The 57,671-nt window shown below is 59.0% G+C and carries 60 protein-coding genes (2 of these 60 only partly in view); 26 read left to right on the top strand and 34 right to left on the bottom strand.

Going from position 1 to position 57,671, the window contains the following annotated elements:
• The 8 genes from tolA to aspS all read right to left on the bottom strand — a co-directional run.
• Positions 1-10: the 5' end (the start) of a cell envelope integrity protein TolA gene (tolA, locus tag MLC70_RS00575; protein WP_248181022.1), read on the bottom strand. It extends 1,016 nt beyond the left edge of the window; only the first 10 of its 1,026 coding nucleotides appear in the window; it begins with the start codon at positions 8-10; the stop codon falls past the left edge of the window.
• A 21-nt stretch (positions 11-31) separates the two neighbouring features.
• A complete protein-coding gene (tolR, locus tag MLC70_RS00570; RefSeq protein WP_248181021.1) occupies positions 32-478 on the bottom strand; it encodes a protein TolR in 447 nt (148 codons plus the stop codon).
• Between the two features lie 40 nt (positions 479-518).
• Positions 519-1,211, bottom strand: coding sequence for a protein TolQ (gene tolQ / locus MLC70_RS00565; protein ID WP_345799523.1), 693 nt, complete (start codon positions 1,209-1,211; stop codon positions 519-521).
• Between the two features lie 24 nt (positions 1,212-1,235).
• Positions 1,236-1,685 (bottom strand): YbgC/FadM family acyl-CoA thioesterase, encoded by a 450-nt coding sequence (locus MLC70_RS00560; RefSeq protein WP_248181020.1) that lies wholly within the window; start codon positions 1,683-1,685, stop codon positions 1,236-1,238.
• A complete protein-coding gene (ruvB, locus tag MLC70_RS00555; protein WP_248181019.1) occupies positions 1,678-2,706 on the bottom strand; it encodes a Holliday junction branch migration DNA helicase RuvB in 1,029 nt (342 codons plus the stop codon). The genes MLC70_RS00560 and ruvB overlap by 8 nt, the downstream gene beginning before the upstream one ends.
• A 157-nt stretch (positions 2,707-2,863) precedes the next feature.
• Positions 2,864-3,496: a Holliday junction branch migration protein RuvA gene (ruvA, locus tag MLC70_RS00550; RefSeq protein WP_248181018.1), complete on the bottom strand. Its 633-nt coding sequence runs from the start codon at positions 3,494-3,496 to the stop codon at positions 2,864-2,866.
• A 30-nt stretch (positions 3,497-3,526) separates the two neighbouring features.
• Positions 3,527-4,051 (bottom strand): crossover junction endodeoxyribonuclease RuvC, encoded by a 525-nt coding sequence (gene ruvC / locus MLC70_RS00545; RefSeq protein WP_248181017.1) that lies wholly within the window; start codon positions 4,049-4,051, stop codon positions 3,527-3,529.
• A 19-nt stretch (positions 4,052-4,070) separates the two neighbouring features.
• Positions 4,071-5,897 (bottom strand): aspartate--tRNA ligase, encoded by a 1,827-nt coding sequence (gene aspS, locus MLC70_RS00540; RefSeq protein WP_248181016.1) that lies wholly within the window; start codon positions 5,895-5,897, stop codon positions 4,071-4,073.
• 185 nt (positions 5,898-6,082) lie between these two features.
• Here aspS and fabR point away from each other — a divergent pair, with 185 nt between their 5' ends.
• Positions 6,083-6,712: an HTH-type transcriptional repressor FabR gene (gene fabR, locus MLC70_RS00535; RefSeq protein ID WP_248181015.1), complete on the top strand. Its 630-nt coding sequence runs from the start codon at positions 6,083-6,085 to the stop codon at positions 6,710-6,712.
• Between the two features lie 144 nt (positions 6,713-6,856).
• Here the strand turns inward: fabR and MLC70_RS00530 are convergent, their stop codons facing one another.
• From MLC70_RS00530 to guaB, 7 genes are all read right to left on the bottom strand, one after another.
• The gene (locus tag MLC70_RS00530) at positions 6,857-7,363 is read right to left on the bottom strand and encodes a hypothetical protein (RefSeq protein WP_248181014.1); all 507 of its coding nucleotides are present in this window, start codon (positions 7,361-7,363) and stop codon (positions 6,857-6,859) included.
• Between the two features lie 210 nt (positions 7,364-7,573).
• Positions 7,574-7,999, bottom strand: coding sequence for an HIT domain-containing protein (locus MLC70_RS00525; RefSeq protein WP_248181033.1), 426 nt, complete (start codon positions 7,997-7,999; stop codon positions 7,574-7,576).
• A gap of 1 nt (position 8,000) precedes the next feature.
• Entirely contained in the window at positions 8,001-9,344 is a 1,344-nt protein-coding gene (locus MLC70_RS00520) for a UDP-glucose dehydrogenase family protein (RefSeq protein ID WP_248181013.1), read from the bottom strand.
• Between the two features lie 41 nt (positions 9,345-9,385).
• A complete protein-coding gene (gene galE, locus MLC70_RS00515) occupies positions 9,386-10,381 on the bottom strand; it encodes a UDP-glucose 4-epimerase GalE (protein WP_248181012.1) in 996 nt (331 codons plus the stop codon).
• Positions 10,378-10,902, bottom strand: coding sequence for a tRNA adenosine(34) deaminase TadA (gene tadA / locus MLC70_RS00510; protein WP_248181011.1), 525 nt, complete (start codon positions 10,900-10,902; stop codon positions 10,378-10,380). Before tadA ends, galE begins: the two co-directional genes overlap by 4 nt.
• Positions 10,903-10,920: 18 nt before the next feature.
• Complete coding sequence (gene guaA, locus MLC70_RS00505; RefSeq protein ID WP_248181010.1) at positions 10,921-12,498, bottom strand: glutamine-hydrolyzing GMP synthase; 1,578 nt, start codon at positions 12,496-12,498, stop codon at positions 10,921-10,923.
• Between the two features lie 65 nt (positions 12,499-12,563).
• The gene (gene guaB / locus MLC70_RS00500) at positions 12,564-14,027 is read right to left on the bottom strand and encodes an IMP dehydrogenase (protein ID WP_248181009.1); all 1,464 of its coding nucleotides are present in this window, start codon (positions 14,025-14,027) and stop codon (positions 12,564-12,566) included.
• A 214-nt stretch (positions 14,028-14,241) separates the two neighbouring features.
• Here guaB and xseA point away from each other — a divergent pair, with 214 nt between their 5' ends.
• From xseA to MLC70_RS00485, 3 genes are all read left to right on the top strand, one after another.
• Complete coding sequence (gene xseA, locus MLC70_RS00495; protein ID WP_248181008.1) at positions 14,242-15,600, top strand: exodeoxyribonuclease VII large subunit; 1,359 nt, start codon at positions 14,242-14,244, stop codon at positions 15,598-15,600.
• Positions 15,601-15,664: 64 nt separating this feature from the next.
• Positions 15,665-17,584, top strand: coding sequence for an acetate--CoA ligase (locus MLC70_RS00490; RefSeq protein ID WP_282448201.1), 1,920 nt, complete (start codon positions 15,665-15,667; stop codon positions 17,582-17,584).
• 318 nt (positions 17,585-17,902) lie between these two features.
• On the top strand, positions 17,903-18,112 hold the full coding sequence (locus tag MLC70_RS00485) for a cold-shock protein (protein ID WP_248181007.1): 210 nt from the start codon (positions 17,903-17,905) through the stop codon (positions 18,110-18,112).
• 87 nt (positions 18,113-18,199) lie between these two features.
• Here the strand turns inward: MLC70_RS00485 and leuA are convergent, their stop codons facing one another.
• A complete protein-coding gene (gene leuA, locus MLC70_RS00480; protein ID WP_248181006.1) occupies positions 18,200-19,888 on the bottom strand; it encodes a 2-isopropylmalate synthase in 1,689 nt (562 codons plus the stop codon).
• Between the two features lie 147 nt (positions 19,889-20,035).
• On the opposite strand from leuA, the gene MLC70_RS00475 reads away from it, so the two are divergent.
• Complete coding sequence (locus tag MLC70_RS00475; RefSeq protein ID WP_248181005.1) at positions 20,036-20,533, top strand: Lrp/AsnC family transcriptional regulator; 498 nt, start codon at positions 20,036-20,038, stop codon at positions 20,531-20,533.
• A 13-nt stretch (positions 20,534-20,546) separates the two neighbouring features.
• Here the strand turns inward: MLC70_RS00475 and MLC70_RS00470 are convergent, their stop codons facing one another.
• The gene (locus MLC70_RS00470) at positions 20,547-21,173 is read right to left on the bottom strand and encodes a TetR/AcrR family transcriptional regulator (RefSeq protein ID WP_248181004.1); all 627 of its coding nucleotides are present in this window, start codon (positions 21,171-21,173) and stop codon (positions 20,547-20,549) included.
• A gap of 145 nt (positions 21,174-21,318) precedes the next feature.
• On the opposite strand from MLC70_RS00470, the gene MLC70_RS00465 reads away from it, so the two are divergent.
• Entirely contained in the window at positions 21,319-23,052 is a 1,734-nt protein-coding gene (locus MLC70_RS00465) for a proline--tRNA ligase (protein WP_248181003.1), read from the top strand.
• 22 nt (positions 23,053-23,074) lie between these two features.
• Here MLC70_RS00465 and murB read toward each other — a convergent pair whose 3' ends face one another.
• The 9 genes from murB to MLC70_RS00420 form a co-directional block, all read right to left on the bottom strand.
• On the bottom strand, positions 23,075-24,121 hold the full coding sequence (murB, locus tag MLC70_RS00460) for a UDP-N-acetylmuramate dehydrogenase (protein ID WP_248181002.1): 1,047 nt from the start codon (positions 24,119-24,121) through the stop codon (positions 23,075-23,077).
• On the bottom strand, positions 24,118-24,603 hold the full coding sequence (locus MLC70_RS00455; protein WP_248181001.1) for a low molecular weight protein-tyrosine-phosphatase: 486 nt from the start codon (positions 24,601-24,603) through the stop codon (positions 24,118-24,120). Before MLC70_RS00455 ends, murB begins: the two co-directional genes overlap by 4 nt.
• Entirely contained in the window at positions 24,600-25,382 is a 783-nt protein-coding gene (gene kdsB / locus MLC70_RS00450) for a 3-deoxy-manno-octulosonate cytidylyltransferase (RefSeq protein WP_248181000.1), read from the bottom strand. Before kdsB ends, MLC70_RS00455 begins: the two co-directional genes overlap by 4 nt.
• A gap of 12 nt (positions 25,383-25,394) precedes the next feature.
• A complete protein-coding gene (locus MLC70_RS00445) occupies positions 25,395-25,583 on the bottom strand; it encodes a Trm112 family protein (RefSeq protein WP_248180999.1) in 189 nt (62 codons plus the stop codon).
• 1 nt (position 25,584) lies between these two features.
• Positions 25,585-26,604, bottom strand: coding sequence for a tetraacyldisaccharide 4'-kinase (gene lpxK, locus MLC70_RS00440; protein WP_248180998.1), 1,020 nt, complete (start codon positions 26,602-26,604; stop codon positions 25,585-25,587).
• The gene (msbA, locus tag MLC70_RS00435; protein ID WP_248180997.1) at positions 26,601-28,376 is read right to left on the bottom strand and encodes a lipid A export permease/ATP-binding protein MsbA; all 1,776 of its coding nucleotides are present in this window, start codon (positions 28,374-28,376) and stop codon (positions 26,601-26,603) included. The genes lpxK and msbA overlap by 4 nt, the downstream gene beginning before the upstream one ends.
• A complete protein-coding gene (locus tag MLC70_RS00430) occupies positions 28,373-28,798 on the bottom strand; it encodes an ExbD/TolR family protein (RefSeq protein ID WP_248180996.1) in 426 nt (141 codons plus the stop codon). Before MLC70_RS00430 ends, msbA begins: the two co-directional genes overlap by 4 nt.
• A gap of 5 nt (positions 28,799-28,803) precedes the next feature.
• The gene (locus tag MLC70_RS00425) at positions 28,804-29,430 is read right to left on the bottom strand and encodes a MotA/TolQ/ExbB proton channel family protein (protein ID WP_248180995.1); all 627 of its coding nucleotides are present in this window, start codon (positions 29,428-29,430) and stop codon (positions 28,804-28,806) included.
• 91 nt (positions 29,431-29,521) lie between these two features.
• Complete coding sequence (locus tag MLC70_RS00420) at positions 29,522-31,906, bottom strand: DNA internalization-related competence protein ComEC/Rec2 (protein WP_248180994.1); 2,385 nt, start codon at positions 31,904-31,906, stop codon at positions 29,522-29,524.
• Positions 31,907-31,986: 80 nt separating this feature from the next.
• On the opposite strand from MLC70_RS00420, the gene MLC70_RS00415 reads away from it, so the two are divergent.
• The gene (locus MLC70_RS00415; protein ID WP_248180993.1) at positions 31,987-32,511 is read left to right on the top strand and encodes a DUF2062 domain-containing protein; all 525 of its coding nucleotides are present in this window, start codon (positions 31,987-31,989) and stop codon (positions 32,509-32,511) included.
• Here the strand turns inward: MLC70_RS00415 and MLC70_RS00410 are convergent.
• Together MLC70_RS00410 and MLC70_RS00405 are read right to left on the bottom strand one after the other, a co-directional pair.
• Positions 32,508-33,218 (bottom strand): ABC transporter ATP-binding protein, encoded by a 711-nt coding sequence (locus MLC70_RS00410; RefSeq protein ID WP_248180992.1) that lies wholly within the window; start codon positions 33,216-33,218, stop codon positions 32,508-32,510. The two genes, MLC70_RS00415 and MLC70_RS00410, sit on opposite strands and share 4 nt — an antisense overlap.
• Positions 33,211-34,452 carry a lipoprotein-releasing ABC transporter permease subunit gene (locus MLC70_RS00405; RefSeq protein ID WP_248180991.1) on the bottom strand — a complete coding sequence of 414 codons (1,242 nt, stop codon included), beginning with the start codon at positions 34,450-34,452 and terminating at the stop codon, positions 33,211-33,213. Before MLC70_RS00405 ends, MLC70_RS00410 begins: the two co-directional genes overlap by 8 nt.
• A 115-nt stretch (positions 34,453-34,567) precedes the next feature.
• Between MLC70_RS00405 and MLC70_RS00400 the strand changes: the two genes are divergently transcribed.
• The 9 genes from MLC70_RS00400 to infA all read left to right on the top strand — a co-directional run bounded on the left by MLC70_RS00400 (position 34,568) and on the right by infA (position 41,622).
• Entirely contained in the window at positions 34,568-35,161 is a 594-nt protein-coding gene (locus MLC70_RS00400) for a PilZ domain-containing protein (RefSeq protein WP_248180990.1), read from the top strand.
• 112 nt (positions 35,162-35,273) lie between these two features.
• Entirely contained in the window at positions 35,274-35,579 is a 306-nt protein-coding gene (locus tag MLC70_RS00395) for a hypothetical protein (RefSeq protein ID WP_248180989.1), read from the top strand.
• 122 nt (positions 35,580-35,701) lie between these two features.
• Entirely contained in the window at positions 35,702-36,754 is a 1,053-nt protein-coding gene (locus MLC70_RS00390; RefSeq protein WP_282448200.1) for an agmatine deiminase family protein, read from the top strand.
• Positions 36,751-37,680: a carbon-nitrogen hydrolase gene (locus MLC70_RS00385; protein WP_282448199.1), complete on the top strand. Its 930-nt coding sequence runs from the start codon at positions 36,751-36,753 to the stop codon at positions 37,678-37,680. The genes MLC70_RS00390 and MLC70_RS00385 overlap by 4 nt, the downstream gene beginning before the upstream one ends.
• A gap of 7 nt (positions 37,681-37,687) precedes the next feature.
• Complete coding sequence (locus tag MLC70_RS00380; RefSeq protein ID WP_248180988.1) at positions 37,688-38,599, top strand: AAA family ATPase; 912 nt, start codon at positions 37,688-37,690, stop codon at positions 38,597-38,599.
• A 153-nt stretch (positions 38,600-38,752) separates the two neighbouring features.
• On the top strand, positions 38,753-39,706 hold the full coding sequence (gene trxB / locus MLC70_RS00375) for a thioredoxin-disulfide reductase (RefSeq protein ID WP_248180987.1): 954 nt from the start codon (positions 38,753-38,755) through the stop codon (positions 39,704-39,706).
• Between the two features lie 187 nt (positions 39,707-39,893).
• On the top strand, positions 39,894-40,616 hold the full coding sequence (gene aat, locus MLC70_RS00370; protein ID WP_248180986.1) for a leucyl/phenylalanyl-tRNA--protein transferase: 723 nt from the start codon (positions 39,894-39,896) through the stop codon (positions 40,614-40,616).
• Positions 40,609-41,322, top strand: coding sequence for an arginyltransferase (locus tag MLC70_RS00365; RefSeq protein WP_248180985.1), 714 nt, complete (start codon positions 40,609-40,611; stop codon positions 41,320-41,322). The genes aat and MLC70_RS00365 overlap by 8 nt, the downstream gene beginning before the upstream one ends.
• Positions 41,323-41,403: 81 nt before the next feature.
• Positions 41,404-41,622, top strand: a complete 219-nt coding sequence (gene infA, locus MLC70_RS00360) for a translation initiation factor IF-1 (RefSeq protein WP_008938619.1) — start codon at positions 41,404-41,406, stop codon at positions 41,620-41,622.
• Between the two features lie 58 nt (positions 41,623-41,680).
• On the opposite strand, the gene MLC70_RS00355 is transcribed toward infA, so the two are convergent.
• From MLC70_RS00355 to clpS, 3 genes are all read right to left on the bottom strand, one after another.
• Positions 41,681-42,712 carry a putative solute-binding protein gene (locus MLC70_RS00355; protein ID WP_248180984.1) on the bottom strand — a complete coding sequence of 344 codons (1,032 nt, stop codon included), beginning with the start codon at positions 42,710-42,712 and terminating at the stop codon, positions 41,681-41,683.
• A gap of 217 nt (positions 42,713-42,929) precedes the next feature.
• Complete coding sequence (gene clpA, locus MLC70_RS00350) at positions 42,930-45,200, bottom strand: ATP-dependent Clp protease ATP-binding subunit ClpA (protein ID WP_248180983.1); 2,271 nt, start codon at positions 45,198-45,200, stop codon at positions 42,930-42,932.
• An 18-nt stretch (positions 45,201-45,218) separates the two neighbouring features.
• The gene (gene clpS / locus MLC70_RS00345; protein ID WP_248180982.1) at positions 45,219-45,590 is read right to left on the bottom strand and encodes an ATP-dependent Clp protease adapter ClpS; all 372 of its coding nucleotides are present in this window, start codon (positions 45,588-45,590) and stop codon (positions 45,219-45,221) included.
• A gap of 338 nt (positions 45,591-45,928) precedes the next feature.
• Here clpS and cspD point away from each other — a divergent pair, with 338 nt between their 5' ends.
• The 8 genes from cspD (at position 45,929) to MLC70_RS00305 (ending at position 52,956) form a co-directional block, all read left to right on the top strand.
• Positions 45,929-46,255 (top strand): cold shock domain-containing protein CspD, encoded by a 327-nt coding sequence (cspD, locus tag MLC70_RS18480; RefSeq protein WP_282448198.1) that lies wholly within the window; start codon positions 45,929-45,931, stop codon positions 46,253-46,255.
• 190 nt (positions 46,256-46,445) lie between these two features.
• Complete coding sequence (locus MLC70_RS00335; protein ID WP_248181029.1) at positions 46,446-47,084, top strand: pseudouridine synthase; 639 nt, start codon at positions 46,446-46,448, stop codon at positions 47,082-47,084.
• Positions 47,081-47,530 carry an NUDIX hydrolase gene (locus MLC70_RS00330; protein WP_248180981.1) on the top strand — a complete coding sequence of 150 codons (450 nt, stop codon included), beginning with the start codon at positions 47,081-47,083 and terminating at the stop codon, positions 47,528-47,530. The genes MLC70_RS00335 and MLC70_RS00330 overlap by 4 nt, the downstream gene beginning before the upstream one ends.
• Before the next feature lie 54 nt (positions 47,531-47,584).
• Positions 47,585-48,739, top strand: coding sequence for a tRNA 2-thiouridine(34) synthase MnmA (mnmA, locus tag MLC70_RS00325; protein ID WP_248180980.1), 1,155 nt, complete (start codon positions 47,585-47,587; stop codon positions 48,737-48,739).
• The gene (hflD, locus tag MLC70_RS00320; protein WP_248180979.1) at positions 48,736-49,380 is read left to right on the top strand and encodes a high frequency lysogenization protein HflD; all 645 of its coding nucleotides are present in this window, start codon (positions 48,736-48,738) and stop codon (positions 49,378-49,380) included. Before mnmA ends, hflD begins: the two co-directional genes overlap by 4 nt.
• A gap of 75 nt (positions 49,381-49,455) precedes the next feature.
• Complete coding sequence (gene purB, locus MLC70_RS00315; RefSeq protein WP_248180978.1) at positions 49,456-50,823, top strand: adenylosuccinate lyase; 1,368 nt, start codon at positions 49,456-49,458, stop codon at positions 50,821-50,823.
• A gap of 16 nt (positions 50,824-50,839) precedes the next feature.
• The gene (locus tag MLC70_RS00310; protein WP_248180977.1) at positions 50,840-51,991 is read left to right on the top strand and encodes a cupin domain-containing protein; all 1,152 of its coding nucleotides are present in this window, start codon (positions 50,840-50,842) and stop codon (positions 51,989-51,991) included.
• Entirely contained in the window at positions 51,988-52,956 is a 969-nt protein-coding gene (locus MLC70_RS00305; protein WP_248180976.1) for a GNAT family N-acetyltransferase, read from the top strand. The genes MLC70_RS00310 and MLC70_RS00305 overlap by 4 nt, the downstream gene beginning before the upstream one ends.
• On the opposite strand, the gene MLC70_RS00300 is transcribed toward MLC70_RS00305, so the two are convergent.
• Entirely contained in the window at positions 52,945-53,955 is a 1,011-nt protein-coding gene (locus MLC70_RS00300; protein WP_248180975.1) for a LysR family transcriptional regulator, read from the bottom strand. The genes MLC70_RS00305 and MLC70_RS00300 overlap by 12 nt on opposite strands.
• Before the next feature lie 230 nt (positions 53,956-54,185).
• On the opposite strand from MLC70_RS00300, the gene MLC70_RS00295 reads away from it, so the two are divergent.
• Complete coding sequence (locus MLC70_RS00295) at positions 54,186-54,962, top strand: hypothetical protein (protein ID WP_248180974.1); 777 nt, start codon at positions 54,186-54,188, stop codon at positions 54,960-54,962.
• A gap of 55 nt (positions 54,963-55,017) precedes the next feature.
• Entirely contained in the window at positions 55,018-57,018 is a 2,001-nt protein-coding gene (locus MLC70_RS00290; RefSeq protein ID WP_248180973.1) for an ATP-binding protein, read from the top strand.
• Here the strand turns inward: MLC70_RS00290 and MLC70_RS00285 are convergent.
• Both MLC70_RS00285 and MLC70_RS00280 read right to left on the bottom strand, forming a co-directional pair.
• A complete protein-coding gene (locus MLC70_RS00285) occupies positions 56,969-57,436 on the bottom strand; it encodes a MarR family winged helix-turn-helix transcriptional regulator (RefSeq protein ID WP_248180972.1) in 468 nt (155 codons plus the stop codon). The genes MLC70_RS00290 and MLC70_RS00285 overlap by 50 nt on opposite strands.
• A gap of 3 nt (positions 57,437-57,439) precedes the next feature.
• A protein-coding gene (locus tag MLC70_RS00280) for a glutathione peroxidase (RefSeq protein ID WP_317237497.1) crosses the window boundary here: on the bottom strand, positions 57,440-57,671 show its end. It continues 251 nt past the right edge of the window; 232 of the gene's 483 nt are visible here — the last part of the coding sequence; its start codon lies off the right edge, out of view — the gene reads right to left on this strand; its stop codon occupies positions 57,440-57,442.

Below are 57,671 nucleotides of genomic sequence, written 5' to 3'. Positions count from 1 at the left end.
GACCTGTCACAAAAACCTGCCCGCTTTATGCTCAGTTTTCGGTGGATGGTGCTTCGGTGATCAAGCCGATGCTGGTGGCGCCGGCACCCTGCAACTCAGCCATCAGCCGAACAACTGTGCCGTACTCGACGTGCTCGTCACCACGCACCAGCACTTCCCTGGCACTGCCGACGGACAAAATTTTCGCCACCTGTGTCCGAACCTCACCCAGAGACATGGGATCGCTGTCTTCGTCGCCCACTTCCAGAAAGTAGGCACCGTTAGAATCAACCGAGACAATGATCGACTCCACGTCCTTGTCGGACTGGATGGGATCCGAGGTGGTTTCCGGCAGATCGACTTTGACACCCTGCGTCAACATCGGCGCCGTCACCATAAAAATAATCAGCAGTACCAGCATCACGTCGATGTAGGGCACCACGTTGATTTCCGACATTGGCTTCCGGCGGTTCGCCGGCATCATTCCCATGCCTTTCATGCCTTGTCTCCCCTGGCCGCTCTACGCAGACTGCCCGCTGTCATGCGGCGGATGACTGCTCGCTGTTATGCACACGGCGATGCAGGATGCTTGAGAATTCGTCTGCGAAAGTTTCATAGTTCTTCAGAAACGCATCCGACATGGCAGAGAACCGGTTGTAGGCGATCACTGCTGGTATGGCCGCAAACAGGCCCATCGCGGTCGCGATCAGCGCCTCGGAGATCCCCGGTGCGACAGTAGCCAGAGTTGCCTGCTGCACCTGAGCCAGACCACGGAAGGAGTTCATGATGCCCCATACTGTACCGAACAGGCCGATGTATGGACTGGTGGAGCCCACCGTTGCCAGAAACGGCAGCGACGCTTCAAGGCGCTCCTGCTCTCGGGAGAACGCAACCCGCATGGCCCGCTGAGTGCCCTCCATAACCGCATCGGCATCTCGGCTCTGCTGGCGCAGGCGGGAGAATTCCTTGAAACCGGCACGGAACAGGGACTCCATGCCTGAAAAAGGCGTGGGGTCGCTGTTCACTTCCCGGTACAACTGCCCCAGATCCATGCCGGACCAGAACCGTTCCTCGAACGCGAGCTGTGCCTGACGGGCCTTACGGAAAACCTGAAAACGCTGAAAAATGAGCGCCCAGGACACCACGGAAGCCAGAACCAGTAACAGCATGACCAGCTGTACCAGCACCCCCGCGTTAGCGATGAGATACCAAACAGAAACTTCTGACTCCACCTTCTACTCCTGGCTTGTTCCGGTTTACAGTTGGTTGTCGTGAACCCGTTCCAGCAGTTCACGCATGTTGTCCGGCAGCCTCCTCGGCCGCCCACTATCCAACGCCACACAGGCTACCCGCACATCGGCGGACGCCAGCAACACAGCCTCGTCTGCCGATTGGACGTTCCTGAACACCCGCTGGCGAAAATCCATCCACACCCGCCCGAAACCCACCGGCTCAGCGGTGACCAGCAATTCATCATCTAGCTTCGCCGGCACGGCATAGTGAATCGTCAGGCGCTGGACCACATAACTGATGTTGTCGGCCAACCCGGCCCTCAGACCGATTCCACAGGCCCGCACCCATTCCGTTCGGGCGCGCTCCATGTAGTGTAGATACCTGGCATGAAATACGATGCCTCCGGCATCCGTGTCTTCGATGTACACCCTGACCGGCAGCTGGAACGGTTCGGCGAAGTCCTGCTCAGTCAAACAGATCCTCCTTTCCTGAGCGTGCCGGCACCGCGCCAAAATGCTCGTAGGCACTGGAGGTCACCATCCGCCCCCGCGGCGTCCGTACCATGAACCCCTGCTGAATAAGAAAGGGCTCCAGCACGTCTTCAATGGTGCCTCGCTCCTCGCTGATGGCCGCCGCCAGACTTTCCACGCCGACCGGACCACCATCAAATTTCTCGATCATTGCCAGCAGCAACCGGCGGTCCATGTGATCGAAGCCTTGGTCGTCCACCTTCAGCATGTTCAGTGCCCGATCCGCAATACTGTCACTGATGCGACCATCCGCTTTCACTTCGGCATAGTCACGCACCCGCCGGAGCAGGCGATTAGCAATTCGTGGCGTGCCCCGCGAGCGCCGGGCAATTTCATAGGCACCCCCCTCGTCGATGGCCACGGAGGAGAGCCGCGCAGACCGCAGAATAATATGGGTCAGGTCAGCCGTGTTGTAAAACTCCAGGCGCTGGACAATACCGAAGCGATCTCTCAACGGCGACGTCAGCAACCCCGCTCTCGTGGTCGCCCCCACCAGGGTGAAGGGCGGCAGGTCCAACTTGATAGAGCGGGCGGCGGGTCCCTCACCAATCATGATATCCAGCTGGTAATCTTCCATCGCCGGGTAGAGCACCTCCTCTACCGCCGCACTAAGGCGGTGAATCTCGTCGATGAAGAGCACATCGCCCTCCTCCAGATTCGTCAGCATGGCTGCCAGGTCGCCTGCCTTCTCCAGCACCGGGCCCGACGTTGTCTTGATCGCGACACCCATCTCGTTGGCGATGATGTTGGCCAACGTGGTTTTCCCCAAACCCGGCGGCCCGAAAATCAGTACGTGGTCCAGTGCCTCTTCCCGCCCCCTCGCGGCGGAGATGAAGATATCCATCTGCTCTCGCACCGCAGGCTGGCCGACGTACTCAGATAACAACGTTGGCCGGATGGCACGATCCTGCACCTCTTCGTATTGCCCACCCTGGGCTGAAATCAGTCGATCAGATTCAATCATCGCGTTACCCGGGCTCTCAACCCCACTAAAAACCCCAACTTCATGGCTGTACAGTGTTTTCGGGATCAAGGAACCCCAATTGTACAAACGCCTCTGTGGCTGTCACGTTACGCTCTATACAGATTCGGCGCCAGACAGGTCGTAAGTTACGTCAGATTCATCCGGCAGGAATCATATTGCGCAACGCAAGACGGATCAGGTTTTCCGATGACATACCCTCTTCCGCCACCTTGCCGATCGCCCTGGTGGCCTCCTGAGGCTTGTAACCGAGGGCAATCAGAGCAGCTTCGGCCTCATCCCGCGGGGCATGGCTTGAAGCCGGCACAACGGCTCCAACACCCTTGTCTCCTGTCGCTGCCGACGACAGGGGCACAAACTGCCCCTCAAGTTGCCCTATCCGATCTGTCATTTCAATAAGCAGGCGTTCCGCCGTTTTTTTACCCACACCAGGCAGTTTGACCAGCGAATTGGCGTCACGGGCTTCGACACAACGGATGAATTGATGGGCATCGAGCCCTGACAGGATCCCGACCGCCAGTTTTGGCCCAACGCCGTTAACGCGGATCAACAAGCGGAACAAATCGCGATCCAGCCGCGACGCGAACCCATACAGGCTCTGGGCATCTTCGCGGACCGCGAAGTGAGTGTGCAGGGTGATTTCCTCTCCCGGTTCCGGGAGGTGGAAAAAGGTGGTGAACGGAATATCCACTTCGTAACCCAGCCCGGCGCACTCAACCAGCGCCTGACCCGGTGACTTTTCCACAAGTGTGCCTCGAATTCGGCCTATCAACGGGTTACTCCTTTGGCGCGACAGCGCCGGTTATTGTTGTCGGACCCGACCGTTGCGAACTTTTCCGCCGGCGGAGAGCCGGGCCACGCTCTGGCTCATATGGGCATGACACAAGGCAATGGCGAGCGCGTCTGCGGCATCTGCCTGGGGTTTGCGGGAGAGAGAAAGAAGTGCCTGCACCATGTGCTGGACCTGAGACTTATCGGCGCCGCCCTTGCCTACCACGGCCTGCTTGACCTGGCGGGCAGAATACTCGTGCACCGGTAATCCGCTGTTGGCAGCGCTGACAATGGCAGCGCCCCTTGCTTGACCAAGCTTGAGTGCGGAGTCCGGATTGCGGGCCATGAAGACCTGCTCGATGGCAAATTCTTGCGGGCGGTATTCCCCGATCAATGTGGCAAGACCGTGAAAGATCGCTTGCAGGCGCTCCGCCATGGGCTTTTCACCCATGCGGATGCAACCGCTGTCGATGTACTCAATGTGGCGCCCTTCCGCCCGGATGATACCGTACCCGGTGATTCGGGACCCCGGATCTACGCCCAGAATGATCGCCACATCAGCTTCCTTGGTTGGACTAGCTTTCTGCCGGGTTGCTCCCGGCCTCGCTGGTGTCCGCCTTGTTACCTTCGATCACCTTGTTAACGGGCTTACGCAGACGGATGTGCAGCTCTCGCAGTTGCTTCTCGTCCACCTCACCAGGAGCCTGGGTCATCAGGCAAGTGGCACTCTGGGTTTTCGGGAAGGCAATTACGTCGCGGATGGACGTGGCGCCGGTCATCACCATCACCAGCCGATCCAGACCAAAGGCCAGACCACCGTGGGGTGGGCAACCAAACTTCAGGGCATCGAGCAGGAAACCAAACTTGGCGCGGGCTTCCTCCTCTCCAATACCGAGAATACGGAAAACCGCTTGCTGCATGTTCTCGTCGTGGATACGAATCGAACCACCGCCCAGTTCAGTGCCGTTAAGCACCATATCGTAGGCGCGGGACAACGCTGTAGCCGGGTTTTCACCCAACTCTTCCGCGGTGCAGGAAGGCGCAGTGAAGGGGTGGTGAATCGCGGTCAGGCCACCGTCAGAGGTTTCCTCGAACATTGGGAAATCCACTACCCACATCGGTGCCCACTCGGCGGTGAGCATGTTCAGATCGTGACCCACCTTGATCCGCAAGGCACCCAGGGCCTCGTTGACCACGCTGGTCTTGTCGGCACCAAAGAAGACAATGTCGCCGTCTTCCGCACCTACGCGCTCGATAATGGCCATGGCGACGTCGTCACCAAGGAACTTGATGATCGGTGACTGCAGGCCTTCGACGCCTTTGGCCACATCATTGACCTTGACATACGCCAGACCTTTGGCGCCATAGATGCCGACAAATTTGGTGTAGTCATCGATTTGCTTGCGGGACAGATCACCACCCTTGGGCACACGCAGGGCGGCCACACGGCCTTTAGGATCATTGGCCGGGCCGGCAAACACCTTGAAATCCACGCTTGCCACCAGATCGCCCACATCGAGCAGTTCCAGCGGAATCCGCAGGTCGGGCTTGTCACTTCCGTAGCGCTGCATGGCTTCGGCGTAAGGCATGCGGGGGAATTCCGGCAGGTCAACGTTCAGCACGTCCTTGAACAGAGAGCGAATCATACCCTCATTCAATGACATCAAAGATTCCTCATCAATGAACGACGCTTCGATATCTACCTGGGTAAACTCGGGCTGGCGGTCCGCACGCAGATCCTCATCCCGAAAACACTTGGCAATCTGATAGTAACGATCAACCCCGGACACCATCAGCAACTGCTTGAAAAGCTGAGGCGATTGCGGCAGCGCGAAAAACGAACCTTCATGGGTCCGGCTGGGCACCAGATAATCCCGTGCGCCCTCCGGCGTGGCCCGGGTCAGAATCGGGGTTTCCACATCCATAAAGCCATTGCAATCAAGGTAGTTACGGATATAGCTGGTGACACGAGAGCGGAATCGCAGGCGATTCAGCATTTCCGGACGACGCAGGTCTACGAAGCGGTACTTGAGGCGCACATCCTCACCCACATCGACGTGCTCATCCAGCGGGAACGGCGGAGTCGCGGCGGCATTAAGAATGCTCAGATCCTTGCCCAGCAACTCGACCTGGCCGGTGGGCATGTTGCTATTCTCAGTGCCGGCAGGCCGACGACGAACACGGCCAGTCACTTTCACAACGAACTCACTGCGAACCTTTTCCGCCAGGGCAAAGCTCTCAGGGGTGTCGGGGTCAACGACGACCTGGGACATACCATCCCGGTCCCGCAGGTCCAGAAAGATCACGCCACCGTGATCGCGACGACGATGGACCCAACCGCAAAGCGTTACTTCCTGATCAATGTGAGATTCGTTGATACCACCGCAATAATGACTGCGCATACCGGTTCCCGTTGTTTCAGATGTGTGCATAAATGTGTGCAAAATATGGATTTGGCGGACACTACTGGAAAAGCCGCCCATTATAAACACAATACGCGCGAAAATCAGGCTCCAATCACGGTGGGTGACGCCTTGAGGACGGACCGATAGAATGGTGCGTTATTACAGCAATCGGAGTCGTTGTTTTGTCGTCCCGTGCCGAGCAGAAACTGAAAACACGTCGCGCCCTCATGGACGCTGCCCTGGCCCAGCTCAGCGCTGACCGTGGGTTTGGCAGCCTGAGCCTGAGGGAAGTTGCGCGGGAGGCGGGCATCGCCCCGACTTCCTTTTACCGTCATTTCGCCGAGCTGGACGAGCTCGGACTGGCACTGGTGGACGAGGGGGGCGTCGCGCTACGTCAGTTAATGCGCCATGCCAGAAAGCGCATCGCAAGGGACGGCAGCGCAATCAGCACCTCCGTTGAAACCTTCATGGAGTACCTCGGCAATAATGCCAACCTCTTCCGCCTCATGTTGCGCGAGCGTACCGGGGTATCCAAGCCCTTCCGGACTGCCATCCGTGCTGAAATCGATCATTTCGTAACCGAGTTGGCAGACGATTTGCGTCGCTTCGCCGACGAGCAGAAACGACCACTGTCCGATGCCAGGGTGGTGGCAGAAGCCATGGTAACACTGGTTTTCAACCAGGGCGCCGAGGCGCTGGATGCCATTCCGAAAGAACGGGAAGAACTGAAAGTAAAAATCAAAACCGAATTGCGGATGATTCTGGTCGGCTCGCAAGCCCTCGCGGCTCATGGGAAAACACCAAAAATCTGAGCATGAGAGAAGGTTGCGAATTATTTGGAACCTTTGCGACTCAACAACCGTTTGATAGATGGGATAGAGACTATCCTATTGTTGAGTCATTGCCTCCAGACGGCAATTTACGCCCGCCATAAGGCGGGCTTTTTTGTGCGACAGTCAGATGGCAAATTTCGTTCTGCCGCCAAACTGGTAGTCCTTTGGCAACGACGCGGCCGTGGCGGCTGCGCGCTGCGCGTCAACCTGGTGTCGACGCAGATAGTTCTCGATCTTGATCACACGGGCGCGACAGGCCTCTTCGATGTCCGGGCAACCGGCGTATTCCAGCTTGACCCCTGCCCGCACACCGCTGTCCACTTCCTGCACATAGCGAATATTGCCCGGCACGAAGCTGATCGCGACGTCATCATTGAGGTCGCGGCCGTGGTGCTTGCGAGCCAGAGACACCCGAATGTTCTGCTCAGGCTCTAAGCAGTCTTCCGGAAGAATCAGCGCCACTCCGTCACGATCGAAGTCGAGCACCGCGCACTCGCTGATCAGCTCCGAGGTGGACTCCGAGTAAACCCTGGCCGAGAGCAAGCCAATGGCAAGGTGCCGGTAATTGATGATATCCGCCTCTTGTGGGGATTCCTGGGCAGGTGCGCTAACAAGGGAAAGATTCGCCATGGGTTCATTCTCTGTATTTATGTATTTTTTTGTGATCTGCGTCACAGTTTTTGTAAGTACACGAAGGTATACACCGCGGGTTCCGGAAAATACCTATATACAGAGTGCGAAGGGCGACTTTTGGCCCAAAGAGTCAGAATACCCATGCAGAACAGGCCACCAATACAAAAAACCTACGCTGCGTTCAAAGCGCGCGAGTGGCGTAACGGATCAGATAAGAGAGGAAATGACCGGATCGAGCTTCGAGCGCACCAATACCAGCTCCACGTCACTGTAGGGAACGGGCGCCTGCTTGCCCCACACCGGTGCTGGCCAGGCCGGATCACCGTCAAAGCGGACAGTATGGTGCAGGTGTAATTGCGGCACCATGTTGCCGAGCGCCGCCACATTGATCTTGTCACCGGAAAACAGTGCCATCATCTGGCGGCTCAGCGCCGAAGACTCCAGCAATAACCGTTGCTGCGCCTCGACATCGAGCTCATAGATTTCGCGGATCGCCGGTACCGCCGGCACCAGGATTACCCAGGGCCAGGTGCGATCGTTCATCAGCCGCACCTCGCACAGGCGGGTGTAACCAAGGCCGATGGTGTCCGCCGCAAGACGTGGGTGCAGCTGAAAGTCCCGGTGCTCGGTCATTTCAGTCAAACTGAAACTGGTTGCGGCCACGGCCGATGGCGTAGTAAATCAGGCCATGGCGTGCCAGCATGTCCGGCTCATACAGGTTGCGGCCGTCGAACACCACCGACTCCCGGAGTGCACTGGCAATCCCTCCGAAGTCCGGCGAGCGGAACTCTTTCCATTCGGTGCAGATGGCAAGCACGTCCGCCCCTTTCAGCGCCTGCTCTTTGGTCCCGCACAAACTGAGGCCGGACTGCTCAGCGTACAGTCGCTGGGTCTCTTCCATCGCTTCCGGATCAAACGCCTGAACCGATGCCCCGGCTTTCCAGAGATCCTCCATCAACGTGCGGGAAGACGCCTCACGCATGTCGTCGGTGTTGGGTTTGAAAGCAAGCCCCCACAGCGCCACCACCTTGCCCTGCAGATTTCCATTGAAATAGTGACTGATCTTGTCGTAGAGCACGTGCTTCTGGGCGTAGTTGACCGCCTCTACGGCATTCAACAGGCGCGCGTCGTAATCGCAGTCCCGTGCAGTGCGTGCCAGAGCCTGGACGTCTTTCGGGAAACAGGAGCCGCCGTAGCCACAGCCGGGGTAAATAAAATGATAGCCAATTCGCGGGTCTGACCCTATACCACGGCGCACCGCTTCGATGTCGGCTCCGAGGCGTTCAGCCAGATTGGCGATTTCATTCATGAAGCTGATCTTGGTAGCGAGCATGGAGTTGGCTGCGTACTTGGTCAGCTCCGCAGAACGGATATCCATGAAAATCATGCGGTCGTGGCTGCGATTGAAAGGATAATAGACCTCACGCAACATGTCCGCAGCCTTGTCGCTGTCGGTACCCACCACAATGCGGTCCGGCTTCATGAAGTCGTTAATCGCCGCCCCTTCCTTGAGAAATTCGGGGTTGGAAACCACGTCGAACTCCAACTCCAGGCCGCGACGGTCCAGCTCGGCACGCACGGCAGCCTTGACCTTGTCTCCGGTTCCCACGGGCACCGTGGACTTGTCCACCACCACCTTATAGCCGTCCATGTGCTCACCAATGGAGCGCGCAACGGCGGTAACGTATTGCAGATCTGCGGAGCCGTCCTCATCCGGCGGGGTGCCTACCGCGATGAACTGAAGTACACCATGTTGAACCGCTTGCGCGGTGTCAGTAGTGAATGAAAGCCGGCCGGCTTCCACCGTGTGCTTGACGATGCTGTCGAGTCCCGGCTCATAAATGGGTATGTGGCCGTTCTTCAGTTTGGCGATCTTGGCCTGGTCAACGTCCATGCATAATACGTCATGGCCCACATCCGCCAGGCAGGCGCCGGTGACCAGCCCAACGTATCCGGTACCAAAAATCGTAATCTTCATCCGTTCAATCCCGCGTGTGTAACGTTAAAAAATTAAAAGGGTCAGGCGTTGTCGCTGGCCCGACGGTGTTGCCAGAGTTTTTCCCAGGCGAGCGCAGTATCCACGATGGTGTCGAGATCATCGTAATCCGGTTGCCAGCCGAGCACCTCTTTGATACGCCCGTTGTCGGCCATCAGCGCCGCCGGATCCCCTGCCCGGCGCCCGACTTCCTCGACCGGGAAATCCACGCCGGAGAGGCGCTTGACCACGTCAATCACCTCGCGCACGGTAAACCCGCTGCCATAACCGCAATTGAGCACCTTCGATTCACCACCGCCGGCCATGTGATTCAGCGCCATCACATGTGCCTTGGCCAGATCCTCGACATGAATGTAGTCGCGGACACAGGTGCCATCACGGGTGTCGTAATCGGTTCCGAACACGCTCATACCGTCCCGTTGCCCGGTCGCGCATTCGCAAGCCACCTTGATCAGATGAGTGGCTTCCGGGGTCGCCTGGCCCAAGAGCCCATCCGGATTGGCCCCAGCCACATTAAAGTAACGCAAAATGACGTAATTCAGCGATGTGGCGGCCGCCAGATCCATGATCATGCGTTCGCTCATCATCTTCGAGGCGCCATAGGGGTTGATCGGCACCAATGGCATATCCTCGGTCAGCACGGTTTCATCCGGCATACCATAGACCGCAGCGGTCGACGAAAACACCATGTAAGGAACCTGGTGCTCCGCGATGGCCTTTAGCAAATTCAGGGTGTTACGAGTATTATTGCGATAGTACTTGAGCGGATTGGCCACCGACTCGGGAACTACAATGTTGGCGGCGAAGTGCAGAACCGCGTCGAAGCGGTAACGGGCGAACACGTCGGCTATGGCCGCCTCATCGGCCAGGTCGCCAACCACCAGCTCGCCGCAGGTCACGGCCCAGCGATAACCCGTCGACAGATTATCAAAAACCACAATGGAGTGCCCGGCAGCACCAAGCTGACGAACAACGTGACTGCCAATATAACCGGCGCCGCCGGTGACCAATACGTTCATGACTCGCTGCTACCCTTGACTGAATTTCGTTGCTGTAATTGCCTCTGGCGCCGGATTTCGGCACGCCGGCTGCTGAAAAATTCACTGAGGATGGCACTGCACCGTTGCTCAAGAACACCACCCTTACGCTCAACCTGCCAGTTAAAATGCGGCTCGTCCAGTGTTCGCCGGGCCGATTCCACGGCTCCGGCCTTGGGTTCCGCGGCACCGTAAACCAACCGGCTGATGCGGCTGTGCACAATCGCGCCAACACACATAGTGCAGGGCTCCAGAGTAACGTACAGGGTAGCGCCGGATAAGCGATAGTTCCCGACACGCCGGGCGGCATCCCGCAACGCACGGATTTCAGCATGAGCCGTTGGATCGCAGCCACTGATCGGAGCATTGAAGCCCGCCCCTGTTTCAACGCCATCCAGCACAACCACCGCACCGACCGGCACCTCGCCCCGAGCGGCCGCTTCAGCGGCGAGCGTCAGGGCGCGGGTCATCCAATGTTCGTCTTCATTGGAACGATCGGTCATGGGTGATTCAGCCGGCGCTTATTCCCACTCAATGGTGGCGGGAGGCTTGGAGGACACGTCGTAGGTAACCCGCGATACACCGGTAATTTCGTTGATGATCCGGTTTGAAACCGTTTCCAGCAGATCGTAAGGCAGGTGGGCCCAACGGGCGGTCATGAAATCGATGGTCTCAACCGCGCGCAATGCAATCACATACTCGTAACGGCGGGCATCCCCCACCACACCGACGGATTTGACCGGAAGAAACACGGCGAAGGCCTGACTGGTCTTGTGGTAGAAATCCGCACGGTGCAGCTCCTCGAGGAAGATGGCGTCGGCACTGCGGAGGATTTCCGCATACTCTTTCTTGACCTCACCGAGAATGCGCACACCCAGGCCCGGCCCCGGGAACGGATGGCGATACACCATATCGTAAGGCAGGCCCAGTTCGAGGCCGATACGGCGGACTTCATCCTTGAACAATTCCCGCAATGGCTCGACCAGCTTCATCTTCATGGTCTCAGGAAGACCACCCACGTTATGGTGAGACTTGATCACATGGGCCTTGCCGGTTTTGGAGGCCGCTGATTCAATCACGTCCGGGTAGATGGTGCCCTGCGCCAGCCAGTTGACGTCGCGGATACTGGCAGCCTCTTCATCGAACACGTCAATAAAGGTGTTGCCGATGATCTTGCGCTTCTTTTCCGGATCCGCCTCACCCTTCAGCTTGGACAGAAACAGATCTTCCGCGTCGACACGGATGACCTTTACGCCCATGTTGCTGGCGAACATGTCCATCACCTGATCACCCTCGTGCAGGCGCAGCAGGCCATTGTCCACGAACACACAGGTCAGCTGATCGCCAATCGCCTTGTGCAGCAATGCCGCGGTCACCGACGAGTCCACGCCGCCAGACAACCCCAGCAGAACCTTGTCGCTACCCACCTGCTCACGAATCTGCTGAACGGCATCATCCACGATCTTGGCTGGAGTCCACAGTGCCTCACAGCCACTGATGTCCAGCACGAAATGCTCCAGAATGCGCTTGCCCTGCAGGGTGTGGGTCACCTCCGGATGGAACTGGACCCCATACAGGTGCCGCTGACGATCCTGCATGGCAGCGATGGGCGCGCTCTCGGTGGACGCCAGGAGCTCGAACCCTTCGGGCAGCACCACAACCTTGTCGCCATGGCTCATCCACACATCGAGCAACGAATCGCCTGTTGCCGTCAGGTGGTCAGTGATGCCCTGCAGCAGAGGGCCGGCCGCGCGAATCTTGACCTGGGCATAGCCGAACTCCCGCTTCTCCGAGCTGGCAACCCGACCGCCAAGTTGCTCTGCCATGGTTTGCATGCCATAGCAGATGCCAAGCACCGGGATACCCCGATCAAACAGCCCCTCTGGCGCCCGGGGACCACCGAGCTGGGTTACGGATTCCGGACCGCCAGCAAGGATAATGCCTTTGGGATTGAACGCTTCGAGCTCTTCATCGGTGATGTCAAAGGCCCTGATCTCACAATAGACCCCGATTTCACGAACGCGGCGCGCGATCAACTGGGTGTACTGGGAGCCAAAATCGAGAATCAGAATGCGGTGGTCGTGAATGTTCTGGGCCATGGAGTCCTCGGATCAGAAATAATAAGCGCGGCTCAGACCCTGAGCCGCGCCCGGAACGGCAGTACTTAACCGATACGGTAGTTGGGTGCTTCCTTGGTGATGGTCACGTCGTGCACGTGACTCTCACGCATACCCGCGTTGGTAATGCGGGCAAATTGCGGTTTGGTGCGCATCTCTTCCATAGTGGCACTGCCGGTGTAGCCCATGGAGGCTCTCAGTCCACCCATCAGCTGATGCACGATATTGCGCATCGGGCCCTTGCAGGCGACACGGCCTTCGATACCTTCGGGAACCAACTTTTCAATGCCCTTACTGGCATCCTGGAAATAGCGGTCACTGGAGCCCTGCCCCATGGCACCAATAGACCCCATACCACGGTACGCCTTGTAACTGCGCCCCTGGAACAGCTCGACCTCACCCGGTGCCTCATCGGTACCCGCCAGCAGGCTGCCAATCATCACGCTGTGAGCGCCAGCGGCGATGGCTTTGGCAATGTCCCCGGAGAAACGCACACCGCCATCCGCAATCACCGGCACGCCACGATCTTTAAGGGCCGCCGCAACATTAGACACGGCGGAAATCTGTGGTACACCAATACCGGCCACGATACGGGTGGTGCAAATGGAGCCCGGACCAATACCCACTTTGACCGCATCAGCTCCGGCCTCGGCCAGCGCAATCGCCGCGTCGGCCGTGGCGATGTTACCACCGATCACCTGAACCTCCGGGAAGCTTTCCTTCACCCAGCGCACGCGATCAATAACACCTCTGGAGTGGCCATGGGCGGTGTCCACAACGATCACATCAACACCCGCTTCCGCCAGCGCCGCAATACGAGCTTCAGTATCGCCACCCGTGCTGACCGCTGCGCCGACGCGGAGGCGGCCCTGCTCATCCTTACAAGCCAGTGGGTAATCCTTGGCTTTCTGGATATCTTTAACGGTAATCAGCCCCTTTAGCTCGAACTCTTCATTCACCACCAGCACCTTCTCGATGCGGTGGCGATGCAGCAATTCTTTGACGTCATCCAGGCTAGCGCCTTCCCGAACCGTCACCAGCTTGTCCTTCGGGGTCATGATGTCAGAGACCGGCGTGTCCATGCGGCTCTCGAACCGAATGTCACGGCCGGTCACAATACCGACCAGATCGCGCCCGTCTACCACCGGCAGGCCGGAGATGTTGTTGGCCATGGTGATATCCACCAGCTCTCGCACCGTGGTGCCAGGGGTGACAGTGATGGGATCTTTCACCACACCACTCTCGAATTTCTTGACCTTGCGAACCGCCGCCGCCTGTTGCTCGACGCTCATGTTTTTATGCATGATTCCGATGCCGCCTTCCTGTGCCATGGCGATAGCCAGCTCCGCCTCTGTCACGGTGTCCATGGCTGATGAAAGCAGCGGAACGTTGAGGGTAATGCCCTTGGTCAGTTGGGTTTGCAGACTGACCTGGTGAGGAAGAACTTCCGAGTATCCTGGGATCAGCAGAACATCGTCGAATGTGAGGGCTTCTTCGGCAATTCGCAGCATTGGGATCCGCCTTTTGATCGTGCTAAGTTGGGAATTCACATGCCGTACCCGGCGTGGCCTGGCAGTGCGAGAACCTTAATCGATCTATTATAAATGGGCGTGGGTTTACAGTAAACCGCAGCGGTTTTAAGGTTCAATTGCATCTTTTTGAAATTCCGCTATTTTTGCTCTTCACTTTTCGGCTATTGCGTATGTTTAACCCGGGAGTCAGACGTTGAACACCCCTTTTCAGGATTCACGCCCACGGGCACTGAGCGTCAGTGAACTGAACCATCAGGCAAAACACCTGCTGGAAACCAGCTTTATGCAAGTGTGGGTCGAGGGGGAGATGTCCGGTTTTTCCCGCCCGTCATCCGGGCACTGGTATTTTTCCCTGAAGGACCGCAAGTGCCAGGTACGCTGCGCCATGTTCAAGGGGTTCAACCAACGCATCCGCGAAATCCCCAGGGACGGTGACCAGATTCGCATCCGTGGCAAGGTCACCCTGTACGAGAATCGCGGCGATTTCCAGATCATTGTCGAGCATCTCGAGCCGGCAGGCCTGGGCGCCCTGCAACAGGCTTTCGAGGAACTCAAACGCAAGCTTGCCGAGGAGGGCCTGTTTGAGGTTAGCCGCAAGAAACCGCTGCCAACCGCACCGCGGCACATTGGCGTAGTCACCTCCCCCACCGGGGCTGCCATTCACGATATTCTGACCGTACTGGCAAGACGATGCCCCGCCATACCGGTAACGCTCTACCCCACCGCCGTCCAGGGCAAGCCCGCCACGGCGGACATCGTTCGCGCCATTGAACAGGCCCAGGCTCACGGCGTCGCTGACGTGCTGATTATTGGTCGCGGAGGCGGATCGCTGGAGGACCTGTGGTGCTTCAACGAGGAGGCCGTTGCCCGCGCCATCGCCGATTGCCGCATCCCGACCGTCAGTGCCGTTGGTCACGAGGTGGATGTGACGATTGCGGATTTGGTTGCCGACCTGCGCGCACCCACGCCCTCGGCCGCTGCCGAGAAAGTGTCGCCGGACCAGCGGGAATGGGTCAGGCAGGTGGACGAAAAGTACAGCCGCCTCACCCATGGCGTCCGCCGGGCGCTGCAACGAATGCAAACCCAGACCGGCCATCTGGCGGCGCGGCTGCGTGATCCAAGACGACAACTGATGGACAGGGCCCAGCGCCTGGATGAGCTGGATGTCCGGCTTGGCCAGGCCCTCCAGCAGGCGCTGCAGCAACGCATGGTGCGTGCCGGACACCTGGTCCAACGCCTCCGCACCCAATCCCCGCGCCGCCAACTGGACCACCATCACGACTTGCTCGCCCGCTTGCAGGACAAACTACAGACCGGGATTCGTCGGCGCCTTGACCGGCACCATGACCGGCTCAGCCACACCGGCCAGACCCTGCAGTTGGTCAGCCCGCTGGCGACCCTGGGACGTGGATACGCCATAGCCCGCCGCCAAAGCGATGGCCTGATACTCCGTGATGCAGCCGACGTCAGCCCGGGAGACGCCATCAACACCCGTCTCGGCAGAGGTGTTATCACCGCCACCGTGATCTCGGTCAATTCAGCGGATGAATAATCCGCCTGCAGGCGTTGACTAAGCCTATGGTCTAGTAGTCCTTCCCCTCAAAGTGCCTACAGTTATGGGCAGCACTGGAAAACAACAACAGGAACACGAGGTGGATGGCATGGATTACAACTCCGAGTTCAGGCGATCGATCGACAGACCGGACGAGTTCTGGCGAGAGCAAGCTGCGAACATTGACTGGATCAAGTCACCGAAAACCATCTGGCAGGCCACAGATAATGGCCACGGTGTCTGGTTTCCGGACGGGGAACTCAACACCAGCGACGTCGCGCTGGATGCCAATATTCGTGCCGGCCGCGGCGATCAGGCGGCATTGATCTACGACTCACCGGTCACCAACACCACCCGCACCTACACCTACACCGAACTCACCCGGCAAGTCGCCCTTTTTGCCGGGGTCCTCAAGGGTCGCGGTATCTCAAAGGGCGACCGGGTGATCATCTACATGCCCATGGTGCCGGAAGCGGTGATCGCCATGCTGGGTTGCGCCCGAATAGGCGCTATTCACTCGGTAGTGTTCGGCGGATTTGCCGCCCACGAGCTGGCGGTGCGTATTGACGACGCGAAGCCCAAGGCAGTCATTACCGCCTCCTGCGGAATTGAAGTCGCCCGAGTTATCGAATACAAGCCGTTGGTCGACAAAGCCATCGAACAGGCCAGCCATAAACCCGAGTTCTGTATTCTCTACCAGCGCCCGCAAGTGAAAGCATCGATGCAGGACGGACGCGATTTCGACTGGCAGGATCTGATGGCCAGCGCCAGCCCCACCGACCCGGTGCCGGTCAGGTCTACCGATCCGCTGTACGTTCTGTATACGTCCGGCACCACCGGAAAACCCAAGGGTGTGGTGCGGGACAACGGCGGTCATGCCGTCGCGCTTCGCTACAGCATGCAACTGGTCTATGACGCCAAACCCGGCGATGTGTATTGGGCCGCCTCCGATGTCGGCTGGGTCGTCGGCCACAGCTACATTGTGTACGCGCCGCTGTTTGCCGGCTGCACCACCATTCTCTACGAGGGCAAGCCGGTCAAAACCCCGGATGCGGGCGCGTTCTGGCGGGTAGTTCAGGACCACGGGGTCAACATGCTGTTTACCGCACCGACAGCCTTCCGCGCCGTGCGCAAAGAAGATCCCGAGGCGGATCAGCTCACACGTTACGACATCAGCTCGCTGAAACGACTGTTCCTGGCCGGCGAACGGCTTGATCCGGCCACCTATGAGTGGCTCAAGGAGCAGACCGGCCTGCCCGTGCTCGACCACTGGTGGCAAACCGAGACCGGCTGGGCTATTTGCTGCAACCCGGTTGGCATCGAGATGATGGCCACCCGACCCGGCTCCGCCACAGTGCCCTCTCCCGGCTTCAACGTTCAGGTTGTGGACCTGGAGGGCAGCCAGGTACCGGCCGGGGAGCAGGGCCAGATTGCCGTCAAACTGCCCTTGCCACCCGGCTGCATGACAACCGTCTGGGGCGACGACGAGCGCTTCCGCAAAACCTACCTCGACCCGATCAAGGGGTTTTACACCTCCGGCGACGGCGGGTTCATTGACGACGATGGCTATGTGTTTGTTATGGGGCGCACTGACGACGTCATTAACGTCGCCGGACATCGCCTGTCTACCGGAGAGATGGAGGAAGTCGTGGCCTCTCACCCGGCAGTGGCAGAGTGCTGTGTGGTGGGTGCCCGGGATGAAATGAAAGGGCAGATTCCGGTCGGTCTGGTGCTGATCAAGGACAGCGCCACCATCGATCACGATGAGCTCGAGGAAGAGCTGGTCGAGATGGTGCGTGAAAAAATCGGCGCTATCGCGTGTTTCCGGCGTGCCATGGTGGTTGAGCGCTTGCCTAAAACACGCTCCGGCAAGATCCTGCGCCGCATCATCCGCCAGATTGCCGATGGCGAGGACTACAAGGTGCCCAGCACCATCGATGACCCGGCCATTCTGGAGGATATCAGCAAACAGTTCGGACGCTAACGGAGCCAACCACAAAACCGGTTAGCCTTGCGGTTAAAATGCCAGGCTACCCGGTGACATTTTTATGACAAGCCGTTGTTTTTGAAGCTTAAAAAACCAACAACAAAGTCATTAAAAAAGCGTTGACGCCCCCGAAACTCGGTCTATACTGAAATTGCTGTGAAAATACAGCGTTATTTGGTGAAAGTGCTCCAACGTCCTGCCGCAGTGCTCTTCGTTGCTCCTTCCTCAGTACGCTTGGATTTCTCAGCACCGGTTAATCCCAGGGAAAACCGAAGGTCCCGTGAGGGCAAAATCTCAGGAATACAGGAAAGATCAATGTCTGATACTAAAACCGGCTCCGTCAAGTGGTTCAACGAATCCAAAGGCTTTGGCTTCATCGCTCAGGATGGTGGCAGTGACGTATTCGTCCACTACAGTGCAATCAACTCCAGCGGTTTCCGTACACTGACCGAAGGTCAGCAGGTACAGTTTACCGTTACGCAGGGTCCGAAAGGTCCCCAGGCGGAAAACGTTACCCCGGTCTGAGGTAACGCTCCCGCTTTTGCCCCTCACGGGCAACAGCTCACAAAAAAGCCGGCTTGCGCCGGCTTTTTTGTGCCTGGCTGATCTGAATCAGGCTTCGCCGGCTTCCACCGCCGGCTGCGCAACCGGCGCTGTTGCGACCTGGGCAACCGCCGAGAAAAGCGCCTGCAAGGTTGCCGACGTGGTGTCCTCAGCCAGAGCAGCCGCGCTGCAATGGACTCCATCAACGGTCAGGCGGATACAGGCCAACGCATTGGCTTTAGTGCCCTCACCCAGGGCAAATTCATCGTAGGCCTCGACAGCAATCCGCACGCCACAGGAGGCCTCCAGCGCGGCCGATACCGCCTCAACCGCGCCAAGCCCCAGGCCTTCAAGGCGCACCGGATGCTCATCGCTACCCAGACTGACAGAGGCCTTCACGCCATTGTCGTCGCGATGCAAATCATAGGACTTCAGCGCCCAGGGGGCGTGCACCTTCAGATAGCGATCCTCGAACAGGCGGTGAATAGTCAGGGAGTCGATTTCCCCGCCGTTGATCTCGGCCTCACCCTGAACCACCTTGCTGAATTCGATCTGCAGCCAGCGCGGCAGGCTGATGTTGTAGTCGCGCTCCAGCACATAGGCGACACCGCCTTTCCCGGACTGGCTGTTGATACGCACCACTTCCTCATAACGGCGCCCCAGATCCCGCGGGTCAATCGGCAAATAGGCCACGTTCCACAGGTCACCGTCCTGGCGCCGGGCCAGACATTTACGGATGGCGTCCTGGTGACTGCCTGAAAAGGCCGTGAAGACCAGCTCACCGGCGTAGGGATGGCGGGGATGAGTCGAGATTTCGGTACAGGCTTCCACAACCTCGGTAACCTCCGCCATGCCGGAAAGGTCCAGAGTCGGATCGACACCCTGGGAATACAAGTTCATGGCCATGGTGACCAGGTCCATGTTTCCGGTGCGTTCGCCGTTACCCATCAGGGTGCCCTCCACCCGGTCGGCGCCCGCCATGACCGCAAGCTCGGCAGCGGCCACCGCGCACCCACGATCGTTATGGGTGTGCACACTGATACGGAAATGCTCGCGGTAGCGGACCCGATCACAAATCCATTCGATCTGATCGGCGAATACGTTCGGCGTCGCCATTTCCACCGTTGCCGGCAGGTTTATCACCACCGGCTGCCCCTGGTCCGGGCGCCAGACGTCATTGACCGCGTCAATCACTTCAGCGGCAAAATCCAGTTCCGTGCCGGTGAAGCTCTCCGGTGAATACTGAAACGTCCATCGGGTTTCCGGATGCCTGGCGGCAATATCACGCACCAGTTCAGCGCCTTTCACGGCAATGTCACGGATACCGGCGCGATCAAGCCCGAACACCTGCTCGCGCTGGACGGTGGACGTCGAGTTGTATACATGAACAATGGCTTGCCGCGCACCCTGCAACGCCTCGTAGGTGCGCTCGATGAGCTCCGCTCGCGCCTGGGTCAGCACCTGAATGGTGACGTCCTCGGGAATCCGGTTTTCCTCGATCAGCTTTCGACAGAAATCGAAATCCGGCTGGCTGGCAGCGGGAAATCCAATCTCGATTTCCTTGAAGCCGAGCTTCACCAGCAAATCGAACAGACGTTGCTTCTGGGCAACGGACATGGGTTTCACCAACGCCTGATTGCCATCCCTGAGGTCAACAGCGCACCAGTCGGGCGCTTTGTCGATGATCTGATCAGGCCAACGGCGATTCTTCTTGGCGACGGGTTTGAATGCAACGTATTTGCGGTGATCGAATGCCATGTCAGTCCGGTCCTTGCGAATTGCGGAAGTCTGTCAACGTATGAACCACAGGATAACGCTGACTCCGGGACAAATGATTGCTATTTTTCTGTTTTGCCCTACCATTTAGGCAGTTTTTACCCCATACAACAACGGTAAAGCAATTTTATGCCAAATAATAACGCAGCACTTGTGAGAATCGACAAAACCGATCGGAGAATCCTCGAGGAATTGCAGACCGACGGCGCCCTCACCAATCAGGAACTGGCAGACAAGGTCGGCCTGTCGCCCTCCCCCTGCCTGCGTCGGGTTCGCGCTCTGGAGGAGGCCGGCGTCATTATCCGCAAAGTCACCATCCTCGATCACAAGAAGCTGGGACTATCCCTGACCGCCATCATTCTGATCGGGATGGACCGGCACACACCCGAGCGATTTTCCGCGTTCGAGGAGCAGGTGGCGGAATACCCGGAGGTGCAGGAGTGCTATTTGATCACGGGGCAAGATGCAGACTACATGCTGAAGGTCGTGGTGCCGGATATGGACCACTACCATCACTTTCTGCTCAATCGCATCACCCGGATCCAGGGCGTGAGTGGTGTCCACTCCAGTTTTGTGCTGCGTCGAGTGATTGATAATACCGCGTTGCCGCTTGGGTACCTGTCATGACGCCTGTGGAGTTTCAGACCACCAGCGACTGCACATACGCTGTCATCATACTCTTGAGCTCACGGACCAGGTTCTTTGCCTGATCTTCCGGAAGGGTCACGGCCAGCCTCAGGATGCTGCCGGCGGTGCGGGGCAGCATCAGACTGGCCGTCCAGCGTTTATCCTTATCCAAGTGCGGAAACTCGACCGCCAGGCGGGCGTCCAGGTCCCGGGCGTGGCTGTACAGCTCTCTCAGATCCAGATGCCGCAGCTCGGGCATGGCTTCCACTCCGCTCCAGATCGCCGAGTAGGCCGGTTCCGTGCGATAGAATTCGTAGAACAGATCGATCAACACATCCACCGCATCGGCAAGACTGGTCTCACCGAGGCGGTCACGCAGGGCCGACTCCACTTTCTCGACGTGGCGCTCCGCTATCGCTTTTACAATCGCTGTCTTGTTCGGGAAGTAACGATAAAGGGAGGCCAACGACATATCAGACTGACGCGCGATGGCCGACATGCTGGTGGCATCGACTCCGACGTCGTGGAAAATAGCGGTGGCATGCTGGAGAATGGTTTCCACCCGCTCACGGCTGCGAGCCTGAACCGGCCTCCGTCGCGGCGTGACATTCAGCGCTGAATCTGTGTTCTCTGAGCTCATAAGCCAGCTACACCCACTCGATCTGTACCTTGTGTGACAGGCTCCGTACAATAACCACCAATGTACGATAAATAAAGGGCCGGGCGCGCCAATCGCAGCCTAGCCACTAGCCTAAGAACCTTGACAACCTCATACGGAAGACACAATGCGAGCAAGCCGTTTCCTGATTGCCACCCTGAAAGAAACACCCGCCGATGCGGAGGTCATCAGCCATCAGCTGATGCTTCGGTCAGGGATGATTCGCAAGCTTGCCTCAGGGCTCTATACCTGGCTGCCCATGGGGCTGCGAACCCTTCGCAAGGTTGAGCGGATCGTACGGCAGGAAATGGACAAGAGCGGTGCCCAGGAGCTGCTGATGCCAGCGGTCCAGCCCGCCGAACTGTGGCAGGAATCCGGGCGCTGGGAACAGTACGGTGGCGAACTGTTGCGAATGAACGACCGCCATGGTCGCGAATTCTGCTTCGGACCGACCCACGAGGAGGTGATCACCGATCTCATCCGCAATGAGCTGAAAAGCTACAAAGAGCTGCCAGCCAACTTTTACCAGATCCAGACCAAATTCCGCGACGAACGTCGTCCCCGCTTTGGCGTCATGCGCGCCCGTGAATTTCTGATGAAGGATGCCTACTCCTTCCACGTCAACGCGGAGTCGTTAAACGACACCTATCAAACCATGCATCAAACCTATTGCGCCATTTTCGATCGGGTCGGCCTTGATTACCGGCCGGTTCAGGCGGACTCCGGGGCGATTGGCGGCAACGCTTCCCACGAATTCCATGTACTGGCCTCGTCCGGCGAGGACGACATTGTGTTCAGCACCGATAGTGACTACGCCGCTAACATAGAAAAAGCGGAAGCGGTGGCTCCGGCGGGCGAGCGACCCAGACCCTCCGAGGAACTGAAGGAAATTGCCACACCGGATCAGCGCACCATTGATGCCATTGCGCAATTCCTCGACATCGATGCGGCACGCACCGTCAAAACCCTGCTGGTCAAGGGCGAGGCCGACGACGATGGCAAGGCGGGGCTGGTCGCCCTGATCCTGCGTGGCGATCACACCCTCAACGACATCAAGGCCGAAAAGCTGGCCGGCATCGCCGAGCCGCTGACCATGGCAAGCGATGACGAAATCGAACAGGCCATCGGCTGCAAGCCCGGCTCCATTGGTCCGGTCAAACTGCCGGTGCCGGTGATCGTCGATCGCTCAGCGGCCCATCTGGCGGATTTTGTCTGCGGTGCCAACCGGGACGGTTACCACCTGACCGGCGTGAATTGGGGCCGCGATGCCGCCGCAGATCGGATCGAGGATCTCCGCAATGTGGTCGAGGGTGACCCGAGCCCGGACGGCAAAGGTAGCCTGGAAATTCGCCGCGGCATTGAGGTAGGCCATATCTTCAAGCTGGGTAACAAGTACAGCACCGCCATGAACGCCACGGTGCTGGATGAAAACGGCAAGAGCGTGATTCTGGAGATGGGCTGCTACGGCATCGGTGTGTCGCGCATCGTGGCCGCGGCGATTGAGCAGAACCACGACGACAAAGGCATTATCTGGCCTGACGCCATTGCCCCGTTCGAAGTAGCCATCGTTACCCTGAATGCCCACAAATCCCCGGACGTGGCGGCAGCCGGTGAGCGGCTGTACGATCAACTGCGCCAGGCCGGGTTCGACGTGCTGCTGGACGACCGTAACGAGCGCCCGGGCGTGAAATTTGCGGATATGGAACTGATCGGCATTCCCCACCGCTTCGTGGTGTCCGACCGTGGCCTGGCCGCGGGCACGCTGGAATACAAGGGTCGTCAGGATGCGGACAAACAGGACGTGGCGGTCGATGAGTTCCTGCCGTTCTTGCTGAAAGCCTCACCCCGCAACGGGCTCTAGGTCGGGTCTGCGGTACCGGGGCTCAAGCCCCGGATGCCTTCCGGGCCGGGATCACTCCCGGCTCACGCTCCAGCTGGACGCCGAAGCGCGCGTCCACGTCCCTCTGAATACGGTCTGCCAGTGCCAGCACGTCGGCACCACTTCCTCCGGAATGATTGATCAGCACCAGAGCCTGGCGGTTGTGAACACCCACCCGCTCATCCCGAAACCCTTTCCAGCCACACTGGTCGATCAGCCAGGCCGCCGCAAGTTTTGCTGTTTCGCGCCCGGGATAACCCGGCATGTCCGGGTTATCGGCTTTCAGAGCTTCCCACTGGGCCAGCGAAACCACCGGGTTCTTGAAAAAGCTGCCGGCATTGGGCATCTGTTGCGGGTCGGGCAGCTTGCGACGGCGAACCGCCATCACTGCCTGCGCAACGTCCAGCGGGGTAAGCTCGTCCGTCTTCTGCGCCTTAAAGTAGTCCCGTAAATCGGCATAGCCCAGCGCCAGCGGCTGCGAGCGGTTCAAACGCAGACGCAGCTCCACGATCACGTAGCGGCCTGGCTGATGCTTGAACAGGCTGTCTCTGTAAGCAAAGTCGCAGTCCTCGTTGGCCAGAACCTGCCAGTCTCCGGTGTCGCGGTCCAGTACCGTAACACTGACCAGTGAATCCCGCAGTTCCACTCCGTAGGCGCCAATGTTCTGTACCGGCGCCGCACCCGCCGTGCCGGGAATCAGCGCAAGGTTCTCGATACCACGGTAGCCGGCCGCCGCTGCGTACAGCACTGCATCGTGCCAGTTTTCCCCCGCCCCGAGGGCCAACACGGCGGAGTCACCCTCCACCTGCTCCCAACGGCGGCCGGTGAGGGCCATGTGCAGCACCAATCCGTCAAAGTCGCCCGCAAACACCATATTGCTGCCACCACCCAGGATCAGCGTTTCCAGCCCCTCCCGGTCAGCGAACGCAAGGAGAGCCGCCAACTGGTCATCGGAATTCACATCCGCGTACCAGCGTGCACTGGCATCAATGGCAAGGCTGTTGAGGGTTCGCAGGCTGACGTTTTCACGGATTTCAGCAGGCTTGTTCACGCCAGGCGCTCCCGGATTCGGGCCAGCAGCCCCTCGCTGGCCTCTGCGATGAGATCCAGCACCGCCTCGAAACCGTCGTCACCGCCGTAGTAGGGGTCCGGCACCTCATCGTTGGGGCTGCTTCCATACGCCAGGAAAAGTTCCGGTTCAGTGCCTCCGACCTGTCGCCATACGTCACGGACGTCCGCCAGGTTCTGCCGATCCATCACCAGAACCACATCGAACTGGGCCAGGTCGGCGGCTCGGAATTGCCGCGCCCGCAACCCGGAGATATCTATACCGCGCTGCCGCGCTTTCGCCACCGCGCGCTTATCAGGGGCCTTGCCCACATGCCAACCTCCAGTGCCGCAGGAGTCAATCTGGATATCGGACTCAAGTCCCGCGCGGGCGACAACCTCACGGAAAACACCCTCCGCACTGGGCGAGCGGCAGATATTGCCAAGGCAGACGAACAACACGTTGATCGGTTTGCGTGCACTCACGGCTGGCTCGCCTCCATCCACTGTCGCAGTCGTTGCAGGTCGGCCTCGGTATCAACACCAGCCGGGGGGCGTTCCAGGGCTTCTTCAACGTGAATATGAGCACCGTTGTAGAGGGCACGCAGCTGTTCCAGCGATTCCGTCACCTCAGTAGGCGCAGGTGACCAGCCAACAAAATCCGTCAGTAAACGCACGCGATAGCCATATATCCCGATATGACGGAAATAGCTCACGCCGGCAGGTAAAGGTGCCTCTCCGGACGGCCAATGATCCTGGCCCCAGCTATCACGGGCCCAGGGGATGGGCGCCCGGCTGAAATAGTGCGCCATGCCCTGATGATCCGCGACCACCTTGACCACATTGGGATTGAACACACTGGCCAGATCCGTAATCTTTTCACACAGGGTCGCGATGGCAGCGTGGGGAAAACGCTCAAGATTATCGGCCACCTGGTTGATCAGTGCGGGAGGGATCAGGGGCTCATCGCCCTGAACGTTGACAACCCGGTCGTCAGCTTTGAAACCGAGCGTGCGGGCAACCTCTTCCAGCCGGTCGGTGCCACTGGCGTGATCGGGCGAGGTCATCACCACTTCCGCACCGAAGGCCCGGCAAACGGATTCGATGCGTTCATCATCGGTCGCAATAACCACACGGCTGGCGGCACTCTCACCTGCGCGCTCATAGACATGGCGGATCATCGGTTTGCCGGCAATGTCGGCCAGCGGCTTGCCCGGCAGGCGGGTAGACGCGTAGCGGGCGGGAATCACCACGGTAAAGGACATGACACTCCCCTATCAGCGTTTATCGAGGCGTTCATCCGTTGACAGCGTACGCGCTTCCGTCGCCAGCATGACCGGGATGCCCTCACGGATGGGGAACGCCATCGCGTCCTGGTAGCAAATCAACTCGGTTTTTTCCTGATTTAGTTTCAGGTCACCCTTGCACACAGGACAGGCCAGCATGGCCACCAGCTTTTTATCCATATCAGGTTCTCTCGGTTTCGTGATGATGTAGCAGCGAGGCGCATTCCCGCACGCGATCCAGGAATGCCACCGTAAATTCTTCCGGCAGAGTTGCAGTGACCGACAACACCCAGGCGTTATCACCTGCAATGTCCCGGCATTTGACCGCATCCTTGGCGGTCATGACCAGCCGCCGGGTGCTTCCGGTGTCCAGGTCCGAGGCCTGGAATCTGTGATGATCGGCAAATGCCCGCCCGGACACCTGCGCACCCAGCGCTTCCAGTGTAGCGAAAAAACGCCCGGGATTACCGATGCCCGCCACCGCCTGCACCGGCTCCCCGCGCAAGCTGTCCAGTGGCGCAGCCTTGCCGGTCTTCAGGTGTCGAAGCCCGGTCGGCTCCAGCACCATGGTGAATTGCCGGGGGTGCTCCAGATCGTCCAGCCACCCCCCGTTGGTCACCACAAAGTCCACACCGGACAAACGCTCCAGTGGCTCCCTGAGCGGGCCCACCGGAATGCCTGCGCCGTTGCCCAGGCCGCGCGCGCCGTCGAACACGGCCAGCTCGATATCTCTGGGCAAGGCGTAATGCTGTAGCCCGTCATCACAGATCAATACGTCGCCCAGCTGTTGTTTCAGCGCCCACAGTGCCCCGCGTTTGCGCTGCGGATCCACCACTACCGGGCAGCCGGTTTCCAGACGCAACATGACCGGCTCGTCTCCGGCCTGTTCGGTGGAGGTGCTTTCATCAACACTCAGGGGGTAGGCATCGGAACGACCGCCGTAGCCGCGGCTCAGGATCACCGGCCGCCAGCCCTGCTCCCGCAGCAGCGAGACCAGTCGCGCCGTCAACGGGGATTTGCCGGTTCCCCCTGCGGTGAGGTTGCCAACCACGATCACCGGCACCGGAAGCGCTGCATCTTTCTCGCGCCAGGCCTTGCGGCGGCGACTTTCAGCTACCATCCGATAGAGCCAGGCCAGCGGATACAGCAGCCACAGCGGCCGCCCGGTGCCATACCAAAGGCGGTCAATCAGTGTGGTCATGCGTGCTCGCTGAACTGCAGCTGATGCAACTGCGCGTAGGCACCGCCGGTGGCCAGCAGTTCATCGTGACGACCGGACTCGATGATCCGACCAGCCTCCATGACCAGAATACGGTCGGCTTTCTCGATGGTCGACAATCGATGGGCAATGACCAGGGTGGTTCGCCCCTGCATCACGGTTTCAAGCGCCTCCTGGATGTGGCGCTCCGACTCCGTGTCCAGTGCCGACGTGGCTTCGTCAAGAATCAGAATCGGTGCGTTCTTGAGCAACGCTCGTGCAATAGCCAGTCGCTGGCGCTGGCCGCCAGAGAGCATCACGCCGTTATCACCGATCATGGTGTCGAGCCCTTCCGGCATGCGATCAATGAACTCCAGCGCATGGGCTTTTGCCGCCGCCTCGCGGATTTCCTCGCGCGTACAATGGCGCAAGGCACCGTAGGCGATGTTGGCTGCAATGGTGTCGTTGAACAACACCACGTTCTGGGTCACCAGGGCAATCTGGGTCCGCAGCGCCCGCAAACCGAAGTCCTTCAGCGAATGCCCGTCGATGCGAATATCGCCCCCGGTATATTCATAAAATCGGGGCAGCAGGCTGACCATGGTGGACTTTCCGCTGCCGGAGCGACCAACGAGGGCAACGCTCTGCCCGGCGGGGATGTCCAGTGAGATCGACTGCAGGACGTTATCCAGCTGATCACGGTAGCGGAACGAGACGTCGGCAAAAGTAATATCGCCATTGACCCGCTCCGGGCGATAGGTGCCGTTATCGTGTTCGGGCTCTTCGTCCATAGTACTGAACACATCGTGGGCGGCAGCAACCCCCTTCTGAATCTTGGCGTGCACTGAGGTCACCTGACGAATCGGCTTGGCCATGGTGGTTGCCGCCGTGATGAAGGCGATCAGCTGGCCGGTGCTCATCTCACCACGAATCTCGGGTGCCAGCATGGTCCACACCAGTGCCGCGATGGCCACAGCCACCAGCACCTGAATCACCGGAATGCTGATGGCCTGGGTAGACGCCATTTTCAGGCTTTGTTTCAGGTTCTTTTCACTGACATCACGGAATCGCTCGCGCTCGTAGTCCTCGCCACCGAAGGTGCGAACCACCCGGTAACCGGAGATGGATTCCGAGGCCACGTGGGTGATGTCCCCCATGGATCCCTGAATACGTTTGCTGATCTTGCGAAAACGCTTGCTGGCATAACTGACCACGAGGCCGATGAGGGGACCCACGGCCACAAACACCAGCGTCAGTTTCCAGTTGGTGTAGAGCATGAACCCCAGCAAGCCCAGGATGGTCAGGCCTTCCCGCAGCGTGATGGTCACGGCGTTGGTGGTGGCCTCGGCAACCTGTTCCACGTTGAAGGTCAGCTTGGACACCAGACGCCCGGATGCGTTGTCATCGAAATAGCGCGACGGCAGGCTCAGTAAACGATCAAACACCTGATTTCTCAGGGCATTGATCACCTGCCGCCCGACGTAGCTGATGAAGTACTGGCTTAGAAACGTGCCCACGCCACGGAACGCGAAAACCCCGACAATGAGCAGGGTCAACAGGATCCGGTTCTCCTCGGTGGGGTTTTCAATGGCGAGAATCACGTACTCCATGGCGGCAGCCATACCTGTGGACGCAGCGGCATAGATTACGTTGCCCAGCACCGCCAGTGAAAACGCCAGCCAGAATGGCTTTACGTAGGCGAGCAGGCGTTTGTAGGTGGCCCAGTTGGAGGTCGAGGGCGCCTCGGTGTCGGTGCCCGGTACAGATTCACTCACTGGCCGTCAGCCTCCCGCTCGGTGGTGATGCTCAGTTTGGCAAAGCCCAATCGGCCAGCCACATCCATCGCGCGCACCACAAACTCGTGGGGCGTTCTGGCGTCGGCAGTGATCACGTAAGGCAGGGAGTTGTCACCGTCCGCGAGCTCACTGACCGCTCGCTCAAGGGTTTCGCGACGGTTGTTCACGAGAGTGCGTTGATTGAGGATGTACTGCCCCTCGGCGTTGATCACCACATCAATTTCCCGCACCTCGGTTTCGGCGCGGGCCTCAGCGCTGGCCTGCGGCAACTCGACCTGCAGGTGACTCTCGCGGGTAAAGGTGGTGGACACCATGAAGAAGATTAACAGCAGGAACACCACATCGATCAGTGGCGTCAGGTCAACTCCGACTTCCTGGCTTCTCTGGCGCTTGAACTTCACGACGTTCAGGCTCCTTCCACATCAATTTCTCGGTCGCCATGGACGACTTCAACCAGCTTGATGGCTTCCTGCTCCATACCCACCACCAACTCATCCACGCGGCGGATAAAATAGCGGTGACAGATCAGCGCAGGGATGGCCACACTCAGACCGGCAGCGGTGGTGATCAATGCCTCGGAAATGCCGCCCGCAAGGTTGCCCGCATTGCCAACGCCGGCCAGCTGGATTTCCGCAAACACCTTGATCATACCGATAACCGTGCCCAGCAGGCCCAGCAATGGGGTGATGGTGGCAACGGTACCCAAAGGATTGAGGAAGCGCTCGAGGTCGTGAATGACCTGACTGGCCTCATGCTCAATGCTTTCTTTCATGATTTCACGGCCATGCTTGGCGTTCATCAGACCGCCCGCGAGGATACGGCCCATGGGAGACGAGCCCTGCAGGGCTTTCAGCTTCCGGCCATTCAGCTCTTTTTTCTTGATCCAGCGCCACAGCTCATTGATGGTCTGGGGTGGCGCCACTCGGGAAGCTCGCAGCGTCCAGAAACGCTCGAGAATTATGGCAAGCGCCAGGATGGAACAGGCAACAATTGGCACCATCAAAATGCCACCGGCTTTCAACAGCTCGAACACGCTTGGTCTCCCTGATTGTTAACAAGCCGCGCTACTTTAGCATAGCTGCTGCTTCAGGCCACACCCGTTGTGTCACGGTATTTTACATTGCTCACCAATCCGTTATGGGACCACGAATCCAGAATGGTGCAGTGTCTCTTTGCTGGCCAACCCGGACGCCGGTGTCGTCCAGCACCAGGCGCACAGCGCCGGAATAGGCGGTGTTCAGTTGCTGACTGCCCGCCGCATGATAGCGATCCACGACGGCCGGGTGCGGATGACCGAAGCGATGCCGGTAACCCGCACTGTAGATTACCCAATCCGGCGCCAACGCTTCCACCCAGGACGCCGTTGACGAGGTGTTGCTGCCATGATGCGGAGCCACCACAATTCGTGCCGTCGGCTCGATCGTCCGGCTTCGGCTCAGGCTGGGCGCCGCTGTCATCGCCCGCTCGATCGCGGCAGTGATATCACCGGGCAGGATGACCTGAAAGCGACGTCCAGGATCCATGGCGATGACCACACACGAACGGTCATTGGAGTTGTCAGACTGGTCGGCATCAATGCCCTGCCAGAACTGAACCCGGACACCCGCGATGGTTCGCGGCGGCGAGGAATTGCAGGATGCTGGTACCGGTCCGCCGTAGCCACCGTCCAGGGCCTGCAGACGCTCCGGCTCGCCGCTAATCACCTCGCCCACGGGGTAGGATGCGAACAGTGCAGGCAGGCCGCCGGCATGATCACTGTCTGCATGGCTGATCACCAGGGTGTCAATCTTGCGAATACCGAGGCGTCTGAAGTTGGGGATCAACACAGACTCCACCGATGAAAACACGCCGGGGACCGCCGGCCCGGTATCGTAGAGCAGCACCTTGTCGTGGTGCCGGATCAATACCGACAAGCCCTGCCCCACGTCCCAGACCCGAATCTCTGCCTGCTCCACCCAGGGATTGGCCAGAGGCTCACGAATCGACGATGCGCCCAGCAGCAGTGCACCAGCGAACAGCAATACCACCCGCAAGCGTGGTGCGGGCACCATCAGCACCAGCAAAACCGCAATGGCTATGATGACCGCCAACCCCGCATCGGCTCTGCTGACCGGCAATTCCAGCGAGGCCAGCCACCTCAGCACCCGCCAGAGCACCTCCAACGCCCCGTCAAAGATAAGAAGTACGGCGTCCCGGCTCACGGGCAAACACCATATCAGTGCAGTGCCAGCCATCAGCAACGGCATGACTACGAACGACACCCAGGGAATGGCGAAAAGGTTGGCCAACAAACCGGAATAGGGCTGCCCCTGACCAAGCACCGACAGGATTGGCCACAAACCGACAAACACCGCCGCCTGCGACAGTGCCAGAGCCGCGAGCCAGGTAGGCGGAGCCAGCCGCCCGGTAAATACCAGAACCAGCACCGACACCGCTCCGAACGACAGCCAGAATCCCTGATCCAGGGGCGCGAAGGGGTCTGTGAGCACCACCAGGAACAGGGCGAGAGCCAGCCCGTGCCAAGCTGATACCTGACGGCCCTTCAGCCAGATCCAGCCGGCCACCAGCGCCATGATCAGCGCCCTACGCGTCGGCACGGTAAAGCCCGCAGCAAGTGCATAAAGCAGACAGGCAATGGCAACCACGCCGAGCACCAAATAGCGCTGGCGCTGCGGAGCCGGATGACCGGCCGGAAGAGCGGTGATCAAGCGCCTCGCCAGGAAACCTGCGCCGATGGCGACCAGGCCAAGGTGCAAGCCGGAGATGGCCACCAGATGGATGGTGCCGGTCGCCTTGAGCACGGCCCAGTGCTCGGCAGTCATGTCGCCACGGTGCCCTATCAGCAGCGACGCCAGCAGCGGATAGTGTTCAGCCTCCCCCATCACGGACGCCAGCGAATCAGCCAGATCCAGCCGCCACGCCATGTATTGGCAATGCACTCTGCAGGGTACCGCCGGGGCTTCTGCCACGTCGCGGACGGTCCCCGTCGCGCGGAAACCTTTCCTGAACAACCAGGTCTCATATCGGAAACCGGCAGGATTCACCGCCCCGTGCGGCTTTTTGAGCACCACATCAAGCCTCAGGCGATGACCCGGAAGGCGCTTTTCACCGTCGCCGTACCAGGCCAGACGAACCGTCTCGGGCAATTCCCCCGCGGTGTCGACGGAGCGGTCACGCTGGTGCCAATGGGTGATACAGAAACTGAAACGCAAGCTGTTGAAGCTGCCATGAACGGGGATGTTGCAAAGGTAGCCCGAAACTGACACCACCTGCCCCTCCAGCGACGCCGGTAGCGTATGCTGCAATCGATCCGAGACATGCCATGATGCCCAGGCGCCACCGGCAAGCACGCAAAGAAGGAGAACCACCAACCGGGCCTGTCGCTGCACGCGGAGTGCCGAAAAGACCAGCGGGAACGCAGCCGCAATCAGCCACGGCAGAGGTGGCAACATCGGGAACGTATAAAGTAAGATAACGCCGCAGGCAAATGCGGCAAGATTTCCGGACAATCCTTGTCCTCCTGATTTTCCAGAGCGCCGGTACCTTTCCACGCCCCGGGGCGTTCAATCTGAACAGGCAGATCTTCCAGATGCCAAAGAAGTTCATGAAACGATACTTACCAACGCCGGAGAAAATCCGCGCGATGAAATCGCTGCAGTTCCTGGGCGACATCCTTCATGAGCCCAACCTCTGGCACATCAACCGTCACAGCGTGTCCCGCGCCTTTCTGGTCGGCATTTTCCTTTGCCTTATTCCCATGCCATTCCAGATGTTGGCGGCCGCATTCTTTGCCATCTGGTTTAACGCCAACCTGCCCTTGTCCACCGTGCTGGTATGGATCAGCAATCCTCTGACCATGCCCCCGATGTTCTACTTCAATTACAAAGTCGGCGCCTGGCTTCTGGACCGCCCGGTACTGAAATTTGAATTCCAGGCGTCCTGGTCGTGGATCAGCGAGCGCATTCTCGACGTTGGCATTCCGCTCTACCTCGGATCCCTGATTGTGGCAACCCTCGCGGCCTGTATGGCCTACCTCACTATCCAGTTTCTCTGGCGGCGAAAGGTGCGCACTGACTGGCAGGAGCGCAGGCTGCTCCGGCGCCGGAATCGCTAGCGCTCGGTCAGCAGCCTTCCCTGCTCCAGACGCAGTACACGCCCGAGGCTGCGGGCCATGCCCATATCGTGGGTCACCATCACAAAAGCAATACCCAGCCGGTCTCTCAGGGCTTCAATTAACTGCTTGACCCCCTCACCGGTATGCTCATCAAGATTCCCTGTAGGTTCATCCATCAACACGCATTCCGGTTCATTGACCAGAGCCCGCGCAATAGCCACCCGCTGCCTCTCGCCGCCGGAGAGCTCGCCGGGCTTATGGGTCAGTCGTTGGCTTAAACCGACCTCACCCAGCACGGCCCGGGCCTTTGCCTCCGCAGCTTTCACCGCCATGCCGCCGAGCGCACAGGGCATCATGACGTTTTCCAGGGCGGTAAACTCCGGCAGGAGGTGGTGGAACTGGTACACAAAGCCGAGATGGCGGTTACGGAACCGTGCCCGGCCCGCCTCACTCATGGCGTGAATGTCCTGATTACAGATCGAAATATGCCCGGATGACGGGCGATCCAGACCGCCCAACAGGTTCAGCAGTGTGGTTTTTCCGGCACCACTGCTGCCAACGATCGCTACTGTTTCACCTGCCGAAACCCGCAGGGAGATGTCGGAGAAGATTGTCAGCTTTTCCGGGCCCTCGTTGTAGGTGCGAGTCACCTCGCGGCAATCAATCACCAATGCAGTATCGGCGGCGAATTCGGTGTTGTCATTCATAGCGCAGGGCCTCCGCCGGGTCGACTCGTGATGCCCGCCAGGCGGGGTAGATAGTAGCCAGCAAGCTCATGGCCAGACCGGCACCGCTGATGATGAACACGTCCTGCCATTGCAACTGGGAAGGCAGGTAGCTGATAAAGTACACATCCGCACTCAGGAACTGATGCCCCAGGGCGCTCTCCAGCCAGGAAATGAAGGCGCTGATGTTGAGCGCACCGAAGACCCCCAACGCCGTGCCAACCAGCGTACCGAATATGCCAATCACACCGCCCTGGATGATGAATATGCGCATGATGCGACCCGGTGTCGCGCCCATGGTGCGCAGAATCGCAATATCCGCCGTTTTGTCGGTGACCACCATCACCAGGGTCGACACGATGTTGAACGCAGCCACTGCCACAATGAACATCAGCAGCAGGCCGATCATGGTCTTCTCCATACGGATAGCCTGGAAAAGGTTGCCATGGGTACGAGTCCAGTCCGAGATGTAATAGCGGCCATCCAGGCTTCTCGCAGCCTGCTCTGCCACCCGCGGCGCCGCGAACAAGTCATCCACCAGCAGGCGAACCCCCTGGGCCTGGCCGTTGGTTCGCATCAGTTTCGACGCATCGTCCATATGAACCAGCGTGTAGTTGCCGTCCAGCTCCGCGCCGACACTGAACACACCTCTTACCGTAAATCGCTTGAGACGCGGCAGCACGCCCGCCGGGGTGACCGACGCTTCCGGCAGAACCACAGTCACCTTGTCGCCGAGCTGTAACCGCAGGCTGGAGGCCATGGTACGACCGATAATAATGCCGAAATCACCGGATTTCAGATCGTCCAGATTCCCCTCGATCATGTGGTTCTCGATGATCGAGACGTCACGCTCCTGGTCCGGCAATATGCCATTGAGCAGAACGCCGCGAACGTCGCCGCCACCTGTCACCATGCCCTGCCCCTGGATAAAGGGGGCGGCGGCAAGCACCCGCGGGTGTTCCTCGACCCGGCGCACGATGCTTTCCCAATCACGGATATTGTCGGAGCCCTCGATTACCGCGTGAGGCACCATGCCAAGAATGCGCTGCTTCAGCTCGCGGTCGAAGCCGTTCATCACCGACAACACGATTATAAGCACGGCGACACCGAGCATCAGCCCGATCATCGACGTCAGAGAGATGAAAGATATGAAGTGATTGCGCCGTTTCGCAGCGGTATACCGCAAGCCGACGTAGAGCGATAAAGGTTTGAACATGAGAAGAGGTGCCTGTTGCTACCTTCGAGTCATTCGGATTTCCATCCACTGCGTGAACGGAAACTGCTAAACTTTTCTACATAAACACAAAACGCTGCGCTGATTCGGAGCCGCAATGCCTTCACGATCTTCCGACGCTATCGCCTCACCACCGCCCGACGCCGGGGATCGTCGCGATTTCTTTCGGATCGAGGACCATATTGGTCTTGAACTCCGCCAGATAGTCGGCCGGGCCGAGGAAGGCGACCGCTCGTTCAACGGTGATCACCTGGGCAGCCTTCGGGCGGAATTAAAGCGCCTTGACCAGGATGTGCGTGCACAGCTCGCCACGCTCGCGGAGCGTGACCGCCTGCTGGCTTCCCTGATCAAGTCACTGAACGGAAAGCTCGATATACTGGCGCTCATTATGGCCTTTGAGCAAAATCCGTTGCAACCGGAGGACTGGCAGGATGTCACCCTCAGCGAGGGCGGCGTTGCCTTTTGTTGTGAGCACAACGCCTGGCGCGAGGGCGATTTGCTGGCGGTGCGGATGACACTTCCCCCGGAACTGTTTCAGGCGCAAGCCGTGGCCCGGGTCATCCACATCGTGGGCGACGCCACGGGCAGCGCACGGGTTCACACCGAATTTACCGATATCCACGACAGTGACCGCCAGCAGATTGCCAAGCATGTGATGCGGTGGCAGATACGCCAACGACAAAAAGGATAAACTGGCGAAATGGTGTGACTTTTATTCGCATTTTTCGGATATTACGTTTTATTCATGTCCTCAGGGACGCTCAGCACACATCGACACCCAGCTCCAAGGGAGACCCCTACCGATGATAAAAATTGCTCCAAACCTGATCGGCGCCGCCATTCTGACCGCGTTCCTCGGCTTTTTGCCCGTCAACCCGGCTCTGGCTGACGAAATGACCATTCCCGTGGGCAGCCAGGGAGAGCGCTCCCAGACCGATCTGCCACGCACCGGCATGAGTGAAGAGAGCGTGCGTAATGCCTGGGGCACACCTCGTGAAATTCGCGGTCCGGTCGGCAAACCCCCGATTTCCCAGTGGCACTATGATGGCTTTGTCGTCTATTTCGAAGGCGACCGGGTGCTGCACGCAGTATTGAACCCGAATCGTTAGGCAAGAGACACTCCAACCTTCGCGCGGCGCGATCAGGCCCGCGCAATTTCCTTCATCCATACCCTGACGCAACGTCGTTCGTTGGTTAGAATGGCGATTTTCTGCAAGTAGGTGGCTATAAATTGACGACCACACGAGTGTTACCCGCCGAATGGGCTCCTCAAAGCGCGGTCATGCTGACCTGGCCCCACGCCGGTACCGACTGGTCCGACATTCTGGACGATGTGGAACCGGTATTCATGGCGATCGCCCAGGCCGTGCTGGCCCGGGAAAACCTGATCATCAGCTGCGAGCACGTGGTGAGGTTGCAGGATCTTGAACGGGAACTGGCGGCATTTGCCCGGGCCGAGGGGCTGCCCGGTCGAGTGATCGCCATACCCGCTCCAGCCAACGATACCTGGGCCCGTGACCATGGCCCGATCACGGTCGTTACCGATGACGGACCGCAGCTCCTTGATTTCCGTTTCAACGCCTGGGGCGGCAAATTCCCCTGGGAAAAAGACGATGCGCTCAACCAACACCTTCACAACGCAGGCAGCTTTGGCAGCACCCCCATGTCCGCTGTTGACTGCATTCTCGAAGGTGGCTCCATCGAATCCGATGGCGCCGGCACGGTAATGACCACCAGTGAATGCCTGCTGACACCCAGCCGCAACCCGTCCCTGGATCGGGGTGCCATCGAAAACCTGTTGACCGAGACGCTCGGGGCCAGACGCGTCCTGTGGCTCAATCACGGTTTTCTCGCCGGCGATGACACAGACAGCCACATTGACACTCTCGCCCGCTTTTGCGCTGAAGATCACATCTGCTACGTCACCTGCCCCGACCCGACTGACGAGCATTACCGTGCGCTTGCAGCCATGGAGGAGGAGCTGCAACAGTTTCGTCAGGCTGATGGCCGCCCTTATAAGCTCACACCATTGCCATGGCCCGACGCCATCCATGATGACGAGGGGCACCGGTTGCCGGCAACCTACGCCAACTTCCTGATCATCAACGGCGCGGTTCTGCTGCCGGTTTATGACGTGCCGCAGGACGCCGAAGCGATCGAGGTCCTGAAAGGCCTGTTTCCGGAGCGGACCATTGTTCCGATCAACTGCCGCCCTCTGATCCACCAGCACGGCAGCCTGCACTGTGTGACCATGCAGTTCCCAGCGGGAGCGGTTACGCCATGACCCGACCCAACACCCCCGCCGGATCTGCGTTGAAGGTTGCGGCAGTCCAGCAAGTCTGCAGCGACGACAAGGCCAGCAGCCTCGCCACCAGCGAACGGCTGGTGCGCGAAGCCTCCGCTGAAGGTGCGCAACTGGTCGTTCTTCAGGAGCTGCACGCCACCCTGTATTTCTGCCAGACCGAGGACACCTCGGTTTTCGAGCTTGCCGAACCCATCCCGGGGCCAACCAGCGCCGCGCTGGGCGCTCTGGCCGCAGAGCTTGGCATTGTGTTGGTGGGGTCCATTTTCGAGCGTCGCATGAACGGCGTCTACCACAATACCGCCGTGGTATTCGAGCGGGATGGCAGCATCGCCGGCCTTTACCGCAAGATGCACATACCGGACGACCCGGGCTTCTACGAGAAGTTCTATTTCACCCCCGGAGACGCCCGCTGCAATTCCGGTGACAGCGGGTTCACCCCCATCGATACCTCCGTGGGCAGGCTCGGGGTGCTTGTGTGCTGGGATCAGTGGTACCCGGAGGCTGCCCGTCTTATGGCGCTGGCAGGCGCGGAGGTCCTGATATACCCGACAGCCATTGGCTGGGACATCACCGACGACCCGGCCGAGCAAGCACGTCAACTGGAGGCCTGGGTTACCGTCCAGCGCGGCCATGCGGTCGCTAACAACCTGCCGATCATCGCACCGAACCGCATCGGCACCGAGCCGGACCCCTCGGGTCAGTCCGACGGTATCCGGTTCTGGGGCAACAGCTTTATCGCCGGCCCACAGGGCGAATTCCTGGCACGGGCCGATGACCGCTCGGAGACCGTGCTTCACGCCGCCATCGATCGCAACCGCAGCGAATCGATCCGGCGCATCTGGCCGTACTTCAGAGACCGGCGCATCGACGCCTACGGCGACATTCTCAAACGAGTACGGGACTGATCCGGGCATGAAAAAACTGATCGACAGCGTTGTCAGCGAACTCAACACCATCCTTCTGGGCAAAGAGCAACAGGTGCGACTTGCCCTTTGCGGTCTGCTGGCACGGGGGCACCTGTTGATCGAAGACATTCCCGGCATGGGCAAGACCACACTGTCGCATGCGCTGGCACGGATCATGGGGCTGAGTTATCAGCGCATCCAGTTCACCAACGACCTGCTGCCGGCCGACGTCCTGGGGTACTCGATGTACGACAAAGAGGCGGGATCGCTGGTTTTCCATAAAGGCCCGATCTTTGCCCAGGTGGTGCTGGCGGACGAGATCAACCGCGCCTCACCACGCACCCAGAGCGCACTGTTGGAGGCCATGGAAGAACGGCAGGTTTCCATTGAGGGCGAGACCCGCCCGCTGCCCCACCCTTTCTTTGTGATCGCTACCCAGAACCCCATTGAACAGGGCGGCACCTACCCACTGCCGGAATCCCAGCTTGACCGGTTCCTGATGCGGTTGCGCCTGGGCTACCCCGATCCCAAAGCCGAGCGGGAACTGCTCGAGGGTGAGGACCGTCGCGCCCTGACCGACAAACTACAAACCCTGCTGAGCCAGGAGGACCTTGAGTCCCTGCAGGAATCCGTCGGGCGCGTGACCACCAGCCCTGCCCTGCTCGATTACGTCCAGCGCCTGCTGGAGCAAAGCCGCCGCATGCCCGGGTTGCTGTATGGCCTGTCACCCCGGGCCGGGCTCGGCCTGGTTCGTGCCGCCCGCGCCTGGGCGCTGATGGATGGTCGCCACCACGTGTTGCCCGATGATATCCAGGCGGTATTTCCCGCAGTTGCAGAGCACCGGCTGGAACAGGGAGAATCGGGTAAGAGCAAAGAAAGAATCAGGCAACTTCTTGCTTCAGTGTCGGTCATTGAGTAGGTCGGTCATTAAGCAGATAGCAACGCTCAATGAACGGAATTGGCCGAAATAAATGGCACATCTTTTCTTTCATGGTAGCCTTCAGCACTTTCACTGACCGATTCATTGGCAGCATTCAAAGTAGTGTTTTCAGATTTTGACGAGAGATCCAGCATGAGCGAAACCAAACATTCCCGACTGATTATCCTTGGCTCCGGCCCCGCCGGTTACACCGCTGCCGTGTACGCCGCCCGCGCAAACCTCAAGCCAACCCTGATCACCGGCATCGAAGTGGGCGGGCAACTTACCACCACAACCGACGTCGACAACTGGCCTGGCGACAACGACGGGGTTCAGGGTCCGGAACTGATGCAGCGCATGCTCAAGCACGCCGAGCGTTTCGAAACCAACGTTGTGTATGACACCATCAACGAAGCCGACCTACGGAGCCGGCCCTTCCGCCTGAAGGGCGACGGCGGCGAATACACCTGCGACGCCCTGATCATTTCCACCGGCGCTTCGGCCATGTACCTGGGCCTGGAGTCGGAAGAGAAATTCAAGGGCCAGGGTGTATCAGCCTGTGCCACCTGCGACGGATTCTTCTACAAGAAACAGAAAGTCGCGGTGATCGGCGGTGGCAACACTGCGGTTGAAGAAGCCCTTTACCTCTCCAACATTGCTGACGAAGTCACGCTGGTGCATCGTCGCGACAGCCTGCGCGCCGAGAAAATTCTGCAGGACAAACTGTTCGAGAAAGCGGAAAACGGCAACGTCAACATTATCTGGGACCACACCCTCGACGAAGTGCTGGGCGATGGCACCGGCGTGACCGGCATGCGCATCAAGAGCATGAAGGACAGTTCCACGCAGGATCTTGACCTGGCCGGCGTCTTCATTGCCATCGGCCACAAGCCGAACACCGATCTGTTCACCGGCCAGCTCGACATGGAGAACGGCTACATCAAAATCCGCTCCGGCCTCGAAGGCATGGCAACCCAAAGCAGCATCCCGGGTGTTTTCGCTGCCGGCGACGTGGCCGACCACGTATACCGCCAGGCCGTGACCTCCGCAGGATTCGGGTGCATGGCCGCGCTGGATGCGGAGAAATTTCTGGATCAACAGGACTGAATCCCACTGAGGACAACCACTCAAGAGTTCGACGAGGGCTTCGGGTGCAATCTGCTGAAACTGTGCGGAGCCATGGATGGCGGAGCCAAGCATACACGGACGTATCCACAGCGTGTTTCAGCAGCTTGTGCCCGAAGGCCAATCCCCCGGAATCCGGTTTGCACGTAACTGAAAGCAGCGGACCCGAATGACTTCACTACCCTGGATAGACCCCGACCATCTCTGGTTCCCCCCCGCCGAGGAGGCCCTCGACGAACCCGATGGCCTGCTGGCCCTGGGCGGAGACCTGTCTACCGAACGCCTGATCCTCGCCTATCGCAACGGCATCTTTCCCTGGTACAGCGACGACCAGCCCATCCTGTGGTGGTCCCCCGACCCACGGTGCGTGTTATTCCCCGACGAAATCCACATCTCCCGCAGCCTGAGACGCACCCTGAACAGCGGCCGATTCCGGGTGACCGCCGACCAGGACTTTGCCAGCGTTATCCGCCTGTGTGCCGACACCCGCGATGAGGGCACCTGGATCACCGATGACATGACCCGTAGCTATACCCGGTTACACCATCAGGGAGTCGCCCACTCCATCGAAGTGTGGAACCCGGCCGGTGATCTGGTGGGCGGCATGTACGGACTGGCCATCGGCGAGTGCTTTTTCGGTGAATCCATGTTCTCACTGGAAACCAACGCCTCCAAGGTACTGATGGTTCACCTCGCATGCCAGCTGGCTCTCTGGGGGTACCGGATCATGGATTGCCAGGTCGAAAGCAGTCACCTGCTGAAAATGGGGGCCAGAAGCATTCCCAGAAGCGAGTTTTTATCTATACTCAGAGCAGGTGTTGACCGCTCCCCGAGCCACGGTTCCTGGCAGATCCAGTGGCGTTGGCCCGGGGCCGGAGGAGTGCATGAGTAACCTCAGGACCCTGGTGTTCTTTGCGACACCACCACATGACTGCAGCTACCTGCCAGACCGGGAGGCCACGACCATGTTCGTGGACCCACGGGCCAACATTGACAAAAAGCTCTACAGCCAGCTCACGGCCCTCGGTTTCCGCCGCAGCGGGTCCCACTATTACCGCCCCCACTGCGAAGCCTGCAATGCCTGCATTCCCGTTCGCCTGCGGGTGGACGATTTCTGCCCCGATCGCAGCCAGCGCCGGGTGCTTGAGCGGAACTCCGACCTCACCTGCGAGCTGGTGCCCGCCTGCTTTACCGAGCGTTATTACCGGCTTTATGCACACTACATCGAACATCGGCACGCCGACGGTGACATGTACCCGCCCTCGCGGGAGCAGTTCAGGTCTTTTCTGGTTGAAGGCGCAACCGACTCGTGGTTTGTGGAGATCCGCCTCAATGACGAGCTGATCGGCCTGGCCGCAGTGGACATGCTGGATGACGGACTGTCCGCCATTTACACCGTCTTTGATCCTGCCTTTGAGCATCGCAGCATCGGTACCTTTGCTATTCTCTGGCAGATCGAGACGGCACGGGCGCGGGATTTACCACATTTGTACCTGGGGTACTGGATCCGCGAGTGCCGGAAAATGAACTACAAGACCCGCTTCAAGCCAATCGAGGCCCTGCGGGAAGGGCACTGGCAGGTACTGACACGCAACTGATTTTGCTAAATGGCGACAAATCAGGCAGAATTGCGCAATTTAAAATCCAGGTAAGTTAATTCCAAACGAGGTTTCTACTGAATGGCGAAATCAGATGTCATTGAAATGGAAGGCGTAATTGTTGATACGCTTCCGAATACCATGTTCCGTGTCGAGCTGAGCAACGGCCACGTTGTGACAGCTCACATCTCGGGCAAGATGCGCAAGAACTACATCCGCATCCTGACCGGAGACAAGGTGAAAGTTGAGCTGACTCCCTACGACCTCAGCAAGGGCCGCATCGTTTACCGCGCCCGTTAATCACCGACGTGACATCTGAAAGCCCCGGGGTTCCGGGGCTTTTTCATTTCTGTCGCGCCTATTCCCTGTCTTCAGCGCTGCACTCACCCGCACCCGGGTTGGTATAGCACCTGACTTTCCGCAATATGGTCATCATGTTGTCGTCATAGACGCCAGCGGCAAGCATTCCGCTGCTTTCCGCGGACTGTTGCATGTCGATACGCACGCTGCGCAGCATTTCCTGATAACCGGCAATGGCCTGTGGTGAAATATCCACCCAGCGATCCGCCGGTATCGAGTTCTCATATTGGCGAATGACCCGGATGGCTTCCGGATAGAGTCTTGAAACGGTCTTGCGTGACTGGCGCACAAAGCGGTCATCGAACTCGCCGTTTCTGGCGACCAGTTGAATGGTCACCTGCCCCACCGGGTATTTGACGATACCGCCGCGGTCGCCCATGCCACGAAACATCTCCAGAATCTCATAAGCCGCAGCCGGCGCGTAGCTGATATCCGCCTCGCCGTTGTTGAACAGGCGTGCGAAGTTCGAGATCTTCGCGTCCACCGGGACCGCGCCCACGTACTCCACCATGTGACGGGCATCGTGGTGGCCCTCAAACACAGTGATGCGCTTGCCCTTGAGCGCGTCCACATGATCAATGTTGCGGTCATTCACAAACAGATAGGCGGCACCCATCGGAGCCACACCCACAATCTCATAACCGTCCTGGGCCAGGTGCTCGTCCACCCGCGGGCTGGACAGAATGTGCATCAGCACCCGCAAATCTTCGTAATAAGGCACCGCACCGATAGCACTGATGGAGCCGGTAAAATCGTTGAAGTGGCGAACCCCCATATCGGTCAGGGCAACAATGTCACAGAGCCCGGCGCGAAAATCGTCAACCGCCTGATCTTCATCGGTGTAGGGCTTCATTGACAGCTTGACGCCGGTCTTGATCATCTTTCGCTGATATTCCTGCAGCGTTTTATAAACAAAGCCGGCGGCACCGGCCACATCGAAGACGCAGAACTGTTTTTCCACAGCAGCTACAGAGGGGGTCCAGACAGACAGACTTATAACGCCTGCCAACAGTGCAGCACATACCTTCATTCGTCCTGATTCCTTGTCATTATTGTTTGTAAGGGGTCACACAGCCGAAATCGGCATCAGCCCCGATTGGGACACCCAAATTGACAGAAATCAGAATGGAATGGATTGACGGCACTGTCGGCCGGGCAGCTGAAAAGCGGCCAATTTGATGAAGTGTGCACATAAAAAAACCGCGCCCATCGGAGCGCGGTTTTCGAAAGTGGCAGAGCCGCGGGTATCAGACTGCCTCGGCTGGCTCGTCCTCGTAGTCGAACACCAGCTCATCGTCACGCAGGTGGATGTGCACGTCGCCTCCCTTCTCTGACAACCGGCCAAACAGAATCTGCTCAGCCAGCGGCCGCTTGATCTTGTCCTGAATCAGGCGGGACATGGGTCGTGCACCCATGGTGACGTCGTACCCTTTCTCTGCAAGCCACTGCTTTGCCGGTTCGTCCACGTGCAGAACCACGTGCTTCTCATCCAGCTGTGCCTGCAACTCGGTCAGGAACTTGTCCACCACGTGGGTGATGGTGTGCTTCTGAAGGTCGGCGAACTGAATGATGCCATCCAGACGGTTACGGAACTCAGGCGTGAAAGTTTTGCTGATGATTTCCATACCGTCCGAACTGTGATCCTGCTCATTGAAGCCTATTGACCGACGGGCCATGCTCTCGGCACCGGCGTTGGTGGTCATCACCAGGATTACGTGGCGGAAATCCGCCTTGCGACCATTGTTATCAGTCAGCGTGCCGTGGTCCATCACCTGCAACAGCAGGTTGAACACTTCCGGGTGCGCCTTCTCGATCTCGTCCAGCAACAGCACACAATGGGGGTGTTTGTTCACCGATTCAGTGAGCAAACCGCCCTGGTCATAGCCCACATAGCCCGGAGGAGCACCGATCAAACGGGAAACGGTATGACGCTCCATGTACTCGGACATATCAAAGCGCACCAGCTCGATGCCCAGCACCTTGGCCAGCTGTTTGGTCACTTCCGTCTTACCGACACCGGTCGGGCCGGCAAACAGGAATGCGCCTTCGGGCTTCTCGGGCGCCTTCAGACCAGCCCGCGCCAGTTTGATGGCTGTGGACAGCGACTCGATGGCCGGATCCTGTCCGAACACCACCATTTTGAGATCGCGCTCCAGATTACGGAGCAGATCCTTATCGCTGGTGGACACGTTCTTCGGCGGGATACGCGCAATGTTGGCGACCACGTCTTCAATGTCCGGCACATCCACCGTTTTCTTACGCTTGCCCTCAGGCATCAAACGCTGACGGGCACCGGCTTCATCGATCACATCGATTGCCTTGTCCGGCAGATGGCGATCGGTGATGTAGCGGTCCGCCAATTCGGCAGCCACGCGCAGCGCTTTGTCGGTGTATTTGAGGTCGTGGTGCTTCTCGAAGTTCGGCTTCAGGCCTTTGAGGATCTGATAGGTATCCTCAACACTCGGCTCATTCACATCGATCTTCTGAAAGCGTCGCGCCAGGGCGCTGTCTTTCTCGAAGATGCCCCGGAATTCCTGGAATGTGGTGGAACCGATGCAGCGAATTTCACCAGAGCCCAGCATCGGCTTGAGCAGATTCGATGCATCCATGACACCGCCCGACGCTGAACCCGCTCCGATGATGGTGTGGATTTCGTCGATGAACAAAATGGCATGCTTCTCTTTCTTGAGCTCCGCCAGCAGGCCTTTCAGACGCTTCTCGAAATCACCCCGGTACTTCGTGCCGGCCAGCAACGCTCCAAGATCAAGGGAGTAGACCACGGCATCGGAGATAATATCCGGCACCTGTCCGTCCACAATGCGCTTGGCCAGCCCCTCTGCAATGGCGGTCTTGCCGACACCAGCCTCACCCACCAGCAGCGGATTGTTCTTGCGGCGGCGCACCAGAATCTGCACCACTCGCTCCACTTCGTGTTCGCGGCCGATCAGCGGGTCAATGCGGCCCTGGCGCGCCTGCTCGTTCAGGTTGGTCGCGTAGCTTTCCAGAGGCCGGGATGAACCGCCCTCCTCGGCCGCTTCCTCGTGGGAGGCCTGGTCATTGCCATCCTGATCCTCAGCTCCCTGGACACGGGAAATGCCGTGGGAGACAAAATTCACCACGTCGATACGGGCAATGCTCTGCTTCTTGAGCACGTACACAGCCTGACTTTCCTGCTCACTGAAGATGGCCACCAGCACATTGGCACCGGTCACCTCTTTTTTGCCGGACGACTGCACATGAAACACAGCCCGCTGCAACACTCTCTGGAAACCGAGGGTCGGCTGGGTCTCGCGCTCACTGTCGCTGCTTGGAATCAATGGCGTTGTGGAATCGACAAATTCGACGAGTTCATCCTGAAGCTGTTTCAGGTCTGCCCCGCAGGCTTTGAGAACGCCCACCGCCGATTCATTATCCAGCAGCGCCAGCAAAAGATGCTCCACTGTCATGAACTCATGGCGCTTGTCACGGGCATTTTTGAAGGCCGTATTCAGCGTAATTTCAAGATCTTTGCTCAGCATGGGCCACCCCTGGGTCTATCAGTCCGCACGTTCAATCTCGCAAAGGAGCGGATGCTCGCATTCCGAAGAATACTGGTTCACCTGTGCCGCCTTTGTCTCCGCGATGTCACGGGTATATACCCCACATACGGCTTTTCCTTGCGTATGGACGAGCAGCATCACCTGCGTCGCCTTTTCTTCGTTCATACCGAAGAACTTCATTAACACCTCAACCACAAAATCCATGGGGGTGTAATCGTCGTTCAGAAGCATCACCCGAAAGCGCGCAGGGCGTTTGAGAGCGGGCTTCTCGGGGGCAACGCTCAAGTCATCCTGGTGTCCCGGATGGCCTGGCTGTTGTTCATCGTCCCCCTGATTCAATACTAGTAGAGAATTCTGGATAGTCCTCATGATTCTTTACCGGAAATCGGTGCCCTTGCTTGTAAGGTGGTTGTGAGTCGTCCGGTTTTCAAGCCAACAGGCTGAACGGACGTGCGCTGGTTATCAATACGCGCATGATAACGCTTCAGCCCCCTCTTCAACCATACATTCCCGCAATGACTGCTATTGACTACCGGTCAATATTGGTCAACAGTACAGGAGCTATGTAAAATAATGTAAACCGGCGTCATGTTATGTATCTGAAAAGGCATCCGTATCAGGTAACCCGGTGTCACCCGTGCAAGGCATAACGCACGGAAATAATGCTAATAACAGTGATTGACAGCGAAAGAACAGGGGAGTTCATCATGCCAAAGGGCAAAGTAAAGTGGTTCAACAATGCCAAGGGTTATGGTTTCATTATCGAGGAAGGTTGTAGCGATGATCTGTTCGCTCATTTCTCCTCGGTTCAAATGGACGGCTACAAAACCCTCAAGGCCGGTCAAACAGTAACCTTTGACAAGAAGCCCAGTGACAAGGGCGTTCATGCTGTGAATATTGTGCCGGAAGAGCAGGCACAGAAAAGCGCGCAATCAGGCGCGGAGGAATCCCCGGAAAAGAAGTCCGAAGCGGCTGCTGAGAGCAACCGCGACGATAACGACTTCCGGAGTGAACCGCGGGTCGTTAACGCCTGAATCGCGAACGACGCACTAGATCGCTGGCCTGACCGAAGCAAAGGGTCACCATGGCCGGGCAACCGGCCACGGTGCTGCCCTGCGGTCACAACAGTCACAAGGACCTGATGGCGAGAGGCCCTCGCTGTCGAGCGTGCCGGCAACCCGATTTCTGCTTTTCCTCACCGACCGCTTCCGCTACGCTCTTGCCATGGCATCTCTCATACTTTTCAACAAGCCCTTCCAGGTGATGAGTCAGTTCACTGACAGCACCCCCGATGGGCAAGCCAGAGCCACGCTCGCGAACTGGATCAAGACTCCTGATGTCTACCCGGCCGGCCGCCTTGATTACGACTCAGAAGGCCTGCTCCTGCTCACCGATGATGGACAGGTTCAGAACCGTATCGCCTCACCCCGGCAGAAAATGCCAAAAACCTACTGGGTTCAGGTTGAAGGTCAGATTACCAACGAGGCTCTGGCACACTTGCGCACAGGCGTCGTGCTGAAGGATGGAAAAACAAAGCCGGCTCTGGCTGAAGACATGCCCGAACCAGTCATCTGGCCGCGGCAGCCCCCCATTCGCCACCGGCCATCTGTTCCCACCTCCTGGCTCGAACTCACGATTACGGAAGGCAAAAACCGGCAAGTGCGACGGATGACCGCCGCCGTGGGCTTTCCGACCCTGAGGCTGATACGTTATCGCATCGGCGATTGGAGCCTGGACAACCTGGCGCCCGGAGAATTCCGCACGCTGACGATTCACCCGCCCGCTGCACCGGCAGGTGTTCGTCGGCAGGGTAAAACGCGAAAGAACAGCACGAATAAGAGACGGAGGCACGCCAAATCATGACCTGGACACCCCACGCCACCGTTGCCGTCATCGTAGAAGACGATGATGGCCGATTTCTGCTGGTCGAGGAAATCAGCAGTGGGCTTGTGGTTTTCAACCAGCCGGCCGGGCACATCGAGGAAGACGAAGCGATTCTGGATGCGGTGCGCCGCGAGACCCTCGAAGAGACCGGCTGGCAGGTAGAGCCCACCCACTTTCTGGGCCTGTATACATACAAGGCACCGGCAAACGGCGTCACCTACTACCGCTTCTGCTATTCAGCCAGAGCCGTGAAAAAAGTCTCGGAGAGACTGGACGACGGCATCATTGCTGCCCACTGGCTTACGGTTGACGAGGTGGGCAGCCTCGGCGACAAGCTTCGCAGTCCACTGGTGCTGAAGTGCATAGAAGATTACCGAAACGGGCGCCGCTTCCCACTCGATGTCGTCGTGGACGCTGAGACGTAACCGGCCAACAATGGTAAACTGCGGCGCTCTTTACAGTGGGCAGCACGGTTAGCTATGACACACGTTCCTGAAAATACCCGCGTGATCGTTGGCATGTCCGGCGGCGTCGACTCATCTGTGGCAGCCTGGCTCCTTAAAGACCAGGGCTATCAGGTGGAAGGCCTGTTCATGAAGAACTGGGACGAGGACGACGGCACCGAATACTGCACTGCGATGACCGACCTTGCCGACGCGCAGGCGGTAGCGGAAACCATCGGCATTCAGCTCCACACTGCCAGCTTTGCGGCCGAATACTGGGATCGGGTTTTCGAGCACTTCCTGTCGGAGTACCGTGCCGGACGCACCCCCAACCCGGACATCCTCTGTAACAAGGAGGTAAAGTTCCGGGCGTTTCTCGATTACGCTGTCACGCTGGGCGCCGATTTCATTGCCACCGGCCACTACACCCGCCAGCGCCCGCTCAACGATGGCTCCCACCAGGCCCTGCTGCTGAAAGGACTCGATCCCAACAAGGATCAGAGCTACTTCTTGCACGCCGTCTCCGGCGACCGCATCGCCCGCACCCTGTTCCCCGTGGGTGAGCTGGAGAAACCGGAAGTGCGGCGCATCGCCGAAGCACAGGGCTTCGTGACACACGACAAGAAAGATTCTACCGGCATCTGTTTCATCGGCGAACGTAAATTCAGCGATTTCCTGAAGCAGTATCTGCCTGCCCAACCCGGCAACATCGAAACACCGGACGGCCAGATCATCGGGCGTCATCAAGGGCTGATGTACCACACCATCGGACAACGCCAGGGCCTTGGCATTGGCGGCCTGAGCGACTTCGGTGACGAGCCCTGGTATGTGGCAGAAAAAGATCTGACCCGCAATGTGTTGATCGCGGTTCAGGGCAAGCAACATCCGCTACTGTATTCCCGCGGCCTGGTTAGCGGTCAGATCGACTGGGTAGCGGGAGCAGCCCCGGCCACCACGTTCCGCTGTAAAGCCAAAACCCGCTACCGCCAGCCCGATCAGGACTGCGTGGTCACCCTCGGCGACGGCGGTGTCACGGTGGTCTTCGATGACGCCCAGCGGGCGGTAACCCCCGGTCAGTCCGTGGTTTTTTATCAGGAAGACGTCTGCCTCGGCGGCGGTGTCATCGAGCACACCTGGCGTGACGGTGAAGCGCGCCCCGAACGGGCCGTAGCCGACGGAGAAACGGCATGAGTCGATCCCTCCACGACCAGACACTGGCGCTGGCCGGCGTGTTCCAGGCCGCGGCCCAGGTCCAGCAAGTGGCTCACACCGGCCGGTGCGCCGACTCCAGCTTTGAAACGTCCGTGCGATCGCTGTTTGCAACCAGCCCGGACACCACGCTGGATGTCTACGGTGGCGAACTCAAGGACCTGCGTGAGGGCCTCAACACGCTGGCGAACGTCATGAGCCAGCAAAGCAAACAACAGGACATCGAGGTGCTGCGCTACGCCCTCAACCTGATTCACCTCGAATCCAAGCTCAACCGCGACAAAGACATGATGGCGGTCATCGGAAGCCGCATTGATCAGGCGCGCCACACCGCCAGTCATTTTGGTTACCTCCACGGCAACCTGGTGGCCAACCTGGCGTCCGTGTACGCCGATACCATCAGCACCTTCCGTATGCGTATTCAGGTCACCGGTGACCCCGCCACGCTGCAGCGGGAGGAGAATGCCGCCAGGGTGCGGGCGCTGCTGCTGGCCGGCATCCGTTCCGCTGTGCTGTGGCGCCAGAGCGGTGGGCGTCGCTGGCAGCTGATTTTTTCCCGGCGCAAGGTCATTGCCACCGCGAGGGAACTGGCCGAGAAAGCCAACCGGGCGGTTTACGACTGATTCGCACACAGCGCTGGTGTATCATAGGCGCCAATCCTTTTTTGACCCATTCCCAGATGATTTGAGAGGTTTTCGATGGAACTCACCGCCCTGACCGCCATTTCCCCGGTCGACGGACGCTATGGTAGTAAAGTCAGCGTTTTCCGTGACATTTTCAGTGAATATGGCCTTATCCGGAACCGGGTGACCGTCGAAATCCGCTGGCTGCAAAAGCTGGCCGCACACCCCGAAATCACCGAAGTACCCGCGTTTTCTCCGGAAGCGACCACGTTCCTGGATCGCATGGTCGGCGAATTCAGTCTTGAGGATGCAGAGCGCATCAAGGACATCGAGCGCACCACCAATCACGACGTCAAAGCGGTCGAGTATTTCATCAAGGAAAAAATCGCAGATGTGGCGGAACTGCATGCCGTGACGGAATTCGTCCACTTTGCCTGCACCTCCGAGGACATCAACAACCTGTCTCACGCACTGATGCTGCGGGAGGGTCTGGACCACGGCCTGCTGCCGGCCATGGACCGGGTTGTGGACAAACTGGCACAGCTGGCCCATGACCACGCCGAGCAGCCGATGCTGTCGCGCACCCACGGCCAGACCGCCTCACCGTCCACCGTGGGCAAAGAGCTCGCCAACGTTGTTCACCGCTTGCGGCGCCAACTCAAGCAGATTCGCGCGACCGAACTGCTGGGTAAAATCAACGGTGCGGTCGGCAACTACAACGCACACCTGTCGGCTTACCCGACCATTAACTGGGCGCAGAACGCCAAGGACTTCATCGAGAGCCTGGGGCTGGACTGGAACCCCTACACCACCCAGATCGAGCCCCACGATTACATCGCTGAGCTGTATGACGCCATCGCCCGCTTCAACACCATCCTGATCGACCTGGACCGGGACGTCTGGGGCTACATCTCCCTGGGTTACTTCAAGCAGAAAACGGTCGAGGGCGAAGTGGGTTCCTCCACCATGCCCCACAAAGTGAATCCGATCGATTTCGAGAATTCCGAGGGCAACCTGGGCATCGCCAATGCTCTGTTCAGCCACCTGTCTGCCAAACTTCCGATCTCCCGCTGGCAGCGTGACCTCACCGACTCCACCGTGCTGCGCAACCTGGGCGTGGGTTTTGCCCACAGTCTGATTGCCTACGAGGCTACCCTGAAAGGCCTTGGCAAGCTGGAAATCAATCCGGCACGACTGAACGACGATCTCGACCACGCCTGGGAGGTTCTGGCAGAACCGATCCAGACCGTTATGCGTCGGTACAACATCGAGAAGCCCTACGAAAAACTCAAGGCGTTGACCCGCGGCAAGGCAATGACACCGGAAGTGATCCAGAATTTCGTGGAGTCTCTGGACATTCCCGAGGCCGCCAAAGCCGAACTGATGGCACTGACCCCTGGCTCCTACATCGGCAACGCCGTCGATCAGGCGCAAAACATCTGATAGTGGAAAACGCGTTATGGACATGCTCGGCGGAATCTCAGCAGCGCAATTCCTGAACCAGTACTGGCAGAAAAAACCGCTGGTCATCCGCCAGGCGTTTCCGGACTTTCAATGCCCGGTGTCTGCCGATGAACTGGCGGGACTTGCCTGCGAAGAGGGCGTGGAATCACGCCTGGTGATCGAGAACGACGATGGCAAGCCCTGGCAGCTTCACAACGGTCCCTTCAGCCCGGACCGCTTCAGCAGCCTGCCGCAGCATGACTGGACGTTGCTGGTCCAGGGACTCGATCACTGGGTCCCTGACATCGCGGACCTGCTGGAGCACTTCCGTTTTGTACCCAACTGGCGCCTGGACGACATTATGGCCAGCTACGCGCCCAAAGGCGGCAGTGTAGGCCCTCATTTCGACCAGTATGACGTCTTTCTGTTGCAGGCCCAGGGACACCGTCGCTGGACCTTTGGTGGCCATTGTGACCACACCTCCCCTCGGGTAGACGGCACGCCCCTGCGCATTCTCAGTAGCTGGACCGGCGAGGAGACGGTGACCCTGGCCCCCGGTGACATGCTCTATCTGCCCCCCGGCATTGGCCATTACGGCGTGGCGGAAGACGATTGCATCACGCTCTCGGTCGGCTTTCGCGCCCCCACCGTCGACGATATTCTCACCGGCTTCAGCGACTTCCTCTGCGCTCAGTCCGATGCGGCCGACCATCTGACCGATCCGGACCTTGAGGTGCAGCACAACCCCGGGACCATTGCGCCAGAGGTGATCGACCGAGTTGCTGACGTCATCCACCACAAGCTCAACGACCGGCGCCAACTCTCCCTGTGGTTCGGGCAATACACCACGGCGCCCAAGAGCATGGAGATAGTGGTGCCTCCGGACGAGCCCATCACGCCGGAGGTTCTGTGCGAGCAGGTTCAGGATGGTGCCCGACTGCGCTGGAACGAAGGCTCACGGTTTGCGTATCACGACCTTGGCGAGGAAATCGCCCTGTTTGTGGACGGCGAGCAATACCTGCTGAAAGGCGATGCCAGGCCGCTCGCGCCGCTGCTCTGCGCTGGCGCCCGCATCGACACGAGCAGACTGGCCACGCTGGTTGAGGATCCCGCCATCGGTGGCCTGCTCAGCCACCTCTACAACCAGGGATCTGTGTATTTCGAATGACACCGATACGTATCCGCAAATACAGCTGGCAACTGGCGCCGGGGCACATTCGCGATATACGGCAGCGGGTCTTCGTTGACGAACAGCGGGTGCCGCCACACCTGGAATGGGACGCCACCGATGAAATCGCAGACCACTACCTGGCGGTGACGACAAACAATGAACCGGTCGCCGTAGCGCGTCTGTTTTCCACGCTGGACGAGACCGCGCACATCGGCCGCATGGCCGTGCTGCCGCCATGGCGGGGTCAAGGCGTCGGTGAAGCCCTGCTTCGCCAACTGATCCGGGACGCCGGGGAGCAGTTCAATGAACTGCGGCTCTCCGCCCAGCGACACGCGGTCGCCTTTTATCAGCGCGCTGGCTTTCATGTCTGTTCGGACCTGTATGACGACGCCGGCATCCCCCACTTGGATATGCGCTGCCTTGCACCGGGGCTGATCGCCTCCGAGTCCGGCGAACGTAGCTGCCCGCTGTTGTTGGGCGAGGACCGGCCTTCCTGGCTGTTTTCCGCGGAACACCACATGATTACCCTGCTGGACACCCTGGCCGGCCAGGCATGCCAGCGGCTCTGGCTGTATGATCGGCTGCTGGATCACGACATTTATGATCGCCACCAGTTCCGGGAGCTGCTGTCAGCTCTGGCCCGCCGCCATCGACTGAGTGAAATCCGCCTGCTGATCCATGACGACAAGCCGTTGATCAAGCGTCGCCACCAGATTGTAGAACTGATGAGACGACTACCGAGCCGGATCGAGCTGCGCCTGGTGAATCCCGACTATCCAGTGACCGACCAGCCTTTCATGCTTGTGGATCGCGAGGGCGTGCTGTACCGCCACGACTTTTACAAACCGGAGGGCTTTGCCAGTTTCGCCAACGGCGGCAGGGTCAAGCTGCTCGGGGAAACCTTCGTGCGCATGTGGGAGGCCGGACGCCGCTCTCTGGAACTCAGGGATCTACCGCTCTGACCGATGGGGCCCCGGAATGTCGGCAGACTCGAACTGCGCACCGAATGGTGCAAACTCCGCATCGACCTCCTCCGCCACTTCGGCAATCAGTTTTCGCAGCCATTGATGGTCGGCGTTGTGTTGCAGCAACGGGCTCCAGGCCATCTTGAGCTCAAACGGCGGGATATCGAAAGGCGGCACTTTCACCACCAGGTTGGCGTTGTCTTTCTGAAGCCACGCCGCCCGGGATGGCAGCGTGGCAATCAGGTCGTGCTGTTCGGCCAACAGCATCGCCACCTGGTAATGCCGGGTAAACACAGATATCTGGCGCTTCCGACCGATCAGTGACAAGGCTTCATCGACCCATCCCAACCGTTGCACATCTTTCGGATTAACCCCCACCCCAACACCAAAACCGGTTTTGCTCACCCAGATATGGCTGGCATCGAGGTAGGTGTCCAGCGTAAATGGCTCCCTGAGAATCGGATTACGCGCATTCATCAGGCAGGCGAAGTATTCGGTCCACAGGGTTTTCTGGTGAAACGACTGTGGGATCTTGTCGAACCGGTTGATCGCCATATCCAGACGCCCCTGCTCCACGTCCAGAAAGCTGACGTCACTGGGGGTCAGAACATCCAGGGTGACGTGGGGTGCCTCCTGACGGATCCGCCGAAGCACTCGCGGCATCAGGCAGGATTCGGCGTAGTCACTGGCCATGATGCGGAATACCCGCTGGCTTTCCATCGCCGAAAATGGCGTTTTCTCCTGCACCGCCTGCTCGATATCCGCCAGTATGCTCCGCACCAGCGGCTGCAACTCCCGCGCACGTTCGGTGGCCGACATACCCTCGCTGGTGCGCACCAGCAGCGGGTCGCCGAACAGATCCCTCAGTCGCCGCAGGCCATTACTCATGGCCGGCTGGGTGATACCCAGATGATTCGCGGCCTTGGTAACATTGCGCTCCCGGAGCAGCACGTCCAGGTACACCAGAAGATTGAGATCCACCCGGGAGATATCCATTACACCACTCCAGCACGCGCCATTTCGCCGGGGCCAAGCCTCAGCATTCACTGCAACAATGTACAGGATCGCGCCAATTCACGAAATCAATAAAACGCGTGAATCTTTCACATTAGAAAACGGATTCATTCCGGATTTTCTGCTAATCTTTCGGTTACTTGCGGAGAAACCGGAATTCGTGAAACCGGATGCGCCGTTACCCGAACTGATGCGGAGTCGTTAGCAATCTCATGGATACCACTACGATCGTCCTGATACTCGCCGCTCTTGTCACTGCTTCGATCATTATCATTGTGGCGATCCAGATGCGGGAACGGTCGAAAATTGAACGGGCCCGGCGAACCGCTTCTCAGGAAGACCAGTACAACCGCGCCAACCGCCTGCTCAACGAGATCCCTGGCCAGTACCTCACCCCGGACCTGAAACTGCTGCTGATCAAGCGTATGGAGGAAGCCTGTAACGAGTTGCTGGCACTGAAATCCGCGCGGCCGGTCAACGACTGGCTTGCCGCCGCCCAGCAACTCAGAACACAGGTACTGGAAAATAACGACAGTCGCTCACCGGTGAAAATCGACTCCCCGGAGAAGTCCAACTATGTTAAAGAGTTACTGCAAAATCTTTTCAAAATGATTGAAGGCCTGCACAAGGCCGGGAAAATCGACAACGCCACCGCCAAGAAAAACCTGAAGTACGTATTGTTTTTGGTGCATAAAACACACGCCGACCTCCACGTCTTTCAGGCTCGCGACCACGTGCGGCAAAATCAGATTCGCAAGGCGATTCATTCCTATCACCTGGCCAGCACCGAAATGGGCAAGTCTCAGGATAACCCGCTTGCGATGAAGGCCGTCAAAAGCTTCCGCACCCGGATCAAGGAATTGGAGGCTATAAGTACTGACGATCAGAAAGCCGCTGAAGGTAACGATGGCCCATCCAAACTTGACCAGGATTGGGATACCTTTCTCCATGATGACGAGTGGAAGAAAAAAGCCGATTACGATGATTGACCGGATTCTGACCGCTCGCGACTGAACCGCCTCCAGACAGGGATTGTGTAAACTGGTGACCAGGCTATTCCGTAAACGCCTTTCTTTTCGCCTCACCCGCGACACCGTGTTGCTAGCCATGGCGCTGGGCCTGATTCTGAACATTGTGCAGGTTACCCTGGACTTTTTCAGCGCCCGCGAATCCATGGAAGAAGAGATCCGCGCGCTGATCGAGATCAGTCACAGCCCGGCCTCCCAGATTGCCTACAACATTGATGTCCGCCTGGCGGAAGAGCTCCTTGATGGCTTGTTGCGTCATCCTGCAACCATTGATGCCCGCATCATTGATAACGACGGCCACACCATGGCAGCGGCCAGTCAGAGCAGCCCGGTGTCGCCCTACCGCTGGATCAGCGATGCCCTGTTCGGTGCAAACCGGACCTTCAGCGACGAGCTGCGGGTGCGCCAGCTTGCGGACCTGCCTCTGGGCACACTGACGGTAACCATCGATACCTTTCACTATGGCCTGATCTTTATGCAGCGGGCCGGTTACACCCTGCTCAGCGGTTTCTTCAAGAGCTTGGTCCTGTCAGCCGCACTGCTGGCTATTTTCTATCTCGTACTTACTCGTCCGATGATGAACGTCATCAATGCGCTGAGCCGGGTGCAGGCGGAAACACCCGAGAAGGTCCGCCTGCCTATTCCGCTAAACCACCAGGAAGACGAAATCGGTGCAATGGTCGGGATCATCAACCAGCACCTGCAAACCATCGACTCCAGCCTTGCCCAACTGCGGCGTGCCGAGAGCGCCATGAAAAACTACTCGGCGCAACTGGAGCGGGAGGTGGATGACCGCACCCGCGAAATCTCGGAGAAGAACGCAGCCTTGCAGCGGGGCAATCGGGCGCTGGTGAAGGCCAAGGAGGATGCCGTGCGGCGGGCGCGCTCACGGGCCAATTTCCTGGCCAGTATGAGCCACGAAATCCGCACCCCGCTCAACGGGGTACTGGGTATGCTGGGGCTTGCGCTGGAAGGGGATCTTGATCCGGAACAGCGTAACCGGCTTGAGATCGCGCTGAACGCCGGGCAGAGCCTGTTGGGGCTGCTGAACGACATCCTCGATATATCGAAGGTCGAAGCGGGCAAGCTGAGCCTGGAAAACATTCCGTTCAACGTCCGCAACCTGATCGAGGAATGTGCCGTTCTCCATACCCAGCAGGCCCGCAGAAAACACATCGAGTTGTTGGCAGACATCGACCGTGACCTGCCCGAGATGTTTCTCGGTGACCCCACGCGCACCCGCCAGATCCTCAACAACCTGCTCAGCAATGCCATCAAGTTTACCGATGATGGCAGCGTGAAAGTTGGGGTTTCGCGGGTTGGCGGTAACGTCAAGATCGACGTGATCGACACCGGTATCGGCATGTCCAAAGAGGGACTGCACCGCATATTCTCGCCGTTCTCCCAGGCGGACACCGACACCACTCGCCTCTATGGCGGAACCGGCCTCGGTCTGACGCTCTGCCGACAACTGATCGAGCGCATGCACGGACAGATTCTGGTGGATTCAGAAGTGGGACGCGGCACCCATTTCACCGTGACGCTGCCACTGCCGGTCTACGAAACCGCGCTCACCGAGCCGGAGCCCGCGGCCACACGCGAAAACAATGCGGCGGCGGGCTCAGCCGCCCTTGCCATCCTGCTGGTGGAAGACAACCAGGTCAATCAGCTGGTGGCCAGCAGCCTGTTGCGCAAGCTCGGGCACACCGTTGATCTGGCGGAGAACGGCAAGCGGGCGCTTCAGGCGATGGAGAACAGGACGTACGACATGGTTCTGATGGATTGCCAGATGCCAGTCATGGACGGCTATGAAGCGACTCGGCAGATCCGGGAGAACCCTGCCTGGAAAACCTTGCCGGTGATCGCGGTGACCGCCAACGTCATGCAGGGGGACCGGGAGAATTGCCTGGCTTCCGGTATGAACGACTACATTACCAAGCCTTACAACCGCAACGATCTGAAAGCCGTTATCGAACGCTGGGCGCCTGACGCTCCAGCTCGGCAAGAACCGACCTGAGCTCGTCCCGAAGCGCCATCAATCGCTCCGGTGCCACCCCGGTAGCGCATAGCAGACGTTCCGGCACAGAACAGGCCTGCGCACGCAAGTCGTAGCCCGCTCGCGTCACAGCTACCGTCACCACCCGCTCATCGTCTTCGCCGCGAGCACGATTAACCAGCCCGCGCAACTCCAGGCGCTTCAACAGTGGCGTCAGGGTGCCGGAATCCAGCCGCAGACGGTCACCCACCTCTGACACCTTCAAGCGGTGATCGCCCGCCGCAGCCTCCCACAGCACCAGCATCACCAGGTACTGCGGATAGGTCAGGCCCAGCTCGGCCAGCAACGGCCGGTAACGCGCAACCACCGCGCGGTTGGCGGTGTACAGAGCAAAGCAGACCTGGCTGTCCAGGGCCAGGCCATCCTCCGGTGCGGTCATAAATTACAGCAGCTTTTCGATGTCGGCACGGATCGCTTCCGGCTTACTGGTCGGCGGATAACGGCGAACCACCTGCCCGTCCCTGTTCACCAGAAACTTCGTGAAGTTCCACTTGACCTTCTCCGAGCCCATCAGACCTTTGGCTTGCTGTTTCAGAAAGCGGTACAGCGGGTGCGCCTCGGGGCCGTTGACCTCGATCTTGGCAAACATCGGAAAATCCACGCCATAGTTCAGG

The sequence above is a fragment of the Marinobacter goseongensis genome (genome assembly GCF_023156235.1).
GTDB lineage: Bacteria > Pseudomonadota > Gammaproteobacteria > Pseudomonadales > Oleiphilaceae > Marinobacter > Marinobacter goseongensis.
The sequence above is the reverse complement of the archived record's forward strand: the minus strand, read 5'-3'. Positions and strand labels throughout refer to the sequence as shown.

Bases quoted from the DNA above. Each gene is read 5' to 3' on its own strand.
- tolR (WP_248181021.1), bottom strand. From the start codon at position 478: ATGAAAGGCATGGGAATGATGCCGGCGAACCGCCGGAAGCCAATGTCG.
- ruvB (WP_248181019.1), bottom strand. From the start codon at position 2,706: ATGATTGAATCTGATCGACTGATTTCAGCCCAGGGTGGGCAATACGAA.
- aspS (WP_248181016.1), bottom strand. From the start codon at position 5,897: ATGCGCAGTCATTATTGCGGTGGTATCAACGAATCTCACATTGATCAG.
- MLC70_RS00530 (WP_248181014.1), bottom strand. From the start codon at position 7,363: ATGGCGAATCTTTCCCTTGTTAGCGCACCTGCCCAGGAATCCCCACAA.
- MLC70_RS00525 (WP_248181033.1), bottom strand. From the start codon at position 7,999: ATGACCGAGCACCGGGACTTTCAGCTGCACCCACGTCTTGCGGCGGAC.
- MLC70_RS00520 (WP_248181013.1), bottom strand. From the start codon at position 9,344: ATGAAGATTACGATTTTTGGTACCGGATACGTTGGGCTGGTCACCGGC.
- galE (WP_248181012.1), bottom strand. From the start codon at position 10,381: ATGAACGTATTGGTCACCGGCGGCGCCGGTTATATTGGCAGTCACGTT.
- tadA (WP_248181011.1), bottom strand. From the start codon at position 10,902: ATGACCGATCGTTCCAATGAAGACGAACATTGGATGACCCGCGCCCTG.
- guaA (WP_248181010.1), bottom strand. From the start codon at position 12,498: ATGGCCCAGAACATTCACGACCACCGCATTCTGATTCTCGATTTTGGC.
- guaB (WP_248181009.1), bottom strand. From the start codon at position 14,027: ATGCTGCGAATTGCCGAAGAAGCCCTCACATTCGACGATGTTCTGCTG.
- MLC70_RS00490 (WP_282448201.1), top strand. From the start codon at position 15,665: ATGGGCAGCACTGGAAAACAACAACAGGAACACGAGGTGGATGGCATG.
- MLC70_RS00485 (WP_248181007.1), top strand. From the start codon at position 17,903: ATGTCTGATACTAAAACCGGCTCCGTCAAGTGGTTCAACGAATCCAAA.
- leuA (WP_248181006.1), bottom strand. From the start codon at position 19,888: ATGGCATTCGATCACCGCAAATACGTTGCATTCAAACCCGTCGCCAAG.
- MLC70_RS00475 (WP_248181005.1), top strand. From the start codon at position 20,036: ATGCCAAATAATAACGCAGCACTTGTGAGAATCGACAAAACCGATCGG.
- MLC70_RS00470 (WP_248181004.1), bottom strand. From the start codon at position 21,173: ATGAGCTCAGAGAACACAGATTCAGCGCTGAATGTCACGCCGCGACGG.
- MLC70_RS00465 (WP_248181003.1), top strand. From the start codon at position 21,319: ATGCGAGCAAGCCGTTTCCTGATTGCCACCCTGAAAGAAACACCCGCC.
- kdsB (WP_248181000.1), bottom strand. From the start codon at position 25,382: ATGTCCTTTACCGTGGTGATTCCCGCCCGCTACGCGTCTACCCGCCTG.
- MLC70_RS00445 (WP_248180999.1), bottom strand. From the start codon at position 25,583: ATGGATAAAAAGCTGGTGGCCATGCTGGCCTGTCCTGTGTGCAAGGGT.
- lpxK (WP_248180998.1), bottom strand. From the start codon at position 26,604: ATGACCACACTGATTGACCGCCTTTGGTATGGCACCGGGCGGCCGCTG.
- MLC70_RS00415 (WP_248180993.1), top strand. From the start codon at position 31,987: ATGCCAAAGAAGTTCATGAAACGATACTTACCAACGCCGGAGAAAATC.
- MLC70_RS00410 (WP_248180992.1), bottom strand. From the start codon at position 33,218: ATGAATGACAACACCGAATTCGCCGCCGATACTGCATTGGTGATTGAT.
- MLC70_RS00405 (WP_248180991.1), bottom strand. From the start codon at position 34,452: ATGTTCAAACCTTTATCGCTCTACGTCGGCTTGCGGTATACCGCTGCG.
- MLC70_RS00400 (WP_248180990.1), top strand. From the start codon at position 34,568: ATGCCTTCACGATCTTCCGACGCTATCGCCTCACCACCGCCCGACGCC.
- MLC70_RS00395 (WP_248180989.1), top strand. From the start codon at position 35,274: ATGATAAAAATTGCTCCAAACCTGATCGGCGCCGCCATTCTGACCGCG.
- MLC70_RS00385 (WP_282448199.1), top strand. From the start codon at position 36,751: ATGACCCGACCCAACACCCCCGCCGGATCTGCGTTGAAGGTTGCGGCA.
- MLC70_RS00380 (WP_248180988.1), top strand. From the start codon at position 37,688: ATGAAAAAACTGATCGACAGCGTTGTCAGCGAACTCAACACCATCCTT.
- trxB (WP_248180987.1), top strand. From the start codon at position 38,753: ATGAGCGAAACCAAACATTCCCGACTGATTATCCTTGGCTCCGGCCCC.
- aat (WP_248180986.1), top strand. From the start codon at position 39,894: ATGACTTCACTACCCTGGATAGACCCCGACCATCTCTGGTTCCCCCCC.
- MLC70_RS00365 (WP_248180985.1), top strand. From the start codon at position 40,609: ATGAGTAACCTCAGGACCCTGGTGTTCTTTGCGACACCACCACATGAC.
- infA (WP_008938619.1), top strand. From the start codon at position 41,404: ATGGCGAAATCAGATGTCATTGAAATGGAAGGCGTAATTGTTGATACG.
- MLC70_RS00355 (WP_248180984.1), bottom strand. From the start codon at position 42,712: ATGAAGGTATGTGCTGCACTGTTGGCAGGCGTTATAAGTCTGTCTGTC.
- clpA (WP_248180983.1), bottom strand. From the start codon at position 45,200: ATGCTGAGCAAAGATCTTGAAATTACGCTGAATACGGCCTTCAAAAAT.
- clpS (WP_248180982.1), bottom strand. From the start codon at position 45,590: ATGAGGACTATCCAGAATTCTCTACTAGTATTGAATCAGGGGGACGAT.
- cspD (WP_282448198.1), top strand. From the start codon at position 45,929: ATGCCAAAGGGCAAAGTAAAGTGGTTCAACAATGCCAAGGGTTATGGT.
- MLC70_RS00335 (WP_248181029.1), top strand. From the start codon at position 46,446: ATGGCATCTCTCATACTTTTCAACAAGCCCTTCCAGGTGATGAGTCAG.
- MLC70_RS00330 (WP_248180981.1), top strand. From the start codon at position 47,081: ATGACCTGGACACCCCACGCCACCGTTGCCGTCATCGTAGAAGACGAT.
- mnmA (WP_248180980.1), top strand. From the start codon at position 47,585: ATGACACACGTTCCTGAAAATACCCGCGTGATCGTTGGCATGTCCGGC.
- hflD (WP_248180979.1), top strand. From the start codon at position 48,736: ATGAGTCGATCCCTCCACGACCAGACACTGGCGCTGGCCGGCGTGTTC.
- purB (WP_248180978.1), top strand. From the start codon at position 49,456: ATGGAACTCACCGCCCTGACCGCCATTTCCCCGGTCGACGGACGCTAT.
- MLC70_RS00310 (WP_248180977.1), top strand. From the start codon at position 50,840: ATGGACATGCTCGGCGGAATCTCAGCAGCGCAATTCCTGAACCAGTAC.
- MLC70_RS00305 (WP_248180976.1), top strand. From the start codon at position 51,988: ATGACACCGATACGTATCCGCAAATACAGCTGGCAACTGGCGCCGGGG.
- MLC70_RS00300 (WP_248180975.1), bottom strand. From the start codon at position 53,955: ATGGATATCTCCCGGGTGGATCTCAATCTTCTGGTGTACCTGGACGTG.
- MLC70_RS00295 (WP_248180974.1), top strand. From the start codon at position 54,186: ATGGATACCACTACGATCGTCCTGATACTCGCCGCTCTTGTCACTGCT.
- MLC70_RS00285 (WP_248180972.1), bottom strand. From the start codon at position 57,436: ATGACCGCACCGGAGGATGGCCTGGCCCTGGACAGCCAGGTCTGCTTT.